The 55,047-nt window shown below is 71.8% G+C and carries 57 protein-coding genes and 1 pseudogene (2 of these 58 only partly in view); 29 read left to right on the top strand and 29 right to left on the bottom strand.

The window, feature by feature from the left end; genetic code table 11:
• Window positions 1–1,355, top strand: partial view of an MFS transporter gene (locus tag IE244_RS02785; RefSeq protein WP_229853923.1) — the 3' portion only. Its footprint begins 70 nt before the window's first position; 1,355 of the gene's 1,425 nt are visible here — the last part of the coding sequence; its start codon lies off the left edge, out of view; the stop codon is at window positions 1,353–1,355.
• A gap of 94 nt (window positions 1,356–1,449) precedes the next feature.
• The gene (locus IE244_RS02780; RefSeq protein ID WP_191870984.1) at window positions 1,450–2,901 is read left to right on the top strand and encodes an MFS transporter; all 1,452 of its coding nucleotides are present in this window, start codon (window positions 1,450–1,452) and stop codon (window positions 2,899–2,901) included.
• On the opposite strand, the gene IE244_RS02775 is transcribed toward IE244_RS02780, so the two are convergent.
• On the bottom strand, window positions 2,889–3,215 hold the full coding sequence (locus tag IE244_RS02775; protein WP_191870983.1) for a hypothetical protein: 327 nt from the start codon (window positions 3,213–3,215) through the stop codon (window positions 2,889–2,891). The two genes, IE244_RS02780 and IE244_RS02775, sit on opposite strands and share 13 nt — an antisense overlap.
• A gap of 7 nt (window positions 3,216–3,222) precedes the next feature.
• Complete coding sequence (locus IE244_RS02770; RefSeq protein ID WP_191870982.1) at window positions 3,223–4,113, bottom strand: helix-turn-helix transcriptional regulator; 891 nt, start codon at window positions 4,111–4,113, stop codon at window positions 3,223–3,225.
• 101 nt (window positions 4,114–4,214) lie between these two features.
• Here IE244_RS02770 and IE244_RS02765 point away from each other — a divergent pair, with 101 nt between their 5' ends.
• The 8 genes from IE244_RS02765 (at window position 4,215) to IE244_RS02730 (ending at window position 11,547) form a co-directional block, all read left to right on the top strand.
• Window positions 4,215–5,642, top strand: a complete 1,428-nt coding sequence (locus IE244_RS02765) for an MFS transporter (protein WP_191870981.1) — start codon at window positions 4,215–4,217, stop codon at window positions 5,640–5,642.
• Window positions 5,643–6,977: 1,335 nt separating this feature from the next.
• Window positions 6,978–8,171, top strand: a complete 1,194-nt coding sequence (locus IE244_RS02760) for a PQQ-dependent sugar dehydrogenase (protein WP_191870980.1) — start codon at window positions 6,978–6,980, stop codon at window positions 8,169–8,171.
• Between the two features lie 55 nt (window positions 8,172–8,226).
• Window positions 8,227–8,367, top strand: a complete 141-nt coding sequence (pqqA, locus tag IE244_RS02755) for a pyrroloquinoline quinone precursor peptide PqqA (RefSeq protein ID WP_191870979.1) — start codon at window positions 8,227–8,229, stop codon at window positions 8,365–8,367.
• Window positions 8,368–8,459: 92 nt separating this feature from the next.
• Window positions 8,460–9,221 carry a pyrroloquinoline-quinone synthase PqqC gene (gene pqqC, locus IE244_RS02750; protein WP_191870978.1) on the top strand — a complete coding sequence of 254 codons (762 nt, stop codon included), beginning with the start codon at window positions 8,460–8,462 and terminating at the stop codon, window positions 9,219–9,221.
• Complete coding sequence (gene pqqD / locus IE244_RS02745) at window positions 9,218–9,487, top strand: pyrroloquinoline quinone biosynthesis peptide chaperone PqqD (protein ID WP_191870977.1); 270 nt, start codon at window positions 9,218–9,220, stop codon at window positions 9,485–9,487. The genes pqqC and pqqD overlap by 4 nt, the downstream gene beginning before the upstream one ends.
• Entirely contained in the window at window positions 9,484–10,608 is a 1,125-nt protein-coding gene (gene pqqE / locus IE244_RS02740; RefSeq protein WP_191870976.1) for a pyrroloquinoline quinone biosynthesis protein PqqE, read from the top strand. Before pqqD ends, pqqE begins: the two co-directional genes overlap by 4 nt.
• Before the next feature lie 144 nt (window positions 10,609–10,752).
• Window positions 10,753–10,977, top strand: coding sequence for a hypothetical protein (locus IE244_RS02735; protein ID WP_191870975.1), 225 nt, complete (start codon window positions 10,753–10,755; stop codon window positions 10,975–10,977).
• 135 nt (window positions 10,978–11,112) lie between these two features.
• A complete protein-coding gene (locus IE244_RS02730; RefSeq protein WP_191870974.1) occupies window positions 11,113–11,547 on the top strand; it encodes a hypothetical protein in 435 nt (144 codons plus the stop codon).
• On the opposite strand, the gene IE244_RS02725 is transcribed toward IE244_RS02730, so the two are convergent.
• The 3 genes from IE244_RS02725 to IE244_RS02715 form a co-directional block, all read right to left on the bottom strand.
• Entirely contained in the window at window positions 11,528–12,124 is a 597-nt protein-coding gene (locus IE244_RS02725) for a TetR family transcriptional regulator (RefSeq protein ID WP_191870973.1), read from the bottom strand. The genes IE244_RS02730 and IE244_RS02725 overlap by 20 nt on opposite strands.
• 26 nt (window positions 12,125–12,150) lie before the next feature.
• A complete protein-coding gene (locus IE244_RS02720) occupies window positions 12,151–13,161 on the bottom strand; it encodes an aldo/keto reductase (protein WP_191870972.1) in 1,011 nt (336 codons plus the stop codon).
• A 199-nt stretch (window positions 13,162–13,360) separates the two neighbouring features.
• On the bottom strand, window positions 13,361–14,743 hold the full coding sequence (locus IE244_RS02715; RefSeq protein ID WP_031158912.1) for a glycine--tRNA ligase: 1,383 nt from the start codon (window positions 14,741–14,743) through the stop codon (window positions 13,361–13,363).
• Between the two features lie 161 nt (window positions 14,744–14,904).
• Here IE244_RS02715 and IE244_RS02710 point away from each other — a divergent pair, with 161 nt between their 5' ends.
• The 4 genes from IE244_RS02710 (at window position 14,905) to IE244_RS02695 (ending at window position 18,053) form a co-directional block, all read left to right on the top strand.
• Window positions 14,905–15,864 (top strand): metal ABC transporter substrate-binding protein, encoded by a 960-nt coding sequence (locus tag IE244_RS02710; RefSeq protein ID WP_191870971.1) that lies wholly within the window; start codon window positions 14,905–14,907, stop codon window positions 15,862–15,864.
• Between the two features lie 17 nt (window positions 15,865–15,881).
• Window positions 15,882–16,661, top strand: a complete 780-nt coding sequence (locus IE244_RS02705; RefSeq protein WP_191870970.1) for a metal ABC transporter ATP-binding protein — start codon at window positions 15,882–15,884, stop codon at window positions 16,659–16,661.
• 15 nt (window positions 16,662–16,676) lie between these two features.
• Window positions 16,677–17,579, top strand: coding sequence for a metal ABC transporter permease (locus tag IE244_RS02700; RefSeq protein ID WP_191870969.1), 903 nt, complete (start codon window positions 16,677–16,679; stop codon window positions 17,577–17,579).
• A gap of 63 nt (window positions 17,580–17,642) precedes the next feature.
• Window positions 17,643–18,053 (top strand): Fur family transcriptional regulator, encoded by a 411-nt coding sequence (locus IE244_RS02695; RefSeq protein WP_031158904.1) that lies wholly within the window; start codon window positions 17,643–17,645, stop codon window positions 18,051–18,053.
• A 21-nt stretch (window positions 18,054–18,074) separates the two neighbouring features.
• Here IE244_RS02695 and IE244_RS02690 read toward each other — a convergent pair.
• From IE244_RS02690 to IE244_RS02660, 7 genes and pseudogenes are all read right to left on the bottom strand, one after another.
• Window positions 18,075–19,141: pseudogene (locus IE244_RS02690) on the bottom strand (histidine-type phosphatase); the annotation flags it as partial.
• 11 nt (window positions 19,142–19,152) lie between these two features.
• Window positions 19,153–20,001 carry an isoprenyl transferase gene (locus IE244_RS02685; RefSeq protein WP_191870968.1) on the bottom strand — a complete coding sequence of 283 codons (849 nt, stop codon included), beginning with the start codon at window positions 19,999–20,001 and terminating at the stop codon, window positions 19,153–19,155.
• 18 nt (window positions 20,002–20,019) lie between these two features.
• Window positions 20,020–20,766 carry a DNA repair protein RecO gene (gene recO, locus IE244_RS02680; protein WP_014672589.1) on the bottom strand — a complete coding sequence of 249 codons (747 nt, stop codon included), beginning with the start codon at window positions 20,764–20,766 and terminating at the stop codon, window positions 20,020–20,022.
• Window positions 20,763–22,307 (bottom strand): caspase family protein, encoded by a 1,545-nt coding sequence (locus IE244_RS02675; RefSeq protein ID WP_191870967.1) that lies wholly within the window; start codon window positions 22,305–22,307, stop codon window positions 20,763–20,765. Before IE244_RS02675 ends, recO begins: the two co-directional genes overlap by 4 nt.
• Window positions 22,294–22,725: a hypothetical protein gene (locus IE244_RS02670; RefSeq protein ID WP_191870966.1), complete on the bottom strand. Its 432-nt coding sequence runs from the start codon at window positions 22,723–22,725 to the stop codon at window positions 22,294–22,296. The genes IE244_RS02675 and IE244_RS02670 overlap by 14 nt, the downstream gene beginning before the upstream one ends.
• Window positions 22,726–22,823: 98 nt before the next feature.
• Complete coding sequence (locus IE244_RS02665; RefSeq protein WP_191870965.1) at window positions 22,824–23,039, bottom strand: hypothetical protein; 216 nt, start codon at window positions 23,037–23,039, stop codon at window positions 22,824–22,826.
• Window positions 23,036–23,233, bottom strand: a complete 198-nt coding sequence (locus tag IE244_RS02660) for a hypothetical protein (RefSeq protein WP_191871402.1) — start codon at window positions 23,231–23,233, stop codon at window positions 23,036–23,038. The genes IE244_RS02665 and IE244_RS02660 overlap by 4 nt, the downstream gene beginning before the upstream one ends.
• A gap of 145 nt (window positions 23,234–23,378) precedes the next feature.
• Here IE244_RS02660 and IE244_RS02655 point away from each other — a divergent pair, with 145 nt between their 5' ends.
• Complete coding sequence (locus IE244_RS02655; protein ID WP_191870964.1) at window positions 23,379–24,212, top strand: helix-turn-helix domain-containing protein; 834 nt, start codon at window positions 23,379–23,381, stop codon at window positions 24,210–24,212.
• Entirely contained in the window at window positions 24,194–24,466 is a 273-nt protein-coding gene (locus tag IE244_RS02650) for a DUF397 domain-containing protein (RefSeq protein WP_191870963.1), read from the top strand. The genes IE244_RS02655 and IE244_RS02650 overlap by 19 nt, the downstream gene beginning before the upstream one ends.
• Window positions 24,467–24,484: 18 nt before the next feature.
• Here the strand turns inward: IE244_RS02650 and IE244_RS02645 are convergent, their stop codons facing one another.
• Window positions 24,485–25,339 carry a hypothetical protein gene (locus IE244_RS02645; protein WP_191870962.1) on the bottom strand — a complete coding sequence of 285 codons (855 nt, stop codon included), beginning with the start codon at window positions 25,337–25,339 and terminating at the stop codon, window positions 24,485–24,487.
• Entirely contained in the window at window positions 25,336–25,764 is a 429-nt protein-coding gene (locus IE244_RS02640; RefSeq protein WP_191870961.1) for a hypothetical protein, read from the bottom strand. The genes IE244_RS02645 and IE244_RS02640 overlap by 4 nt, the downstream gene beginning before the upstream one ends.
• Before the next feature lie 307 nt (window positions 25,765–26,071).
• On the opposite strand from IE244_RS02640, the gene IE244_RS02635 reads away from it, so the two are divergent.
• The 5 genes from IE244_RS02635 to IE244_RS02615 are packed head-to-tail and all read left to right on the top strand — an operon-like array spanning window position 26,072 to window position 32,535.
• The gene (locus tag IE244_RS02635; RefSeq protein WP_191871401.1) at window positions 26,072–27,682 is read left to right on the top strand and encodes an ABC transporter substrate-binding protein; all 1,611 of its coding nucleotides are present in this window, start codon (window positions 26,072–26,074) and stop codon (window positions 27,680–27,682) included.
• Between the two features lie 4 nt (window positions 27,683–27,686).
• Window positions 27,687–28,643 carry an ABC transporter permease gene (locus tag IE244_RS02630; protein ID WP_191870960.1) on the top strand — a complete coding sequence of 319 codons (957 nt, stop codon included), beginning with the start codon at window positions 27,687–27,689 and terminating at the stop codon, window positions 28,641–28,643.
• Window positions 28,643–30,607, top strand: a complete 1,965-nt coding sequence (locus IE244_RS02625) for a dipeptide/oligopeptide/nickel ABC transporter permease/ATP-binding protein (protein ID WP_191870959.1) — start codon at window positions 28,643–28,645, stop codon at window positions 30,605–30,607. Before IE244_RS02630 ends, IE244_RS02625 begins: the two co-directional genes overlap by 1 nt.
• On the top strand, window positions 30,604–31,608 hold the full coding sequence (locus tag IE244_RS02620) for an oligopeptide/dipeptide ABC transporter ATP-binding protein (RefSeq protein WP_191870958.1): 1,005 nt from the start codon (window positions 30,604–30,606) through the stop codon (window positions 31,606–31,608). Before IE244_RS02625 ends, IE244_RS02620 begins: the two co-directional genes overlap by 4 nt.
• Window positions 31,609–32,535: a dihydrodipicolinate synthase family protein gene (locus tag IE244_RS02615; RefSeq protein ID WP_191870957.1), complete on the top strand. Its 927-nt coding sequence runs from the start codon at window positions 31,609–31,611 to the stop codon at window positions 32,533–32,535.
• Window positions 32,536–32,549: 14 nt separating this feature from the next.
• Here the strand turns inward: IE244_RS02615 and IE244_RS02610 are convergent, their stop codons facing one another.
• The 3 genes from IE244_RS02610 to leuA form a co-directional block, all read right to left on the bottom strand.
• Complete coding sequence (locus IE244_RS02610) at window positions 32,550–33,725, bottom strand: sialidase family protein (RefSeq protein WP_191870956.1); 1,176 nt, start codon at window positions 33,723–33,725, stop codon at window positions 32,550–32,552.
• A 193-nt stretch (window positions 33,726–33,918) separates the two neighbouring features.
• Entirely contained in the window at window positions 33,919–34,605 is a 687-nt protein-coding gene (locus IE244_RS02605) for a TerB family tellurite resistance protein (RefSeq protein ID WP_031158870.1), read from the bottom strand.
• 185 nt (window positions 34,606–34,790) lie between these two features.
• Window positions 34,791–36,512, bottom strand: coding sequence for a 2-isopropylmalate synthase (leuA, locus tag IE244_RS02600; protein ID WP_191870955.1), 1,722 nt, complete (start codon window positions 36,510–36,512; stop codon window positions 34,791–34,793).
• Window positions 36,513–36,855: 343 nt separating this feature from the next.
• Here leuA and IE244_RS02595 point away from each other — a divergent pair, with 343 nt between their 5' ends.
• From IE244_RS02595 to IE244_RS02580, 4 genes are read left to right on the top strand one after another with little or no spacing between them, the layout of a single operon-like run.
• Window positions 36,856–37,926, top strand: a complete 1,071-nt coding sequence (locus tag IE244_RS02595) for a M4 family metallopeptidase (RefSeq protein ID WP_191870954.1) — start codon at window positions 36,856–36,858, stop codon at window positions 37,924–37,926.
• Between the two features lie 21 nt (window positions 37,927–37,947).
• Window positions 37,948–38,214: a protealysin inhibitor emfourin gene (locus IE244_RS02590; RefSeq protein WP_191870953.1), complete on the top strand. Its 267-nt coding sequence runs from the start codon at window positions 37,948–37,950 to the stop codon at window positions 38,212–38,214.
• A gap of 57 nt (window positions 38,215–38,271) precedes the next feature.
• Window positions 38,272–39,585 (top strand): GH1 family beta-glucosidase, encoded by a 1,314-nt coding sequence (locus IE244_RS02585; protein WP_191870952.1) that lies wholly within the window; start codon window positions 38,272–38,274, stop codon window positions 39,583–39,585.
• Window positions 39,582–40,838 carry an MFS transporter gene (locus IE244_RS02580; protein WP_191870951.1) on the top strand — a complete coding sequence of 419 codons (1,257 nt, stop codon included), beginning with the start codon at window positions 39,582–39,584 and terminating at the stop codon, window positions 40,836–40,838. The genes IE244_RS02585 and IE244_RS02580 overlap by 4 nt, the downstream gene beginning before the upstream one ends.
• 13 nt (window positions 40,839–40,851) lie before the next feature.
• Here IE244_RS02580 and IE244_RS02575 read toward each other — a convergent pair whose 3' ends face one another.
• The gene (locus IE244_RS02575; RefSeq protein WP_191870950.1) at window positions 40,852–41,706 is read right to left on the bottom strand and encodes an NAD-dependent epimerase/dehydratase family protein; all 855 of its coding nucleotides are present in this window, start codon (window positions 41,704–41,706) and stop codon (window positions 40,852–40,854) included.
• Window positions 41,707–41,829: 123 nt separating this feature from the next.
• Here IE244_RS02575 and IE244_RS02570 point away from each other — a divergent pair, with 123 nt between their 5' ends.
• On the top strand, window positions 41,830–42,705 hold the full coding sequence (locus IE244_RS02570; RefSeq protein ID WP_191870949.1) for a helix-turn-helix transcriptional regulator: 876 nt from the start codon (window positions 41,830–41,832) through the stop codon (window positions 42,703–42,705).
• 18 nt (window positions 42,706–42,723) lie between these two features.
• On the opposite strand, the gene era is transcribed toward IE244_RS02570, so the two are convergent.
• Window positions 42,724–43,677, bottom strand: a complete 954-nt coding sequence (gene era, locus IE244_RS02565; RefSeq protein ID WP_191870948.1) for a GTPase Era — start codon at window positions 43,675–43,677, stop codon at window positions 42,724–42,726.
• A 151-nt stretch (window positions 43,678–43,828) separates the two neighbouring features.
• Between era and IE244_RS02560 the strand changes: the two genes are divergently transcribed.
• Window positions 43,829–45,154 (top strand): ammonium transporter, encoded by a 1,326-nt coding sequence (locus IE244_RS02560; protein WP_191870947.1) that lies wholly within the window; start codon window positions 43,829–43,831, stop codon window positions 45,152–45,154.
• Window positions 45,151–45,489 carry a P-II family nitrogen regulator gene (locus tag IE244_RS02555; RefSeq protein WP_031158848.1) on the top strand — a complete coding sequence of 113 codons (339 nt, stop codon included), beginning with the start codon at window positions 45,151–45,153 and terminating at the stop codon, window positions 45,487–45,489. Before IE244_RS02560 ends, IE244_RS02555 begins: the two co-directional genes overlap by 4 nt.
• Here IE244_RS02555 and IE244_RS02550 read toward each other — a convergent pair.
• From IE244_RS02550 to IE244_RS02530, 5 genes are all read right to left on the bottom strand, one after another.
• Window positions 45,383–46,393, bottom strand: a complete 1,011-nt coding sequence (locus IE244_RS02550) for a WxL protein peptidoglycan domain-containing protein (protein ID WP_191870946.1) — start codon at window positions 46,391–46,393, stop codon at window positions 45,383–45,385. The genes IE244_RS02555 and IE244_RS02550 overlap by 107 nt on opposite strands.
• Before the next feature lie 79 nt (window positions 46,394–46,472).
• Complete coding sequence (locus IE244_RS02545) at window positions 46,473–47,801, bottom strand: beta-xylosidase (protein ID WP_191870945.1); 1,329 nt, start codon at window positions 47,799–47,801, stop codon at window positions 46,473–46,475.
• A 142-nt stretch (window positions 47,802–47,943) separates the two neighbouring features.
• Complete coding sequence (locus IE244_RS02540; protein ID WP_191870944.1) at window positions 47,944–48,420, bottom strand: hypothetical protein; 477 nt, start codon at window positions 48,418–48,420, stop codon at window positions 47,944–47,946.
• Between the two features lie 206 nt (window positions 48,421–48,626).
• Window positions 48,627–48,983, bottom strand: coding sequence for a cytidine deaminase-like protein (locus tag IE244_RS02535; RefSeq protein WP_191870943.1), 357 nt, complete (start codon window positions 48,981–48,983; stop codon window positions 48,627–48,629).
• 28 nt (window positions 48,984–49,011) lie between these two features.
• Window positions 49,012–49,833, bottom strand: coding sequence for a helix-turn-helix transcriptional regulator (locus tag IE244_RS02530; protein ID WP_229853956.1), 822 nt, complete (start codon window positions 49,831–49,833; stop codon window positions 49,012–49,014).
• Window positions 49,834–49,981: 148 nt separating this feature from the next.
• Here IE244_RS02530 and IE244_RS02525 point away from each other — a divergent pair, with 148 nt between their 5' ends.
• Window positions 49,982–51,412, top strand: coding sequence for an MFS transporter (locus IE244_RS02525; protein WP_191870941.1), 1,431 nt, complete (start codon window positions 49,982–49,984; stop codon window positions 51,410–51,412).
• 75 nt (window positions 51,413–51,487) lie between these two features.
• Here the strand turns inward: IE244_RS02525 and IE244_RS02520 are convergent, their stop codons facing one another.
• The 5 genes from IE244_RS02520 to IE244_RS02500 all read right to left on the bottom strand — a co-directional run.
• A complete protein-coding gene (locus tag IE244_RS02520) occupies window positions 51,488–51,847 on the bottom strand; it encodes an MmcQ/YjbR family DNA-binding protein (protein WP_191870940.1) in 360 nt (119 codons plus the stop codon).
• Complete coding sequence (locus tag IE244_RS02515) at window positions 51,844–53,136, bottom strand: hemolysin family protein (RefSeq protein ID WP_191870939.1); 1,293 nt, start codon at window positions 53,134–53,136, stop codon at window positions 51,844–51,846. Before IE244_RS02515 ends, IE244_RS02520 begins: the two co-directional genes overlap by 4 nt.
• Before the next feature lie 16 nt (window positions 53,137–53,152).
• On the bottom strand, window positions 53,153–53,650 hold the full coding sequence (ybeY, locus tag IE244_RS02510; RefSeq protein WP_031158828.1) for an rRNA maturation RNase YbeY: 498 nt from the start codon (window positions 53,648–53,650) through the stop codon (window positions 53,153–53,155).
• A gap of 12 nt (window positions 53,651–53,662) precedes the next feature.
• Complete coding sequence (locus tag IE244_RS02505) at window positions 53,663–54,736, bottom strand: PhoH family protein (protein ID WP_191870938.1); 1,074 nt, start codon at window positions 54,734–54,736, stop codon at window positions 53,663–53,665.
• 147 nt (window positions 54,737–54,883) lie between these two features.
• A protein-coding gene (locus tag IE244_RS02500) for a carbohydrate kinase family protein (protein WP_191870937.1) crosses the window boundary here: on the bottom strand, window positions 54,884–55,047 show its end. It continues 994 nt past the right edge of the window; only the last 164 of its 1,158 coding nucleotides appear in the window; its start codon lies off the right edge, out of view; it ends in the stop codon at window positions 54,884–54,886.

Here is a 55,047-nt window from a genome sequence, read left to right as displayed (position 1 = left end):
CCCTTCTGCTCGGGACCGCGCTGCCGATGATCGACTTCTTCATCGTCAACGTCGCCCTGCCGGCGATCGAGCGCGATCTGCACGCTCCGCCGGCCACGCTGGAGATGGTGGTGGCCGGATACGCGGTGGCGTACGCGGTGCTGCTGGTCCTCGGCGGCCGGCTCGGCGACACCTACGGCCGGCGGCGGCTGTTCCTGTGGGGTGTGGCCGCCTTCGGGCTGACCTCGCTGGCCTGCGGACTGGCGCCGGGTGCCTGGTGGCTGGTGGCGGCGCGGGTCGCGCAGGGTGCCGCGTCGGCGGCGCTGCTGCCGCAGGTGCTGGCCACCATCCACGCGACGACGTCCGGTGAGCGGCGGGCCCGGGCGGTGGCCCTGTACGGCTCGGTCGGCGGGGTGTCCGTCGTGCTCGGGCAGGTGCTGGGCGGGATGCTGGTCGCCGCGGATCTGGCGGGCACGGGCTGGCGTGCGGTGTTCCTGGTGAACGTGCCGGTGGCCGTCGCCGCCCTGGTCTGTGCGCTGCGGTCGGTGCCGGACAGCCGGTCCGAGCGGCCCGCGCGCGGTGATCTCGCCGGTACGGCGCTGCTGGCGGCGGCGCTGATCGCGCTGCTGCTGCCGCTGACCGAGGGCCGGGCGGCGGGCTGGCCGCTGTGGTCGGTGCTGCTGCTGTGCGCGGCGCCGCTGCTGGCGGCCGGGTTCTACGGGGCGCAGCGGCGGGACGAGCGGGCCGGCCGGAGCCCGCTGCTGCCGCCGTCCCTGCTCACCGCCCCTGAGGTGCGCCGGGGCCTGCTGCTGGGGCTGCCGGTGTTCGTCGGCTTCGCCGGCTGGATGTTCGTGAGCGCGGTGACCCTGCAGGAGGGCCTGGGCTACGGGCCGCTGCGGGCGGGGCTGACGCTGGTGCCGATGGGGGTGGCGCAGTTCGCCGCGTCGCTGCTGGCGCCGTGTGCGGTGCGGCGGTGCGGCGGGCGGGCGGTGACGCTGGCCGCGGTGGTGCACATCGCGGGGCTGGTGACGGTGACGGCGACCGTGCTGCTGGGCCCCTGGCCGCGGCTGAGCCCCCTGGCCCTCTCCCCCGGCCTGGTGCTGTGCGGGCTGGGTCAGGGCCTGCAGCTGCCCCTGTACTACCGGATCCTGCTGGCGGCGGTCCCGGCCCGGCTGGCGGGTGCGGGCAGCGGGCTCGCGGCGACGCTCCAGCAGTCGTGCCTGGCGGTCGGGGTGGCGACGCTCGGTTCGCTGTTCCTGTCCCTCGTGCCCGGTGTCGGCATGCGGGAGGCGCTGGCGGTGGTGCTGGCGGTGCAGGCCGTGGGGCTGCTGGGGCTGGGCCGGCTTGGCCTGCGGCTGCCCCGGGTACTGGGATAGCCGTCGGGCCGGCCGGCCCATGATCATGCACAGTACATCAATTAGGCACACTATTAGTTAGACGCACTATCGAGATGGGCGTACGATCCGAACCATGCCCGAGTCGAGCCACCGCCGCCGTCTGCTCGTGCTCGCGATCTGCTGCATGAGCCTGCTGATCGTGAGCCTGGACAACACCGCGCTGAACGTGGCGCTGCCCTCCATGCAGCGCGATCTGCACACCACCACCTCCGGTCTGCAGTGGACGATCGACGCCTACACGCTGGTGCTCGCCTCGCTGCTGATGCTCGCGGGCTCGACGGCCGACCGCATCGGCCGCAAGAAGGTCTTCATAACCGGCCTGACGGTGTTCACCCTCGGCTCCGTGCTCTGCTCCGTGGCCCCGAACCTGGCCCTGCTGGTGGTGTTCCGCATGGTGCAGGCGATCGGCGGTTCGATGCTCAACCCCGTCGCCATGTCGATCATCACCAACACCTTCACCGACGCCCGGGAGCGGGCCCGGGCCATCGGCGTGTGGGGCGCGGTGGTCGGTGTCTCCATGGCGGCGGGCCCGCTGGTCGGCGGGCTGCTCGTGCAGTCGGTGAGCTGGCGCGCGATCTTCTGGGTCAACCTCCCGGTCGGCCTCGCGGCCCTCCTGCTCACCCTCCGTTTCGTCCCCGAGTCCCGCGCGCCCAAGGCCCGTCGCCCCGACCCGGTCGGCCAGCTCCTGGTCATCGCCCTGTTCGGTTCGCTGACATACGCGATCATCGAGGCGCCGGTCTCGGGCCCGGCCGCCGTGGCCCCCTGCTTCGCGATCGCCTTCGCGGCGCTCGTCGGCTTGCTGTGGTACGAGCCCCGCCGCGCCGAACCCCTCATCGACCTGCGCTTCTTCCACTCGGCGCCGTTCAGCGGGGCCACCGTGATAGCGATCAGCGCGTTCGCGGCGCTGGGCGGCTTCCTGTTCCTGTCCACGCTCTATCTGCAGAACGTCCGCGGTCTCGACGCCCTGCACGCGGGCCTGTGGATGCTGCCGATGGCCGCGCCGACGTTCCTGTGCGCGCCGCTGTCCGGCCGCCTGGTGGGCAGCCGCGGCCCGCGCCTGCCCCTGCTGGTGGCCGGTGCGGCGATGACGGCGAGCGGCGTCCTCTTCGCGGCCTTCGAGGCGGAGACCGCCAACGCCACCCTCCTCATCGGCTACGTCCTCTTCGGCGTCGGCTTCGGCTTCGTGAACGCGCCGATCACCAACACGGCCGTCTCCGGCATGCCGCGCGCCCAGGCCGGGGTCGCCGCCGCGGTCGCCTCGACGAGCAGGCAGCTGGGCCAGACGCTCGGCGTCGCGGTGGTCGGCGCGGTCCTGGCCTCCGGCGTCGGCACGTCCCCGTACCGGTCCGTGTTCGTCTCGGCGGCCCGCCCCGGCTGGTGGATCCTCACCGCCTGCGGCCTGGCGGTCCTCCTGCTCGGCCTGCTCACCAGCGGCCGGTGGGCCCGCCGGACCGCGGAACGCACGGCCGGGAAACTGGAGTCGGCCCAGGTCCGCCGGCCGGTGGAAGCGGCTCAGGACGCCTGACCGCCGCCGGAGCCGTCCAGGCGGAACGGGGAGCCCGCGGTCGTCGGGGACCAGCCCGCGCCCAGGGCCCGCCGGACGGCCCGGGCCACTTCGGACGGGAGGACCGGAACGGCGTCGTGCCCCAGCAGGTTGCCGGGGTGGGGACGACCGGTCGTGACGATCAGCGTCGTGCCGGGAGTGTCCGCGTGCTCGACCGCGAAGGTGCCCGCGGTCCAGCCCAGGGCCTGGGCGTAGGTCGGCCTGCGGCGCACGCGCCAGCGGTAGGCCGTGCCGTCGACGACGATACGGCGGGCTCCCCCGCGAGGCAGCGCCATCGGCCGCTCAGACCCCGGCCCCGGTGGCGCGGGCGATGTCGTACAGCCTCTCCAGCCGCTCGCGGGACTCCTCGTCGGCCGGGGTGTACGTCACCATGCGGGCGCCCAGTTCGGGGCCCAGCCACAGGTCCGTGTGCTCCAGCTTGAGGTGCCCGACGTGGGCGTTGAGGAACTCCTTGGTCTTGGAGCGGACGCCCATCACCTCGTAACGCTGCCAGTTCTCGCGGAACTTCGGGGACTCCTCCAGACGCTTGAGCAGCATCTTCCAGGCCGGTTCGCCGAGGTGGCCGGCCAGGGACGCGCGCAGCCGGGCCGCCATCAGGCGCTGGGTCTCCTCCAGGTGCACGACCGACGCCTGCCACTCCTTGTTCGTGTACACGAGGAGCATGCAGTTGCGGTCCTGCGCAGGCAGCGCGTCCAGGTCGCACAGGAGGCGCCCGTAGGTGCGGTTGTGGGCGAGGATGTCGTACCGGCTGTTCTGGACGCAGGCCGGGATCGGCTCCAGCTGGCGCAGCATCGCGCGCAGCGCCGGGGTGACGCTCGGACAGTTCGCGGCGGGGGTCGGATCGGTGGCGCCGGCCAGCTGGAAGAGGTGGGCGCGCTCGCTGGCGTCCAGCATCAGGCTGCGGGCCAGGGCGTCCAGGACCTGGACGGAGACCTGGATGTCCCGGGCCTGTTCGAGCCAGGTGTACCAGGTGACTCCGACCGCGGACAGCTGCGCGACCTCCTCCCGGCGCAGGCCCGGCGTGCGGCGGCGGGCGCCGCGCGGCAGGCCCACCTGCTCGGGGGCGATGCGCTCGCGGCGGCTGCGCAGGAACGCGGCCAGCTCGTGCCGTCGGATCTCCGAGCCCCTGGGCCGCGGTGCGGCGGTCTCCCGGGTCGTGGCCGTCGTCGTCATGGGTCCAGGGTGCCCGCATCCTGATCCTGTTGCCAGGTAGTTCTTCTACCAGGATCAGGACACTCTGGTACCCGTCTGGGCGGTGGCGCAGGCTCGGGGCCATGAGTGAAACCGTCACCACCCGGGCCGTTCCCGCGACGGCCGCGCCGCCCGCACTCGGCGGGCTCGGGCTGTTCACCGTTCTGCTGGCCGCGGCGCTGCCGCTGGTCGACTTCTTCATCGTCAACGTCGCCCTGCCGGCCATCGGCGCCGACCTCGCCGCCGGCGAGGCCGTGCTGGAACTGGTCGTGGCCGGGTACGGGGTCGCCTACGCCGTGCTGCTGGTGCTCGGCGGGCGGCTCGGGGACCTGTTCGGGCGGCGCCGGCTGTTCCTCGGCGGCATGGCCGCGTTCGGGCTGACCTCGCTGGCCTGCGGGCTGGCGCCCGGCGCCTGGAGCCTGGTCGCGGCGCGGGTCGCGCAGGGCGCCTCGGCCGCCGCGATGCTGCCGCAGGTGCTCGCCACCATCCAGGCCACCACGCACGGCGCGCGCCGCGCGAAGGCCATGAGCCTGTACGGCGCCACGGCCGGGCTGTCCATGGTGGCGGGGCAGATACTCGGCGGGGTGCTCGTCGCCGCCGATGTCGCCGGGACCGGCTGGCGGTCGGTGTTCCTCGTCAACGTGCCCGTGGTCGTGGTCGGTCTCGTCCTCGCCGTGCGCGTCGTGCCCGAGACGCGCTCGCCGCGCCCGGAGCCCGTCGACGGTCCCGGCACCGTTCTGCTCGCGGTGTCCCTGCTGACGCTGCTCGCCCCGCTCACCGAGGGCCGGGCGGCGGGCTGGCCGCTGTGGACGTGGCTGTCGCTGGCCGCGTTCCCGTTCGCCGCCGGCGCGTTCTGGGCCGTGGAGCGGCGGGCCGACCGGGCGGGCCGGACCCCGCTGGTGCCGCCGAGCCTGCTGGCGCTGGCCTCGCTGCGGCGGGGCCTGGTGCTGATGGTGCCGTTCTCCGTCGGCTTCAGCGGGTTCATGTTCGTGATCGCACTGGCGCTGCAACAGGGCGCCCGGCTCGGGCCGGTGCCGGCCGGGCTGGCCCTCGCGCCGATGGCCGTGGTGTTCCTGTTCGTCTCCCTCGCCGGACCCCGGCTGATCGCCCGCTACGGCAGCCGGGTCGTCACCGCGGGATCCGTCGTGCAGGGTGTGGGCGTGCTGCTGATCGTGCTGGCCGCCTGGCGGGACTGGCCGCATCTGGACGTCGGCTCGCTGCTGCCGGGCGCGGCCGTGGCCGGTGCCGGGCAGGCGCTCCAACTGCCCAACGTGCTGCGGATCGTGATGTCCGAGGTGCCGCCGGCCCGGGCCGGTGTGGGCGGTGGCGTGATGGTCACCACCCAGCAGTCCGCGCTCGCCCTCGGCGTGGCCACGCTCGGCACCCTGTTCCTCACCCTCGTACCGCACCTCGGCATGCGGGACGCCCTGGTCACCACGCTGCTGGTCCAGCTGGCCGGGATCGTGGTGACCGGCCTGCTCAGCCTGCGCCTGCCCCGCGAGGTCGGCTGAACCCAGCCGTTCGGCTGCGCCGACTCCCGCATAGGACAGCCCCGCACACGAGACCGACCGCCACGAACGGTGCGGCCGGTGCGGCCGGTGCCGCCGATACCGCCTGTGCCGACCGGTCCCCCCAGGGCGCCGGCACGGCCGGTGAGGCCGGTAGGCCGGTATGCCCGCTGATGCTGCCGGCACGGCCGGCACGCCGGTACGGCCAGTGCCGCCGACGTGCCCGCTGCCACCGACAGGGCCGGTGCTGCGGGTCGACCGGGGTGGCCGGTGCCGCCAGTACCACGGCGTCGCTGCTGGGGGCCAGGGCCGCCGGCACAGCCGGTGCCACCGGTGTGGCCTGTGCCGCCGGTACCGCCACCACCGGTGTGGCCCGTGCAGCCAACGCAGCCGGCGCCGCCAGTGCCGCCAGTCCCGTCTGTGGGGCCAGTGCCGCCGATGCCACCGGTGCGGCCGGTACCACCACCACCGGTGTGGCGCCCGCTTGGCCCGTGCAGCCAACACAGCCGGCGCCGCCAGTCCCGCCGGTGTGGCCGGTACCGCCAGTGCCGCCACCACCGGCGTGGTGACCGCTTTGGCCCGTGCGGCCTACACAGCCGGCGCCGCCAGTCCCGCCTGTGCGGCCAGTGCCGCCGATGCCGCCAGTGCCACCGCCACCGGTGTGGCGCCCGCTTGGCCCGTGCAGCCAACACAGCCGGCGCCGCCAATCCCGCCGATGCCGCCGGTGTGGCCGGCACCGCCCATACAACCGGTACGGCCGGTACCACCAGTACTGCCGGTGCCGCCGAAGCACGTCGCCCCCGGCTGACACCGGGCCGGCCGTCGGCCCGCCGCCAGCCTGAGCGGCCCCACCGGGAGCCGCCTCACCGGGAACCCTCCCATCGAAACCGTCCCACCGGGAGCCCTCCCATCGGGAACCGTCTGATCGAGAGCGTCCCTCCGAGAGCCGAGAGCCCACGCGCCAAGAGCCGCCCCACCGGGAGGCCTCCCACCAGGAGCCGCCCCACCGGGAGGCCTCTCATCGGGAGCCGGCCACCAAGAGCGTCCCTCCGGGAAGCCCTGTCCGGCCGTCCTCGGAAGCGGAGTCAGGGGGCTTTCGGGCGGCCCCGGTTGGAGGAGTCCGGCGGCCCCGGTTGGAGGAGTTCAAGTGGCCCGCCCCTCCGCGGGCCTTCGATACTCCTGGCAGGAGACCTTGCAATGCCTCCGACCCGCCTCTTCCTCCCGCGGGCTCACCACGCCGGGGCGCGGCAAGGGGCGTCCCCCTGTGTCTCGGCAGATCGCGGATCCCCGACCGGGCATCGTGCGGTCGCTGCACCCTCATGGCAGGAAGGCACCAGAATGTCACTTCTGACGCATGCGGCGCGTCGTGTCCGCCCAGTCACAGCCGCCCTCACCACCGCGACAGCCCTCCTCATCGCCTGCGTCGTCCAGACGTCGCCGGCGACGGCGGCGACGGCGACGGCGGCGACGGCGACGGCGGCGACGGCGACGGCGAAGACGGCATCCCGGCCGGCCGGCTCGGAGGCGGACGCCCGGGCCGACGGGGGTACGCCGTCGAGCATCTCCACCCTCTCCGACAAGTGGAACCGGCCCTGGGCGATCACCTTCCTGCCGAACGGGATGTACGCGCTGGTGACCGAGCGCTTCACGTCCACCGTGCATCTCCTGGGACGGGACGGCTCCAAGAAGATGGTGGGCACGGTACCCAACACGGTGGTCCCCGACGTCGATCCCACGAAGGGCTCGGGCGGACTGCTCGGGGTCGCCCCGTCGCCGACCTGGAACGGCACTACGGACAAGGACGTGTTCTTCGTCCACACGGCCGCCGAAGGCACCCGGATCGTGAAGATGAAGTTCGACGGCAAGACGCTCAGCGGCTACACCGTCCTTGTCGGCGGCATCAAGAGGGGCGCGGACCACAACGGCGGCAAGATCGCCTTCGGTCCCGACGGATACCTGTACGTGGCCACCGGCGACGCCCAGACCGGGAGCCTCGCGCAGAACAGGAACTCGCTCAACGGCAAGATCCTGCGCATCACCAAGACCGGCGCGGCGGCACCCGGCAACCCGTTCGGCAACCGCGTGTACAGCCTCGGGCACCGCAACCCCCAGGGCTTCGCCTGGGACACCCGGGGCAGGCTGTGGGCGTCCGAGATCGGCGAGGCCAAGTGGGACGAACTCAATCTGATCAAGGCGGGAGCGAACTACGGCTGGCCCCTGTGTGAAGGGACCTGCGGCACGGCGGGAATGACGAATCCCAAGTTCGTCTGGAAGCCGGAGGACGGAGGCGTACCCGCCCAGGTCGCGATCGTGAACAACGTCATCTACGTGACGACGCTGCGCGGACAGCGACTGTGGCGGCTTCCGATCGACGGCACCGGCCAGGGGATCGGAACAGCGAAGTCGTACTACGTCAACACCTACGCGCGGCTGCGGGCTCTCACCACGGTGCCCGGCACCAACCAGCTGTTGATGGGCACGAGCGACCGCGGCACCGACAGGGACTTCGTCCTCAAAGTGACGATCAAGTAGCCCCCTCGCTGCCGCGAAGGGGTGGACCCACCTCCCCGAAAGGAAGGTACCCACCATGAACGAAGTCATCGAGCAGGCGGAGCAGCCGGTCAGGGCCACCGAGGCGCCGGGCGACGCCGTCGTGTGGCAGACCCCGGACTACACGGTCGTCGACACCGCGCTTGAGGTCACGGCCTACTCCCTGACGGCGCGTTAGCCTGCCGCCGACGGCGGCATCCCCAGCGGAACCGCGCGTGCCCCGGACGGCTCGGGGCACGCGCCCGTCCCCGAAGAGATGGTGATCGAGCAGTGTCCACGGCAGTCACCCGGGCCGCCGAGCCCTGGAGCCCCGCGGAGTTCGAGTCCCGCCTGCGCGCGGTGGGCCAGGAGCGGTACCACGACCGCCACCCCTTCAACGTGCGCATGCACACGGGCGCCCTGAGCCCGGCGGAGCTGCGCTGCTGGATCGCCAACCGTTTCCACTACCAGCGCCACATCCCCGTCAAGGACGCGCTGATCACCGCCAAGCTGGACACCCCGCTGCTGCGGAGGATGTGGCTGCGCCGGATCGAGGACCACGACGGGCGCCGGGAGGGCGAGGGCGGCATCGAGCGGTGGCTGCGGCTCGGGGAGGCGGCCGGCCTGGACCGGGGGACCCTCCTGTCCGGACGGGCCGTCCTGCCGGGGGTGCGGCTGGCGGTGGAGGGCTATGTGAACTTCTGCCGCCTGCGCGGGCCGCTGGAGGCGGTGGCCGCCTCGCTCACCGAGTTGTCCGCCCCCGATCTGATGCGCCTGCGCATCGAGGCCTTCGAACGCCACTACCCGTGGATCGAGGCGGACGGACTGGCGTACTTCCGCACCCGTGTCGAGCAGGGCCGGCGCGACAGCGGCGAGGCGCTCGCACTCGTCCTGGACTGGGCGCGCACCCGCACGGACCAGCAACGGGCGGTGGACGCGCTCTCCTTCAAGTGCGATGTGCTGTGGGCCCTGCTCGACGCCGTGCAGCAGGCCGGGCGGTCCGAGCCCGCCGACGAAAGGGAACGGGACGGCCTGCGGGACCGTACGCGATGACGGCGCCCGAGCGGGAGTGGTGCCCCGCCCTGCCCCCGGCCCTGACGCTGCGGCACGACACCGTACGCGGCACGGACCTGCTGGTCCTGCCGGAACGCGTCGTCGTCCTCAAGGGACACGCCGGCACGGTCCTCGGCCTGTGCGACGGCACCCGCACCGTACGCGGCATCGTCGACGCGCTGGCCGAACGCTTCCCCGACGCGCCGGTGGCCACCGACGTCCCCCTCTTCCTCGACCGCCTGCACCGGGAGGGCTGGCTCCGGTGACCGACGCCTCGCGCCCCGAAAGGCCCGCCCCTCCCTGGGCCCTGCTCGCCGAACTCACCCACGCCTGTCCGCTGCACTGTCCGTACTGCTCCAACCCGCTGGAACTCGCCCGCCGTTCGAGCGAGCTGAGCACCGGGGAGTGGGCGGACGTGCTGCGCCAGGCAGGCGAGCTGGGCGTCGTCCACACGCATCTGTCCGGCGGTGAGCCCCTGCTGCGCCCCGATCTGGCGGACATCGTCGCCGCCGCCGAGGCCGCCGGGATCTACACCCAGCTCGTCACCAGCGGCACCGCTCTGGACGAAGCCAGGCTGGCCGCCCTCACCGCGGCCGGGCTGCGCAGCGTCCAGCTCTCCGTCCAGCACGCCGACGCGCGCGCCAACGACCGCATCGCCGGGCGCCCGTCCTCCTTCGCCGCCAAGGAGCAGGCCGCGGCCCTCGTCCGCCGGGCCGGGCTCCCGCTGGGCCTCAACATCGTCCTGCACCGCGACAACCTGGACGCCGTCGGTGCCCTCATCGAGCTCGGCGTGGCCTGGGGCGCGGACCGGATCGAGCTGGCCAACACCCAGTTCTACGGCTGGGGTCTGCTCAACCGGGCGGCGTTGCTGCCCACCCGCGACCAGGTCACCCGCGCCCACGAGGCCGTCGAGGACTGGCGGACGCGGCTCGCCGGCCAAGTCGAGCTGATCTGGGTCGTCCCCGACTACTTCGACGGCGTCGCCAAACCGTGCATGGGCGGCTGGGGGGCGGTCTCGCTGACCGTCGCCCCCGACGGGACGGTCCTGCCCTGCCCGGCCGCCGCCGCTCTGCCGGACCTCGCCGCGCCCAACGTCCGCGACCGTTCCCTGGCCTGGATCTGGGAACGGTCCCCGGCCTTCAACCGCTTCCGCGGCACCGACTGGATGACCGGCCCCTGCCGTGGCTGCCCCCGCCGGGAGGAGGACTTCGGCGGATGCCGCTGCCAGGCCTACGCCCTCACCGGCGACCCCGCACGCACCGACCCGGCCTGCGCGTTCTCCCCGGACCACGACCTCGTCCGCCGGCTGTCCGAAGCCGGCCCGGCCGAACCCCCGCCGCCGTACACCTACCGCCGGCCCGGCGCGGCACCCGTGGCGCCGGCCTGAACCGGCGCAGGCGTGGCCGCGCGGGACCGCCCGGGCCGAGGCCACGGGTTGGACAACTCCGGGTGAAGCTCCCCCTGTTGATGTTCGTCTTGCTGCACACTCCTGTCCCGGTCGGGTGCCGGATCCGAGGAGGCGGGAGGCGTCATGCCGCAGGGCAGCAGCACGAGCAAGGTCAGCCGCTGGGACCACCACGGCCGGGAGCACGTCGTCCGGGTCCTGCGCGCGGGGATACAGCGCACCATCAGATGTGACACGTGCGGCTGGCGCAGAGGCGCCCAGTTCCTGCCGTGGCTGAAGGCGGAGGAGCATCTGGCCGAGGTCCACCAGGCGACGGTCGATCCGGCCACGGCCCGGCAGTCGTCAAGGTGAGAAGCTGGGCCGTCAGCACCCTGCTTGACCTGCGCTCCTACCCAACCGAGGGGCGCGCTGCGGCCCGTCTCGAGTGGCCGCTTTCCCAGAGCCGGGTCAGCCTGGGAAAGGTTCATCGAGCGACAGGAGACGAACATGACCTCGGTACTCCGCCACCACCGCTACGGCCGTACGCTGGGCGCTTGCGCCCTGTCCGTGGCGTTGCTCTCCGGCGGGACGGCCGGAGCCTTCGCCGCCAGCAAGCCCAGCCCCAAGGGCAGTCCCACCAGCAGTCCCACCAGCGCCATGGCATCGATCACCATCACGGCCGACAAGACCTCGGTCAAGGCCGGTGACACGGTGAAGTTCACGGGCCGCACCAAGGGCCTGAAAGTCGGTTCCCCGCTGGTGCTCCAGCATGAGAAGAACGGCAAGTGGGTCCCGCTGAAGGCGACCGCCAAGGTCAAGACCGGCAGCTCCTACGCCCTCACCGCCAAGCTCAACACGACGGGCACGGAGAAGCTGCGCGTCGCCAGCGCGACGATGCACGGAAAGGTCCACTCGCCCACCGTCACCGTGAAGGTGAGCTGAGCCCCCGTATCAGCAGGTCCACGACGGCCGTGAACTCCTCGTCGACGCCGGGAGCGGTCCATTCCCGGGCGTGACAGGGGTCGTGGAAACGGCCGGTGGCCTGGAAGACGGCTCGTGCCGCGGCGGCCGGGTCGGGCACCGGGAAGGTGCCCGACCCGGCCCCTGCCGTGATGATCCGGGTCAGCTGCGCGGTCAGGTCGGCGATGTGCTCCCCGACCACCGTGCCGTTCTCGTCGGTCAGCACCGTGTACGTGGCGAAGAGTTCGGGGTCGTCCCCGGCCTTGTGCCGCTTGGCCTCGAACAGGGCCCCGAGCCAGGCGCGCAGCCGCTCCTCGGGGCTTTCGTCCCGGTCGACGATGACCGCGAGTTTCTCCGACGTCCGGTCCAGCCAGCGCTTGGTGACCGCTTCGCGCAGGGCCGCCTTGGTGCGGAAGTGCCGGTAGACGCTGCCGTGGCTGACGCCGAGCGCGCGGGCCACGTCGACCACGGTGGCCTTGGCCGGGCCGTGCCGGCGCAGCACCTCCTCGGTCGCTTCGAGGATGCGCTCGGCGGTCAGGGTCTCGCTGGTCGGTGCCATGCCCTAGACCGTACCCGGCGTCCCGGTCAGCGCTCGCTGTCGAGGTGGGCCAGCTGCGCGGTCGGGTACCGGTCGCCGGCCGCCGCGTCCGCCGGTACGGCCTCCTCGATCGCCGCCAGCTCGGCGGCGTCCAGGGTCACGTCCAGCGCGCCCAGCGACTCGCCGAGCCGCTCGCGGGTGCGGGCCCCGACGAGGGGCACGATGTCCTCGCCGCGCGAGAGCACCCAGGCGATCGCGGTCTGCGCGACCGTCACGCCCTTCTGCTCGGCGATCTTGCGCAGGGCCTCGACCAGGTTCAGGTTGTGCCGGAGGTTCTCGCCCTGGAAGCGGGGCGAGTGGGCGCGGAAGTCGTTCGCGGCCAGTTGCCGGTCGCGGGCGAAGTGGCCCGAGATCAGCCCGCGCGACAGGACGCCGTACGCGGTGACGCCGATGCCCAGCTCACGGGTGGTGGGCAGGATGTCCCGCTCGATGCCGCGGGAGATCAGCGAGTACTCGATCTGCAGGTCGGCGACCGGGGCGGTGGCGGCGGCCCGCCGGATGGTCTCGGCGCCGACCTCGCTCAGGCCGACGTGCCGGACGTACCCCTTCTCGATCAGTTCGGCGATCGCGCCGACGGTCTCCTCGATCGGCACGTCCGGGTCGAGGCGGGCGATCCGGTAGACGTCGATGTGGTCGACGCCGAGGCGCTGCAGGGAGTAGGCGGCGAAGTTCCGCACGGCGGCCGGGCGGCCGTCGTAGCCGCTCCAGTTGCCGTCCGGGTCGCGCAGGGCGCCGAACTTCACGCTGACCAGGGCCTGCTCGCGGCGGGCGGCCGGGGCGGTGCGCAGGGCCTCGCCGATCAGCATCTCGTTGTGTCCCATGGCGTAGAAGTCGCCGGTGTCCAGCAGGGTGACCCCCGCCTCCAGGGCGGCGTGGACGGTCGCGATGGACTCCGCGCGGTCGGCGTCGCCGTAGAGCGCGGACATGCCCATGCAGCCGAGGCCGAGGGCGGAGACCTGGGGGCCGGTGGTTCCGAGGGTTCGGGTTCGCATCGTCATGCCTTCACCCTGCCATGACAGCTGACAGATTTCAATATCTGTCATTCCATCTTTGTAACCCGCCGGGCGTCCCTGGCCGGCCGGCCAGGCCGGCCGGCCAGGCCGGCCGGGCTGGGCTGGGCACAAAAAAGCCCACCCACCCAGCCGACGGGTCGGATGGGTGGGTGGGCGAAGGGCGGCTGAAGCGTTACCTCAGGCCTCAGCAGCCGAGCAGGCGCTGGGCCAGGTACCCCTCGATCTGGTCCAGCGACACGCGCTCCTGCTTCATGGAGTCCCGCTCGCGCACCGTGACGGCGTTGTCCTCCAGCGTGTCGAAGTCGACGGTCACGCAGTACGGCGTACCGATCTCGTCCTGACGGCGGTAACGGCGGCCGATGGCACCGGCGTCGTCGAACTCGATGTTCCAGTTCTGCCGCAGCGCCTGGGCGAGGCCCTTGGCCTTGGGCGACAGCTCGGGGTTGCGGGACAGCGGGAGGACGGCCACCTTCACCGGGGCGAGGCGGTGGTCGAGCCGCAGCACGGTCCGCTTCTCCATCTTGCCCTTGGCGTTCGGCGCCTCGTCCTCGACGTAGGCGTCGAGCAGGAAGGCCAGCATGGTGCGACCGACACCCGCCGCCGGCTCGATGACGTACGGCGTCCAGCGCTCGCCGGCCTCCTGGTCGAAGTAGGAGAGGTCCTGGCCGGAGGCCTTGGAGTGGGCGCCGAGGTCGTAGTCGGTGCGGTTGGCGACACCCTCCAGCTCGCCCCACTCGCTGCCGCCGAACCGGAAGCGGTACTCGATGTCGGCGGTGCGCTTGGAGTAGTGGGAGAGCTTCTCCTTCGGGTGCTCGTACCAGCGCATGTTCTCCTCGCGCAGGCCCAGGCCCGTGTACCAGTTCCAGCGCTGCTGCATCCAGTACTCCTGCCACTTCTCGTCCTCGCCCGGCTTGACGAAGAACTCCATCTCCATCTGCTCGAACTCGCGGGTGCGGAAGATGAAGTTGCCGGGCGTGATCTCGTTGCGGAAGGACTTGCCCATCTGCGCGATGCCGAACGGCGGCTTGCGGCGCGAGGTGGTCTGCACCTGGGCGAAGTTGGTGAAGATGCCCTGGGCGGTCTCCGGGCGCAGGTAGGCGACCGAGCCGCTGTCCTGCGTCGGGCCGAGGTGCGTCGACAGCAGACCCGAGAACTGCTTGGGCTCGGTGAACTGGCCCTTGTTGCCGCAGTTGGGGCAGTTGATGTCGGCCAGACCGTTCGCCGGGGCGTGACCCTTCTTCTCCTCGTACGCCTCTTCCAGGTGGTCGGCGCGGAACCGCTTGTGGCACGCGGTGCACTCGGTCAGCGGGTCCGTGAAGGTGGCGACGTGGCCGGAAGCGACCCAGACCTCGGGGGCCAGGATGACGGACGAGTCGATGCCGACCACGTCCTCGCGCGACGTCACCATGTAGCGCCACCACTGACGCTTGATGTTCTCCTTGAGCTCGACACCCAGCGGCCCGTAGTCCCAGGCGGCACGCTGTCCGCCGTAGATCTCACTGCACGGGAAAACCAAGCCACGGCGCTTGCTCAGGCTGACGATGGTGTCGATCTTGTCGGCGGCCACGGTGCTCTCTTCATTACGACGACGGGCGTTGAAGCGAGATGCTTCCAGCGAATGATTCAGGTTACCGGCGCAGGCTCCCCCACGACCAAATCGTCCCCCGCTCCCGCACCACCCCGGACCGTTGTTGACAACGGTTTCCATTTTTGTTGAAAATGACTGTCATGAACGTACGACGACGCCTCATACCCGCCGTCGCGGCCACCGCCGTGACCGCCCTCGGCCTCGGCACCCTCACCGGCTGCTCCGGGGGCACGGCGGCCGCGGCCAACACGGACAGGTTCGACGTCGTCGCGTCGTTCTATCCGATGGCCTTCCTCGCCGAGCGCATCGGCGGGGACCACGTCCACGTCACCAGTCTGACCACCCCCGGCCAGGAACCGCACGACCTGGAGATCAGCCCCCGGCAGATCGCGATGCTCCAGGACTCCGACGCCGTGCTGTACCTGAAGAACCTCCAGCCCTCCGTCGACGACGCGGTGGCCCAGTCCCCGGTGCGGACGAAGATCGACGCGGCCTCGCTGACCACGCTGGAGGAGCACGGCAACGAGGTCGGCGGCCACGCGGCCGCGCACGACACCCACCAGGGCGAGGAGGCCGGCGGCAAGGACCCGCACATCTGGCTCGACCCGGTGCGCTACGCCCAGGTCGCCCAGGGGGTCGGCAAGGCCTTCGAGAAGGCCGACCCCGAGCACGCCGCCGACTACAAGAAGAACACCGCCGCCCTGGTCGCGCGGCTGAACGGCCTGGACCGGCAGTTCCGGGACGGCCTGGCGCACACGAGGACCAAGGTCTTCGTCACCACCCACGCCGCCTTCGGCTATCTCGCCGAGCGCTACGGCCTGACCGAGGAGGCCATCAACGGCCTCGACCCCGAGTCCGAGCCCAGCGCCGCACGCGTGAAGGACCTGGAGCGGACGGCGAAGACCGACGGCGTCTCCACCGTCTTCTACGAGACGCTCGTCAGCGACAAGACCGCGAAGACCCTCGCCGACGACTCCGGTCTGAGGACGGACGTCCTGGACCCGATCGAGGGCATCACCGCCAAGTCCCGCGGCAAGGACTACTTCTCCGTCCAGCAGGCCAACCTCAAGGCGCTCCAGCAGGCGCTGGGCACCGAATGAGCAGCACGGGAGACGAGATGACCAGTGGGCCCAGCGAACCCGTCATAGCCCTGCGCGGGGTCACCGCCGAACTCGGCGCGCGCCCCGTACTGCGCGGTATCGACCTCACCGTCGGCCGCGGCGAGGTCGTCGCGCTGCTCGGCGCCAACGGCTCCGGAAAGTCCACGGCGATCCGCACGATCATCGGCCAGGTACCGGTCAGCGGCGGCACCATCGAGCTGTTCGGCACCCCGCGCCGCGCCTTCCGCGCATGGGCGCGCGTGGGCTACGTACCGCAGCGCACCACGGCCGCGGGCGGCGTCCCTGCGACGGTCACCGAGGTGGTCTCCTCGGGCCGGCTCTCCCGCACCCGCTTCGGTGTGTTCCGCCGGGCCGACCGGGCGGCCGTGCGCCGGGCCCTGGAACTGGTCGGCATGGCCGACCGCGCCAGGGACTCAGTGAACGCCCTCTCGGGCGGCCAGCACCAGCGGGTGCTGATCGCCCGCGCGCTGGTCGCCGAGCCCGAACTGCTGATCATGGACGAGCCGATGGCGGGCGTGGACCTGGCCAGCCAGGAGGTGCTCGCCCGGACCCTGCGCGAGCAGGTGGTCGCCGGTACGACGGTCCTGCTGGTCCTGCATGAACTCGGGCCCCTGGAGCCCCTGATCGACCGGGCGGTCGTGCTGCGCGACGGCTGCGTCCTGCACGACGGCCCGCCGCCGCACGCGGTCGGCCAGCACGCCCTGCCCGGCCACGACCACGTACACCCGCACGCACCCGCGGACACCGAACCGGTCCGCACCGGACTGCTGAGCTGAGGGGCCTGTGAGCTGATGGACCTCCTGAACTACGCCTTCATGCAACGGGCGCTCATCGCGGCCGTCCTGGTCGGCATCACCGCGCCCGCGATCGGCATCTACCTCGTCCAGCGCCGCCAGCCCCTGATGGGCGACGGCATCGGACACGTGGCGATGACCGGTGTCGGCCTCGGCTTCCTGCTGCACGCCTCGCCCGTGTGGATGGCCACCGCCGTCTCCGCGCTCGGCTCGGTGCTGATGGAACTGATCCGCTGGTACGGCAAGACCCGCGGCGACATCGCCCTGGCGATGCTCTTCTACGGCGGCATGGCCGGCGGCGTGATGTTCGTCAACCTCGCGCCCGGGGGGTCCAACGCGAACCTGACCTCGTACCTGTTCGGCTCCCTGTCGACGGTCTCCCCGTCGGACATCACGGCGATCACGGTGCTCGCGGCGTTCGTCGTCGTGGTCACCCTCGGGCTGCGCCGCCAGCTGTTCGCGGTCAGCCAGGACGAGGAGTTCGCGCGGGTCACCGGGCTGCCGGTGCGCGCCCTGAACCTGCTCATCGCGGTCACCGCGGCCGTCACGGTCACCGTCGCCATGCGGGTGGTCGGCCTGATCCTGGTCTCCGCGCTCATGGTGGTGCCGGTCGCCGCCGCACAGCAGCTCAGCCGCAGCTTCGCGGTGACCTTCGCGATCGCCGTCGCCCTCGGCGTCGGCGTGGCGGTCAGCGGCACGATCACCTCGTACTACCAGGACGTCCCGCCCGGCGCGACGATCGTCCTGCTGACCATCGCCGCGTTCGTGGCGTTCACGGCCCTGGCCACCCCGCTGGCCCGCCGACGCGCCCGCGCGGCGGCCGCCGCACACCCCGCCGGGGACCCGGCCGAGTGCACGATTCCGGCCATGCGAGGGACCGGGGAGGAGATCGGCGTCTGACCGCTGACGGCCCGGGCTGGCACAATGGCCGCCCGGGCAGAAGCGAGACGTGAGGAGGCAAGGGTGACGACCGCTGGACCGCCTGTGAAGGGCCGCGCGACCCGCCAGCGGGCAGCCGTGGCGGCGGCCCTGGACGAGGTCGAGGAGTTCCGCAGCGCGCAGGAACTGCACGACATGCTCAAGCACAAGGGCGACTCGGTCGGGCTCACCACCGTCTACCGCACGCTGCAGTCCCTCGCCGAGGCCGGCGAGGTGGACGTCCTGCGCACCTCCGACGGCGAGTCCGTCTACCGCCGCTGCTCCTCCGGCGAACACCACCACCACCTGGTCTGCCGCACCTGCGGCAAGGCGGTGGAGGTGGAGGGCCCGGCCGTGGAGAAGTGGGCCGAGGCGATCGCGGCGGAGCACGGCTACGTCAACGTGGCGCACACGGTGGAGATCTTCGGCACGTGCGCCGACTGTGCCGGGGGCTGATCCCCCGGGGGTGCCCCGGCGTCAGCCGCGCCCGAAGCACCGCTCCAGTTCGTCGAGGTCGTAGAACGCGCTGCCTTCGGCGATCGGACGGCATCCTGTCCTGAAGGCCGTCTCCTGCTCGTTGTAGAGACATGCGGACCAGGTACCGCTCGCCCTTCCTGAACACGTCCCACTGGATGTTCGCCCCCAGGGGAGCAACCGCCGCGCCCCGCCAGGAATCGTCGCCGTACGTGTACGGCTCCCCCGGCGTGGCCGGTTCCGTGCTGCCCGGCAGCCCCATCAGCGCGGCCAGCGGAATGATCTCCTCGGCGTGGGTGAAGCGCAGTTCGGCCCCGAGATCGCTGGTCCCCGCCCGCTTGGCCTCAGCCTGCCGGAAGAAGTCGTCCAGCAGGACGTCCGCCATCCGGTAGGTGATGTCGCTGTCGGAGAACCCGGGACCCTTCTCGTAGAAGGGCGTACAGGTCGTAGACGGCTTGGGCGGCGCCGGTCTGGTCGGTGATCCGGTCGGTGAACGGCTCCTTGAGGATCCGCCGCAGGACGGCGCGCGCGGCCTCGTGCGTCCGGGGCTGGTCGGTGATCGCGTTCAGGGTGTCCTTGAGCCGCTGGTCGTTCGCGAGGTAGTCGCGGTACGCCGCACCGCCCGCCGCCTTGTGGAAGTACAGCAGGTCCCTGTCGGTGCGGGTCTGCCCGATCAGCGGCTTCAGCGCCGGGTCGGCCGCGGCGAGCGCCCCGGTGAACTCCCCGGCGCTGTCGACGGCCCGCCCCTGCCCGGAGCTGACCACGTCGATCTTCTCGCCCTGGCCGGCGATCTGCGCGAACAGGGTGGGCAGCCGGTGCTCCAGGCGCGTCGCCGTGTCCCGCATCTCCTGCCACCCGCGCCCGCTGAGGTTGCCGTACCCGACCTGCTCCATCGCGGCCGTCAGCGACCGCACCTGCGGCCCGAACTCCTCACCCTTCGAGGTGAGTTGGTCCTGTTCCTGCGCCTTGTCCCACAGCGCGAGGATCAGCTCGGCGTCCCCGCCGTCCGTCGCCGCACGGGAGCCGTGCCGCGAGACGTTCTCGGTGAAGACGGGCTCGAAGCCGACCGGGGGCCCGGTGGCTACGAGGTGGAGTCACCCCTCATCGCGGCTTCCATCGCGAGGAGTTCCTCGTTCGGGACGGCACCGCCGAACCGCCGGTCCCGGGAGGCGAACTCGACGCAGGCCCGCCACAGGTCACGGCGGTCGAAGTCGGGCCACAGCACGTCCTGGAAGACCATCTCGGCGTACGCGCTCTGCCAGAGCAGGTAGTTGGAGGTGCGCTGCTCCCCGCTGGGGCGCAGGAACAGGTCCACGTCCGGCATGTCCGGGTAGTACAGGTACTTCTGGATGGTCTTCTCGCTGACCTTCCCCGGGTCCAGCCGGCCCGCCTTCACGTCCTCGGCCAGTGCCTTCGCCGCGTCGGCGAGCTCGGCCCGGCCGCCGTAGTTCATGCAGAAGTACAGCGTGAGCAGGTCGTTGTCCTTGGTCTGCTCCTGGGCGACCTGCAGCTCCTTGGCGACCGACTTCCACAGCCTGGGCATGCGCCCCACCCAGCGCACCCGGATGCCGAGCCCGTCGAGCTGGTCGCGGGTCTTCCGGATGAAGTCCCGGTTGAAGTTCATCAGGAAGCGGACCTCGTCGGGCGACCGCTTCCAGTTCTCGGTGGAGAAGGCGTACAGGGAGATGTTGCGCACACCGATCTCGATGGAGCCCTGGAGGACGTCGAGCACCCGCTCGGCGCCCACCTTGTGGCCTTCCGTGCGCGGCAGGCCCCGCTCCTTGGCCCACCGCCCGTTGCCGTCCATGACGATCGCCACGTGGTTGGGGACGAGTTCACCCGGCAGCCTCGGCGCACGCGCACCGGACGGGTGCGGCTCCGGCGCCTTGTACTCGCGCCGCTGGCGCCCCAGGATCCCGCGTACGACCATGTGCTTCTCGTCTCCCTCTTACTTCTCGACGTACCTGAGCGAACGCAGTCCGCGCTCCAGATGCCAGTGCAGGTAGGCGGACACCAGCCCGCTGCCCTCGCGGACGTACCGGGCCTCGCAGGCGTCCGCCGTCTCCCAGTCTCCCGTAAGCAGCGCCCCGAGCAGTACCAGGGTCTGCGGCGACGGTACGACACTCCCGGGCACCCGGCAGTCGACGCAGACGGACCCGCCCGAGGCCACGGAGAAGAACCGGTTCGGTCCGGGCATCCCGCACTTCGCGCAGTCGCCGAAACTCGGGGCGTACCCGTTGACGGCGAGGGAGCGCAGCAGAAAGGCGTCGAGCACGAGATGGGGGGCGTGTTCCCCCCGGGCGAGCGTCCGCAGCGCCCCGACGAGCAGCAGGTACTGCTGCACGGCCGGCTCGCCCTCATGGTCGGTGAACCGCTCGGCCGTCTCCAGCATGGCCGTCCCTGCGGTGTACCGGGCGTAGTCGGTCACGATCCCGCCACCGTACGGCGCGATGGTCTCGCTCTGCGTGCACAGCGGCAGACCGCGCCCGACCAGCTCACTCCCCCGCGCGAAGAACTGCACGTCGACATGGGAGAAGGGTTCCAGCCGGGCCCCGAACTTCGACTTGGTACGCCGCACCCCGCGCGCCACGGCCCGTACCCGGCCGTGACCCCGCGTGAGCAGCGTGATGATCCGGTCCGCCTCACCCAGCTTCTGGGTGCGCAGCACGATGCCGTCGTCGCGGAACAGACTCATGGATCCATTCTGAACCACTCCGGGTGGCGCCCGCGCAGATCCTCGACCGCGCGCAGGAACACGCGCAGTGCCGTCTGCACCGCCGTCGTGGAGTTCTCCCTGAACTCCAGGGTGCGGTGTCCGTGGGTGACCCGGGTGATGAAGACGGTGGTCGTCTCCAGGAACACTGTCTGATCATTGGCCACACCGGTGTCGTACTCCTCGTGCGAGGTGGCCAGGACCACGTCCTGCAGCCCGGAGTAGGGGATGCTCATCTGGGCGCCGGAGGACTTCAGACACAGGTGGGTCCGCGTGAAGGTCATCGCTCCCTTCTTGGCGTAGGTCGAGTTGAGCTGTCCGATCAGGGGGCGGCCGTCGGGTACGACGGTGAAGCCCTCCCGTGCCAGGAGCAGGCGCAGGGCGTCGATGAACTCCGTCGGCCGGGCGCGATGCCATTCGACGTAGGCGTCGACCTCCTCCATGTCCCATCCCCAGAACCACCTGCCCGCCACGGTGGGGAAGTGGGGTGGCACGGCCTGCCAGCCGAGGCGGGGATCTTCGACTGCCGCGAGGACGCCGTCCATCCGCGCCTTGGCCGCTCCGATCCGGTACCCCCCGCCCTTGACGGTGCGGAACCGGAGTTCATCGGGTCCGGCGACCGGAGGAGGCGCCGGGTCCGGCTCGACGGGACGAACGCGCCGACGCGGTACGGCGTCCCGGGTGTCCCGCATCGCGTACCGAGCCTCCCCCACCGCCGGCCGGGCCCTGACGGGCCGGGCCGCGACGGCACGGTTGCGCACCCAGGGGTCCCTCTCCCTCCTGTTGAGCGCCTTGTACTGGGGCGTGGAGCCGATGCACTGCTGCCGGATGTGCCACCAGACGTCGTGGACACTCAGCGTCGGGCCCGCCCCGGGGATGCCCTTCTCCAGGACGTCGATCAGTGCGCCGGTGAACAGTGGATGACTTCCGGCCGGCGTGTACGACGGTTCCGTGCCCGACGCCGACGTCATCACGTAGCCGCCGAAGTCCGTGTCGCCGTCCGGACCGCTTTCACCCGCCTCACGCTCGACCACCAGGTTCACCAGGTCGTAGCGCTCCAGGACGGCGGCGGAACCGCCGCTCATGGACGTGGCCAGGCCGCTGTAGCAGCAGTCCAGGAACACCATGGGGCGGCGTACGGGAGATTCCTCGTGCATGACCATGCCGAGCAACTCCGCGTAGGGCAGCGTCCCGATCGTCAGGTGGTCCATGTCGGCATCGGCCAGTGCCAGGTACAGCTCTCTGCCTCTGAGCTCCCGCAGGCCGTGACCCGCGAAGTAGACGAGCAGCGTGTCGGTCGTCGCCTCCCCCGCGTCGCGGACCGCCTCAAGGATGCGGTCCGCGGAGACCCGGCCGCGAAGGACGGTGACGTTGTCCCCGGGCAGGCCCCAGACGGTGGGGTCGCGCAGCAGATCGGCCAGTCTGTCGACACCGGATGCCACACCGGGCAGCGGAGTGAGATGCCGGTAGTCGTGCACACCGACGAGGACGGCGTGGCTTCGTCGCGGGTCAGGAAGGAGCACGGCCGGGCGTCTCCTCGTCCTGCGTCGGCACGAGACCCAGTTCCCGTGCCACCCGGATCGCGTCCTCCTGCGTCTCCTCGTTGATGACGTAGCGCCTTCCGCCGCACTCCACCACGAGTCGTGCGGTCTCCCGTTCCCGCCGGGGCAGCGCGGGGCGGAACGCGGCCCACAGTCCGATCACCCCGGTCAGGAAGGAACCGGAGGCCTCGGCGAAGCTGATCCAGTACATCGGGTCCGAGGACATGGCGCCGTCGGCGGGCGAGACGCGCACCCGCCGCATGACGGCCGACCGGCCGAGCCGGCGGTCCTCGGCGACCCAGTCGGCGAACGACTCCGTCCACCCCGCGGTGTCACTCCACTCACCGGTCACGCCGTCGCCGGACGGACGGACGCGCGCGACCCTGACTCGTATCTCCATGCGTGAGCCCCCTCCACATACCCCCGGCCGCTCCCCCGAGCGGCTCGGCTCAATGTAGGGCGTGCCCGCCACGCATGTCTTGATATCTGGGGAGATGGCTAGAGCAGCTCGCCGCGGCTTCGGGCGTTGGCGTGCGCGGTCGCCGCGCTCAGCCGCTCGGCGGGGGTGGCGGTGCGCAGCGCGCCCGGCTCCGCGTCCCACTCCCGCCCGCCGCCGTACGGTCTCAACTGCACGTACGGCCCCTCGTGCCCCATGACGATGCCGACCTTGCCGGTACGGGTGTCCATCACGTGGCTGCCGACGGGCGGCTTCACCGCGCCATCCCCGTCAGGACGGCCGCGAGCCGCCGTGCGGTGTCCACGGAACACCGGCCCAGTTCGACCAGCGGACAGGGCGCCTCCCGCGCGAGACTCACCGGGTCCAGCCCGAGTGACGGCAGCACGATCCCGGCCTTCCTGAAAGCCGACCGCAATTCCTCCAAGGTGTCCTCCGCCTCTTCGACACACAATGCCGAGTGTGTGGTCCGTCGCGCCTTCACCGTGCTCCCCTTCCTTTTGGAGTTTCACGCTTCGCACACCCAGAGTGACTCTCCGCCACTACACTCGCCAGGAGTCTGCGCCCTACAAGCACGAGGCAGACCAAGGGGGTTGGCCATGGCCAGCGGTTCGCGGCAGGCGGTGTGGGAGTTCTTCGGCACGGAGCTGAAGAGGCGCCGGGAAGACGCCGGATTCACCCAGGTGGAGCTGGCGGCACGCGTCTTCGTCTCCGGCGCTTACATCGGACAGTTCGAGCAGGCCATTCGAAAACCTCAGCTGGATATCGCCCAGCGGATCGACGAGGTCCTGCAAACCGACGGTATTTTCGAGCGGCTGTGCAGAAAGCTGATCGACGACCGGCGGTACGCGGAGTACTTCGCGGAGGTCGTGGAGCTGGAGCGGGTGGCCACGCGGATCTGCGAGTTCGCGCCCACCGTGGTGCCGGGCCTGCTCCAGACGAAGGACTACGCGGAGGCGGTCACACTCGCCGCCAACCCGTTCGTCACGGACGAGTACGTCGCGGACATCGTCACGGCTCGACTGGAACGGGCGCACATCCTCAAGGACGCTGCAAGGCCTGAGTATTGGGTGATCCTGCACAAGAACGTCCTGGGTGTCCCGGTGGGTGGCCGACGGGAGATGGCGGAGCAACTGGACCACATCGCGAGGCTGATGCGGGAGCGGACGGTGTGGGTGACGGTGATGCCGTACACAGCGGGGGCACACGCATCGATGACAGGTGACTTGCGGCTCATGGACTTCGAGGACGCGCCGCCCGTCGCCTATACAGAGACGTCGTTTTCGGGGATGTTGATGGACGATCCGGCTGTGGTGAAGCGAGCACAGCGCGCCTACGATCTGCTCAGGGTCGCCGCGCTGTCGCCGAAGGCGTCCCTGGCCCTGATCGAGTCGGCGGCTGAGGACCACAGACGATGCGCGAGTACGACCTGAGCAACGCACGTTGGCGCAAGAGCAGCTACAGCAACGGCGAGGGCGGCAACTGCGTCGAGGTCGCGTACGACTTCCCCGGCGCCGCCCGCTGGCGCAAGAGCAGCTACAGCAACGGCGAGGGCGGCAGCTGCGTCGAGGTCGCCGACGGGGTCCCCGGTGTCGTGCCCGTCCGGGACAGCAAGGTGCCCGGTGGTGCGGTGCTCGTGATCGGGGCGTCCGCGTGGGCGGAGTTCATCGGCGCCCTGGCACCCTGAGCCACCGCCCGCCGCCGGTCAGTAGGTGAAGTCCTTCTGGACACCGCTCACGGCCGAGTTCGTGATGTTCGGCTTGGCGGAACCGGCGTGGTACACGCTCAGACACACCGTGTACTTGGCTCTCCGGACCAGGTTGATGCCCACCTCCTCCTGTCTCCACTGCTGCGCCGCCGAGTCCGCGGGGTAGGCGCCCATACCGAGGTAGGCGAGGGGCTGGGTCCCCGGGTAGACCGCTTTGCCACTCGCGTCCTTCAGCCAGAGGTAGACGTCCACCGTTTCCGCGCCCTGTGTGGCCTGCCATTCCCCGATCATGTAGACGCGTGAGCCGTCGCGCCGCCAACAGGGCCGTACCTTGACGTCGGGCATCTCCCGCAACGTGAACCAGGCCCGGCAGTTCCTGGGATCCGCCGGGTTCGGCGGGGCGGTCGGCACGGGGGCGGAGCTCTGTGCGTCGGGGATCGCGTCCGCCGGTGGGGCGGAGTGCCCCGTGGCGGCGCCGGTCTCGGGTGCGGCGCTGCGCCTCTTCGCGGAGGGGGAGGCCGAGGACGAGCCGGCGGCGGACGGTCCCGCGGAGTGCGGGGCCTTGCCGCCCGCGGTGACGCCGGACGACTGGTGACTCATCCACAGCCATGTGCCACCGCCGGCCACCGCGGCCAGCAGGACGGCGGCGGAGGCACCCCCGAGCAGTGCGAACCTGCCCCTGGCCGGGCGGGCCGCCGCGGCGGGGGTGGGGTGGGTCACCGGCCCGTGGTAGTGGTGCTCGTGGAAGTGCTGGTTCCCGGCGGCCTGATAGGCCCGCCCGGTGTCCGACGGGGAGGAGTCGAAGGACGCGGACGGGACGGGCCCCTCGGTGGGTGACGGTCTCTCGGTCATCGCTCGTGGAAGTTCTGGTCACGACCGGCCTGGTAGACGCGGGCGTTTCCGGTCGGGTTGGCGTGGAAGACGACGGGTGCGGCCGGAGCCGGCGCGGGCAGCGCGGGGGTCAGTTCCTCGTCGAGGATGCGGCGCAGCTCCTGGGCGAGCTCCGGTCGCGTGTGGAGCAGCCGACGGAACTTGCCGCGCCACTCGGCGATCCCCTCGTCGAATCCGGGCGTACCGGAACCGGTCTGCTCGCCCGTGCCGAGCAGCAGGTCCCGTGTTTCCAGCAGCTCGGCCTCGACGGTGTCCACCCGGTCGGGAACAGCCCGTCCCCACAGGGCGGCGACCGCTGTCCTGGCCCTCTCCCAGGCATCGGTGGTCAGCAGCGTGACCACGGTCGTACCGGCCGTCGAGGCGAGCGTCATCAGCTCTGCGTCCACGCGCAGACCCTTCTCTCTTGCTGTCGTAGACGCGACATCATAAGCCGTAACTGCGTTACACCAGCACGGAGTTGACTCCTGGCACAGGCGTGGGGGAAGGCAGGGAGGCGACGGTGCGGACCGAGCCGCCTCCCGGGGCACCATTGGTGCGACCTGTGGTGGCTACGCCATTCGTGTGCGTGCTCTTGACCACCCCTTGGGGCCCTCCTATGGTCGCTGACCAACCGGACATAGGACGTCGTACCTCCTCTCCTCCCCCTTCCCCGACCTCGCTGGAGGACCCGTGCGTGACGACGTGACCCGCGACATGCCGGCCCCGTATCGGCGGACCTTTCTGAAGGGCGCCGGCGCGCTCGGCCTGACCGCCGCCCTGCCGCCCGCGCTGGCCGCCTGCTCCGCGGGTCCGCAGTCCACGAACGACACCGGAAGCGGCGGCAGCGGCAAGGACCGGACGCTGACCGCCGTGATCGGCTACGGCAACGACGGCAGCTGGGACCCGACGCAGACGGCGTCGGCGTTCGCGATGGCCGCCAACAACCACATCTACGAGGGGCTGCTGGACACCGACCCGATCACCCGGGTGCCGTATCCGGCGCTCGCCACCGCGGTCCCCAAGGACGCGAACGCCACCAGCTGGCGGTTCACGCTCCGCTCCGGCGCGACCTTCCACGACGGCAGGCCCGTCACCGCCGACGACGTCGTGTTCGTCTTCGACCGGATCCTGGACCCGAAGACCCAGACCCTCGCCAAGGGGTTCTTCGTCAGCTGGCTGAAGGACGTCAGGAGGGTCGACGCACGCACGGTCGAGCTCGTCCTCAGGTTCCCCTTCCCCGACGGGCTCTCCCGGCTCACCCTCGCCAAGATCATGCCGAAGCACGTCTTCTCCCGGCCCGGTGCCTGGGACGACGCCGTCAAGGGGCTGGCCGTGGGCTCGGGGCCGTACCGGCAGACCGCGCACCACCCGAAGTCCAACACCACCTTCGAGGCGTTCGCCGGCTACAACGGCCCCCGCAGGCCGGCCTTCAAGCGCATGAACTGGCTGACCATCGTGGACGCCGCGCCCCGCGTCGCGAAGATCTCCGGGGCCGGCGCCGGCGCGCAGATCGCGGACAACATCCCGTACGCCAACATCCCCCGGCTGGAGCAGGGCGGGCTGAAGGTCGCGGGCGGCGCCGGGATGAACAACCTGTTCCTGATGTTCAACACGAAGCACAAGCCCTTCGACGACGTGCGGGTGCGGCAGGCGCTGCACTACGCCATCGACACCGAGAAGATGGTGCAGGTGGCGCTGAAGGGGCACGGCAGGCCGGCGTCCTCCTTCCTCGACGAGGGCAACCCGAGCTACCGGCGGGCCAGGACGGTCTACGACCACGACCCGGCCAGGGCGAAGGCGTTGCTCAAGGCCGCCGGGGTCACCGGCCTCAAGGTCGAGATCCTCGCGGTCAACGTCAGCTGGATCGTGGACTGTCTGCCGACCCTCAAGTCCTCCTGGGACGCGGTCGGCGTGGAGACCACCCTCGCACCACAGGAGACCACGGCCGTGTTCACCAAGATGGACCAGAAACAGGACTACCAGGTGGTGGCCGCGGCCTCCGATCCGAACCAGTTCGGGCTCGACGCCGATCTGATCATGCATTACAACTACGGGCCGCAGAACCTGTGGATGGGGTACACCCGGTGGGCCGGCGACCCCGTCGCCAGGCGGCTCTTCACGGACATGGACCGGGCGACCAGGGAACCGGACCCGGCGAGGAAGAAGGCGATGGTCCAGGACTACATCGACGTCGTCGCCGAGCAGGCCGTGCTCTACCCGGTGGTCCACAACGAGCTGATGACGGCCTGGGACCCGCGCAAGCTCGGCGGGATAAGGGCGCAGCCGTACCCGGGCATCAACCTGCTCCAGGCCAGGTGGGTCTGACGGCATGACGGCCGTCGTACGGATCCTGCTGCGCCGTCTCGCCCTGCTCGTGCCGCTCATGCTCGGGATCGTGCTGTTCGTGTTCCTGGTGATGCGGTTCTCGGACGTCGACCCGGCGTCCGCGTTCTTCCAGGGCGCCAACCCGACCCCGCGGCAGCTGCACGACTTCCGGGCGCGCAACGGGCTGCTCGACCCGCTGCCCGTGCGGTACGTCCACTTCGTCGGCGCTCTGCTCCACGGCGACCTCGGCACCAGCGCCCTGACCCGTGCCCCGGTGGCCGACCAGGTCACCACCGCGCTGCCGCTCACCCTCCAGCTGACCTTCCTGGGCCTGGCCGTCGCGGTGGTGCTGGCGCTGGCGGGCGGGGTCACGGCGGCCGTGTACCGGGGCCGGTTCCCGGACCAGGTCGTCCGGGTGGTCTCGCTGGTGGGGGTGGCCGCGCCCGGGTTCTGGCTGGCGCTGCTGATGATCCAGTACCTGGCGGTGGACCGGGGCTGGTTCCCGACCGGCGGCTACATCAACCCGGCCGACTCCGTCACCGGCTGGCTGAGGACCATGGCGCTGCCCGCCTTCGCGCTCTCGCTGCCGGTGGCCGCGCAGCTCACCCGGATCGTGCGGACCTCGGTGGTGGAGGAGCTGGACAAGGACTACGTGCGGACCGCGATCGGCAGCGGGCTGCCGCCGTGGGTGGTCGTCGGCCGGAACGTCCTGCGCAACGCGCTGGTCAATCCGCTGACCGTGCTCGGGCTGCGGGTCGGCTATCTGCTCGGCGGAGCCGTCGTCATCGAGACGATCTTCTCGCTGCCCGGCATGGGCAAGCTGATGATCGACGCCGTGCAGAACGGCGATCCGGCCGTCGTCCAGGGGGTCGTCCTCACCACGGCCACCGGGTTCGTCGTCGTGAACCTCGTCATCGACATCCTGTACCTGCTGGTCAACCCACGTCTGAGGGCGGCCTGATGAACACACGCGCGCGCCTCGCCGAGCGGCTGGCCCGGCCCGGCGTCCGGTTGCACGGCCGGCGCCGGCTGCCCCTGCCGTCGAAGGCCGCCGTCTGCTTTCTGGCCCTCGTCGTCCTCGTCGCCGTACTGGCTCCGCTCCTCGCCCCGGACGACCCGCTGGACCAGCAGGACCCGGTCGGCGGCAGCGGGCATCCGTCCGCCGCGCACTGGCTCGGGCAGGACAGCCTCGGCCGGGACATCCTGAGCCGGCTGATGTACGGCGCCCGCTGGTCGCTGGCGATCGGGCTGGGCGCCACCGGGCTCGCCCTGGTCGTCGGCGCGCTGCTCGGCGCCCTCGCGGCCACCTCGCGCAAGGCGGTCGACGAGACGCTGATGCGCTGTCTGGACGTGGTGATGGCGTTCCCGGGGATCGCGCTCGCGGCCGTGCTGGTCGCCGTGTTCGGCGGCGGGATCGGCGTGCTGATCTGCGCGATCGCCTTTCTCTTCACGCCGCCCGTCGCCCGGGTCGTACGGGCGAACGTCCTCGATCAGTACGGGGAGGACTACGTCACCGCCGAGCGGGTCATCGGCGCCCGTACCGCGCACATCGTGCTGCGCCACGTGGCCGTCAACTGCGCCGCCCCCGTGCTCGTCTTCTGCACGGTCCAGGTCGCCGAGGCGATCGTGTTCGAGGCGTCGCTGTCGTTCATCGGCGCCGGGGTGCGGCCCCCCGACCCGTCGTGGGGCAGTGTCATCGCCGACGGCAAGAACATGGTGCTGACCGGGGGCTGGTGGGCGACCGTCTTCCCCGGGCTGCTGATCCTGCTGACGGTGCTGTCGCTGAACATCCTCTCCGAGGGGGTCTCCGACGCGTGGGCGGCACCGGCCGGGCGGGAGGTCGAGGCGCCGCGGGACCGGCTGGAGGCGCCGGAGCCCGGCAGCGGCGAGGTGCTGGAGCTGCCCGGGCTGGCGCAGGCCGCACGGCGGCTGCGGTCCCGGGCCCGACCGCTGCCCGACCGCAGCGGGCAGCCGGTGCTCGCCGTGGAGAACCTCACCATCGGCTTCCCCGACCGGCACGGGGGCGTCGACATCGTGGCCGGGGTCGGCTTCGAGGTGTACCCGGGTGAAGTCCTCGGTCTGGTGGGCGAGTCGGGCTGCGGGAAGTCGCTGACCGCGCTCACGGTCATGGGGCTGCAGCCGCGGGGGGCGCGCATCGGCGGCCAGGTGCGGTTCCGCCAGCGGGACCTGCTCACGGAACCGGCGCGGGTCCGGCGCCGGCTGCTCGGCCACGAGATGGCGATGGTCTACCAGGACGCCCTGTCCTCGCTGAACCCGGCGATGACCATCCGCGCCCAGCTGAGGCAGCTCGTCCGGCGCGGCGGCGGGCGCGGTCCGCGCGAGCTCATGGAGCTGGTCGGCCTGGATCCCGACCGCACCCTGCGCAGCTATCCGCACGAGCTGTCCGGCGGGCAGCGCCAGCGCGTGCTCATCGCCATGGCCCTCTCCCGCGAACCGCGGCTGATCGTCGCCGACGAGCCGACGACCGCGCTGGACGTGACCGTGCAGGCCCAGGTGATGGAGCTGCTGCTGCGCCTGCGCGCGGAGCTGGGCTTCGCGCTGGTCCTGGTCTCGCACGATCTGGCGCTGGTCGCCGACGTCACCGACCGGGTGGTGGTGATGTACGGCGGGCAGATCGTGGAGAGCGGGGTGACCGCCGACGTGGTGGCGGCACCGGCCCACCACTACACGCGCGGCCTGCTCGGCAGCGTGCTGTCGCTGGAGTCGGCCGAGGAGCGGATGACGCAGGTCAAGGGGGTCGTACCGGCCCCGGCCGACTTCCCGGCGGGCTGCCGCTTCGCCGACCGCTGCCCGCTGGCGACCGGGGTGTGCCACGACAGCGCACCGGTCCTCGCCGGTACGGCCGCCCACACGGCCGCCTGCCATCACCCCGCGGTACCCGTGGAGAACGAGGTGGTGCGGTGAACGCCGTCGTCGAGGTCCGGGACGCCCATGTGGTGCACAGGGCCCGCAGTGGCGGACTGTTCCGGCGCGACCGGGTGTACGCCCTGACCGGTGCCGCTCTCACCGTGGCCGCCGGGGAGACGGTCGGCGTGGTCGGCGAGTCGGGGTGCGGGAAGTCCACGCTGGCCAGGGTGCTGGTGGGCATCCAGCGGCCGGTGGCGGGGTCGGTGGCGTTCCAGGGCCGGGACCTGTGGGCGATGCCACCGGCCGAGCGCCGGGCCACCGTGGGCGCGGGCGTCGGGATGGTCTTCCAGGACCCGTCGACCGCGCTGAACCGGCGGCTGACGGTACGGCGGATCCTGCGCGACCCGCTGGACGTCCACGGGCGCGGCGGCAGGGCCGAACGGGAGGACCGGGTCAGGGAGTTGATGGGTCTGGTCGGCCTGCCCCGGGCGCTGGCCGACGCGTTGCCCGGCCAGCTCTCCGGCGGCCAGCGGCAGCGTGTCGCCATCGCCCGCGCGCTGGCCCTGGACCCGGCGCTGGTCGTCGCCGACGAGCCGACCAGCGCGCTGGACGTGTCGGTCCGCGCGCAGATCCTGAACCTCCTGCTGGACCTGAGGGAACGCCTCGGCCTGGCCCTGGTGTTCGTCTCGCACGACATCCAGACGGTACGGCGGATGAGCGACCGGGTGATCACCATGTACCTGGGGCGGATCGTGGAGGAGGCACCGGCCGACCGGGTCACCGACGCGGCCCGGCACCCGTACACACGGGCCCTGTTCTCGGCCACCCCCGGTCTGCTGGACCCCGTCGACCCGATCCCGCTGACCGGGCCGGTGCCCTCGGCGACCCGGCCGCCGAGCGGCTGCCCGTTCCGCACCCGCTGCTGGCGGGCGGACGGGTTGTGCGCCGAGGCGATGCCGGACTTCTCGGCCGCGTCACGGCCCAGGCACCGCTACCGCTGTCACCATCCTGTGGAGGAGGACCAGCCGACCCGCGACCTAGCACGCCAGGAGCCCTGAATGACGTTCCCCGTCCCGCTGACCGGTGTCGTCCCGCCCGTCTGCACGCCGCTGACGCCGCGGCGCGAGGTGGACGTCCCCTCGCTGCTCAGACTGGTCGACCATCTGGTGGACGGCGGGGTGCACGGGCTGTTCCTGCTCGGGTCCACGTCCGAGGCCGCGTTCCTCACCGACCACCAGCGCAGGCAGGTCGTGGAGGCGGTCGTCGGCCATGTGGGCGGCCGGCTGCCCGTCCTCGCCGGCGCGATCGACATGACCACGCCGCGTGTCCTGGACCACGTCCGGGCCGTGACGGCGGCCGGCGCGCAGGCCGTCGTGGTGACCGCCCCGTTCTACGCCCGCACCCACCGCTCGGAGATCGTCCACCACTACCGCCGGATCGCCGCCGCGTCCGCGGTGCCGGTCATCGCCTACGACATCCCCGCCGCGGTGCACACCAAGCTTCCCGCCGACCTGGTGCTGGGGCTGGCGGGCGACGGGGTCCTGGCCGGGCTCAAGGACTCCAGCGGGGACCTGGGCGCCTTCCGCGAGGTCGTCACCGGGGCCCGTGCGCACACCGGGTTCAGCGTGCTGACCGGCTCGGAGCTGGTCGTGGACGCCGCGCTGGCGCTGGGCGCCGACGGGGCCGTACCGGGGCTGGCCAACGTCGACCCGCACGGGTACGTCCGGCTGTACCGGATGTGCCGCGCCGGCGACCGGGACGGGGCGCGGGCCGAGCAGGAGCGGCTGTGCGCGCTGTTCGGGATGGTCGCGGCCGGGGATCCGGCGCGGATGGGCGGCAGCTCTTCGGCGCTGGGCGCGTTCAAGGCCGCGCTGCATCTGCGGGGGGTGATCGACTGTGCGGTCACGGCCGAGCCGCAGGTGCCGTTGTCCGGGGAGGAGGTCGAGAAGGTGGGGAAGTTCCTGGCCGCGGCGGGGCTCCTCTGACGCTTCGGGGCGCTTCAGGGCAGGGTCACCCGGCGGAACTCCACGGTGTCGTAGGGGTGGGCGGTGCCCGTCTCGTACAGCACGCCGACCGTGTCGTGGCCGAGCTGGACGAGGTCGGAGTAGGCGGCCGGGCGGTCCGAGAGGGTGAGCAGCCGGGTGAAGGTGCGGCCGGCGTCCGTGCTCCCCCACAGGGCCAGGGCGCGGCGGGCGGTCGGCACGGAGGGTGCGGAGAACACCAGCGGGGCTCCTGGGCGGAGTTGGAGCACGCTGCCCTGGACCACGGGGACGTCGCCCAGCGTGGGCTGGACGGTGTAGGGGCGGTCGAGGGTGGTGCCGCCGTCGGAGGAGTAGCTGTCGAGGCGGTTGCCGGGTGCGCTGCCGTTCTGGTCGCGGGCGGCGAAGTAGAGGCGGCCGTCGGGGAGTTGGGTGGCGCTCGTCTCGTTGGTGTTGGTCAGGCCGTCGTAGGTGGCGTCCACGAACCCGAGGTGCCAGGTGCGGCCGCCGTCGTCGCTGTAGAGGGCGTGACCGCCGTAGTACCTGGGTTCCTGGCCGGTGTCCGAGGAGCCGGGGGGCGGGGCGGCGGAGTGGTTGGCCGGGACCAGCAGGCGGCCGGCGTGCGGGCCCCGGGTGAGGACCTCCGCGTGACCGGGGCCGGTGGCGTACCAGCGCCAGCCGGGCCGCCGCACCTGCGCGGTGATGTCCACCGGGGCCGTGAAGTGGCGGCCGTCGTCCATGCTGCGCTGTACGAAGACCCGGCGGCCCCGTTCGTCCGGGACCTCGCCGCGCATGATCTGCGCCTCCGTCACCGAGCCGCTGTTGCCGCAGGTCACGAGGACGACGGCGCCGGTGCGCGGGTCCACGACGGGTGCCGGGTTGCCCCGGGTGTCCCCGTGGCCCGCGGCCACCACCGTCAGCGGGCCCCAGGTGCAGCCGCCGTCGGTGGAGCGGCGCAGCACGACGTCGATGTCCCCGGTGTCGCCCGCGCCGGCGTGCCGCCCCTCGGCGAAGGCCAGGACCGCGCCGTCGGCGGTCGTGACCGTGGCCGGGATGCGGTACGTGTGGTAGCCGCCCTGCCCCGACACGTACGGCTGTGAGGACTCGCAGCCGGCGGCGGCGTGGGCGGGTGGGCGGGCGGTGAGCGAGGTGAGGAGCGCGAGGGCGGTGAGCAGGGTGCGGCTCTTCGGTGTCACCCACCCATGGTCCCCGGAACCATCGGTCCCGATTCGCCCCGGGGAATACTCATATGGGCGATACCGGACCACGGGCGCCGGGCCCGGCGGCGGAAACCCCCGGTACGGCAGGCCCTCGGATCCGCCCGGTGCGGCCCCCGGGGCCGCGCGGGAACCGCCCGTTCAGGCGATCCCCGCGGTCCGGACGGGCGGGTCAGGACGGTGTGCGGGCGGCGGCCAGCAGCCGGGTGACGTCGTCGGCGCAGATGGTCAGGGCCGCGCCCACGGTGGTGAGGGCGTCGCGTTCGGCGGGGGTGTAGGGGCCGTCGGCGAGGGCGATACGGGCGGCCTGGAGGAGCAGGGACTCGCGGCCCGCGCGGGCGAGGTGCGGGGCGAGCGGGTCCAGGGCCTCGTGCAGCTCTATGGTCAGGCTCGTGCCGCACTCGCCGCCGAGGACCCGGCCGGTGTCGGCGGCGAGGGCGTCGACGAGGGCGGCCAGCTGGTCCTCGGTGCAGCCGTCGAAGCCGGCCGCGCGCACGGCCGTCGCGGCCGTCTCCAGGGCCGTGCGGGAGGAGGTCCCGCCCGCGGCGAGCACGGCGAGGGCGACGGTGTGCACGGCGTCGCGGAGCATCGCGGAGAAGCGGCGGGTGGTGGGGTGGTCGAGCACGTCGGTGCCGTAGTGGTGGCGGCAGGCGGCACACTCCACGACCGGTCCGGCCGTGCCGCGCGGCAGCAGGGGCACCCCGAGCAGGGTGAGCCGGCGGCGCCCGGTGAGCCGCTGGTAGTTGCGGTCGCCTCCGCAGCCGGGGCAGAAGAACTCGCCGTCCCCGATCGGTGTCCACGCGGTGCGCGTGCCCAGGAAGCGCAGGGCCTGGCCGTCTCGTCCCCGTACTGGCAGCACGTCGCACCTCCGTAACCGCACGGCAACATCGCCGTGCTGGCGTGATGTTAGCCACATCACGGAGGCTGAGTCAGTACCCCGTAAGAGACCTTTCCGTGACCTCGGGGGTGCGATGGCCGATAAACGACGGTGCCCTGACCGCCGTACACAGCGGTCAGGGCACCGAAAGGGCCGGTCAGAGCCGGTCAGCGGCCCGCGCGGTTCACCGCCGAGACGACCGCCTTCAGCGACGCACGCGTCGTGTTCGCGTCGATGCCGATACCCCAGAGGACCTTGCCGTCGATCGCGCATTCGATGTAGGAGGCGGCCTGTGCGGAGGCGCCCTCGCTCATCGTGTGCTCCTGGTAGTCCAGCAGGCGTACGTCGATGCCGATGGACTGCAGGGCGTCGAAGAAGGCCGAGATCGGACCGTTGCCGGAGCCGGTCAGGACCGTGTCCTCGCCGTCGACCGTCGCCTCGACCGTGAGGGTGTCCACGCCGTCGGTGTCGGTGGTCGACTGGCCCGTCCTGACCTGGATGCGGCCCCAGGGGTTGTCCGGGTTGGGCAGGTACTCGTCCTGGAAGACCGCCCAGATGTCCTTCGGCGTGATCTCGCCGCCCTCGGCGTCGGTCTTCGCCTGGATGAGCTTCGAGAACTCGATCTGCATCCGGCGCGGCAGGTCCAGCTTGTGGTCGTTCTTCAGGACGTAGGAGATGCCGCCCTTGCCGGACTGCGAGTTGACGCGGATGACGGCCTCGTAGGAGCGGCCGACGTCCTTGGGGTCGATCGGCAGGTACGGCACCGCCCACTCGATGTCGTCGACGGTGACGCCCTTGGCCTGCGCGTCGGCCTCCATGGCGTCGAAGCCCTTCTTGATGGCGTCCTGGTGGGAGCCGGAGAAGGACGTGTAGACCAGGTCGCCCACGTACGGGTGGCGCGGGTGGACCTCCATCTGGTTGCAGTACTCCCACGTGCGACGGATCTCGTCGATGTCGGAGAAGTCGATCTGCGGGTCGACGCCCTGCGAGAACAGGTTCATGCCCAGGGTGACCAGGTCGACGTTGCCGGTGCGCTCGCCCTGTCCGAACAGACAGCCCTCGACGCGGTCGGCGCCGGCCATCAGGGCCAGCTCGGCCGCCGCCACGGCCGTACCGCGGTCGTTGTGCGGGTGGACCGACAGCACCACGTGCTCGCGGCGGGTCAGGTTGCGGTGCATCCACTCGAAGCGGTCCGCGTGCGTGGACGGGGTCGAACGCTCCACGGTGGCGGGCAGGTTGAGGATGATCTCGCGGCCCGGCCCCGGCTGGTAGACGTCCATGACCGCCTCGCAGACCTCCAGCGCGAAGTCCAGCTCGGTGTCGGTGAAGATCTCCGGCGAGTACTGGTAGCCGAACTCGGTCTCGGGGCCCAGCAGCTTCTCGGCGTACTCCATCACCAGGCGGGTGCCGTCGACGGCGATCTGCTTGATGTCGTCCCTGGAGCCGCGGAAGACGACCCGGCGGAAGACCGGGGCGGTGGCGTTGTACAGGTGGACGGTGGCCCGCTTGGCGCCCTTCAGGGACTCCACGGTCCGCTCGATCAGGTCCTCGCGGGCCTGGGTCAGGACGGAGATCGTGACGTCGTCCGGGATCGCGCCCTCTTCCTCGATGATCGAGCGCACGAAGTCGAAGTCGGTCTGTCCGGAGGCCGGGAAGCCGACCTCGATCTCCTTGTAGCCCATCTTGACCAGCTGGTCGAACATCCGGCGCTTACGCTCGGGCGACATCGGGTCGATCAGGGCCTGATTGCCGTCGCGCAGGTCGGTGGAGAGCCAGCGGGGGGCTACGGTGATCCGCTGGTCCGGCCAGGTGCGGTCCGGGATGTCCACCTGCTCGTAGCGGCCGTACTTGTGGATCGGCAGGGAACTGGGCTGCTGGCGGTTGGCCATGGTGCGTGGGCTCCTTGAGGGGTGTCCGGATGTCCGAGTGGACGGCCGACGACGCAACGCCAAGCTCCGCGGGGAGGGGGTCGGCCTCGACTACAGGCCCTCGCCGCGGCAGCTAAGAAGAAGCAGCCCGAAACGCATGATGCTCCGCAGCCTAGCCGAGCCGCCCCGGACGCGGGGGACGCGTATCAGTATGCGGGACCGGGGTCATAAAAGGGACAAAAAGTGCGCTGTGCCACATCCCCCTATCACATCATCACGGAGCGTGGCGCTCCCTGTCCCGGTATTTCACCAATCATGGTGGCAGCTAGTGACATCGGTATCACTGAGTGCGATGGTGCGGGGCATGACGACCCACGGGGGCTTCGAGCCCGTCTTCTGCACGATCGTGCCGCCGCACGTCCTCGACCAGCTCGCCCGAGCCGAGGACCCCGCGCTCTCCGGCCCGGCCCGCCGGTCCCTGGAGCACGACGCCTACCAGCGCACCAAGCGCCGCCTGACCACGGTGATCGGCGCGCCCTCCGTCGCCGCGCCCGCGGGGGCCGCGGCCGACCAGCCGCACCGCACGATCTACGACGCCCACCACACCCAGGACCTGCCCGGCGACCAGGTCCGCGCGGAGGGCTCCGACCCGGGCTCCGACGCCACCGTCAACCGCGCCTACGCCGGCCTCGGCGCCACCTTCGAGCTGTACCTGAAGGCGTACGGCCGGCACTCCATCGACGGCGACGGGCTGCCGCTGGACGCCACGGTCCACTTCGGCGAGAACTACGACAACGCCTTCTGGAACGGCGAGCAGATGGTGTTCGGCGACGGCGACGGCGAGGTCTTCCTCGACTTCACCATCCCGGTCGACGTCATCGGCCACGAGCTGACCCACGGCGTCACCCAGCACACCGCCAACCTCACCTACTTCGGTCAGTCCGGCGCGCTCAACGAGTCCCTCTCGGACGTCTTCGGCTCGCTGATCAAGCAGTACACGCTCGGCCAGACCGCCGCCGAGGCCGACTGGCTGGTCGGCGCCGGCCTGCTCGCCCCGAGCGTCCACGGCACGGCGCTGCGCTCCATGAAGGCCCCGGGCACGGCGTACGACGACCCGAACCTGGGCAAGGACCCGCAGCCGGCGACGATGGACCACTACGTCCGCACCGGCAGCGACAACGGCGGCGTGCACATCAACTCCGGCATCCCCAACCACGCCTTCTACCTGGTCGCCACGGCCATCGGCGGGCGCGCCTGGGAGAAGGCGGGGCAGATCTGGTACGACGTGCTCACCGGCGGCGAGCTGGAACAGGAGGCGAGGTTCGCCGACTTCGCCACGCTGACGGTGCAGGCGGCCCGGCAGCGGTACGGCGCCGGCGACGAACTCCAGGCCGTGCAGAAGGCGTGGGAACAGGTCGGGGTGCGGACGCTGTAGTTCCGTACTAGACAGTTCCCCATGCGTATTCAAGTACGGCGCACGGGCGGTTTCGCGGGCATCGAGCGCCGGGCCGAGGTGGACACCTCGGGCCGGCCCGACTCCCGGGAGTGGCAGGCCCTGGCCGAGCGCGTCCTCGCGTCCGGCCAGGGCTCCCCGCCGGCCGGCGTCCCGGACGGTTTCCGGTACGAGATCACCGTGGACGGCCGCACGGTGTACGCGGCCGACCCCCGACTGACCGAGGAGCAGCGGGAGTTGATTTCCCGGGTGCTGAAAGAGGGCGCCTGAGCACCGGACCGTGCGGGGGCGTTGACTTCTGTTACCGGCGGTAAGGATGATCCGCCCATGGCGACTGACGCAGGCGATCCGATACCCCGCTTCCCGGACGGCTTCCTGTGGGGAGTCTCGACCTCGGCCCATCAGATCGAGGGGGCGGCCGAGCAGCGCGAGCCATCGGTGTGGGACGTGTTCACGGCCGAACCGGGCCGGGTGAAGGACGGTTCGACGGCGGCGGTGGCCTGCGACCACTACCACCGCTACCGCGAGGACGTGGCCCTCCTCGCCGGCCTCGGCGTGGACGCGTACCGCTTCTCGGTCTCCTGGCCCCGGGTGAACTCCCCGGGCGGGCTGGACTTCTACGACCGCCTGGTGGACGAGCTGTGCGCGGCGGGCGTACGGCCCGTGCCCACCCTCTTCCACTGGGACCTGCCCGCCGCGCTGGACTGGCTGGAGCGGGACACGGCGGCCCGGTTCGCCGAGTACGTCTCCGTGGTGGCCGAGCGCCTCGGCGACCGCGTGCGCAAGTGGATCACCCTCAACGAGCCCGCCGAGCACACCCTCCTGGGCCACGCCCTCGGCGCCCACGCCCCCGGCCGACAGCTCCTGTTCGACGCGCTCCCGGTCGCCCACCACCAGCTCCTCGCGCACGGTCTCGCGGTACGGGCCCTGCGCGCGGCCGGGGCGACGGACGTCGGCATCGCCAACTCGCACGGCCCCACCTGGTCCGCCTCCGCCGACCCGGCGGACGTCGAGGCGGCCGGTTTCTACGACGTCCTCCTCAACCGCCTGTTCGCCGAGCCGGTCATCCTGGGCGCGTACCCCGAGGGGATGGGCGAGCTGATGCCCGGTGACGTACAGCAGGACCTGGAGGTCATCGCCGAACCCGTCGACTGGTACGGCGTCAACTACTACGCGCCGACCCGCGTGGGCGCCCCACAGGGCACCGCCACCGAGTACGGCGGCCTGCGCATGCCCGCCGAACTGCCCTTCTCCGTCCGGGAGATCGAGGGCCGCCCGGTGACCGACTTCGGCTGGCCGGTCGTCCCGGAGGGCCTCACCGAGCTGCTGTGCGGCTTCCGCGAGCGGTACGGCGACCGGCTCCCGCCGATCGTCATCACCGAGAACGGCTGCTCCTACGACGGCGTCGACGACCAGGACCGCATCGCCTACCTGGACGCCCACCTCCGCGCCCTGCACAGCGCACTGGAGGCCGGCGTGGACGTACGCGGCTACTTCGTGTGGTCCCTGCTGGACAACTTCGAGTGGGCCGAGGGCTACGCCCGCCGCTTCGGCCTGGTGCACGTGGACCACGCGTCGCAGAAGCGCACCCCGAAGGCCTCCTACCACTGGTTCCGGGACCTGCTGCGGACCCGGAGATGACCACGGCCGGCGAGCCGGCCGCCGCCCTGGCCGAACCCGTCGAACCCGTCGGCCGGGGCTGGACGGCGGCCCTCTCGCTGGCCAACGCGGCGATCTGGGTCGGCTGGTTCGGCCCGCTGCAGATCCTGCTCGCCTCCCAGGCCAGGGACTTCGCACCCGGCACCGGGATGCCCAAGGAGACGCTGCTGGCCTGGGTGACCGGCGCCGGCGCGGTGGTCTCCCTGCTCGCCAACCCGCTCTTCGGCGCCCTGTCCGACCGTACGACGGCCCGCCGGGGCCGCCGTACGCCGTGGATCGTGGCCGGGTCGGCGGGCGGCGCGGTGTCCCTGCTGCTGCTCGCGCGGGCGGGCGGGGTGTGGTCCATGGCGGCGGGCTGGTGCCTGGTGCAGCTCACGCTGAACGCGGCGTTCGCGGCGGTGACGGCGGCCGTGCCGGACCGGGTGCCCCGGCTCCAGCGGGGCGCGGTGGGCGGCTGGCTGGGGGCGGCGCAGATCCTCGGCGTGGTCGGCGGCACGGGCCTCGCGACGGTGGCGGGCGGGATCCGCGCCGGGTACGCGGCCTGCGCGGTGTGCACGGCGGTGGGCGTGCTGCCGTACGTCCTGCGCCACGAGGATCTGCGGCTCGCGCGGCAGGACCGGCCGCGATGGTCCTGGCGCGGGTTTCTGGCGGGCTTCTGGCTGAGCCCGCGCCGCCACCCCGACCTCGGCTGGGCCTGGCTGACCCGCTTCCTGATCAACCTCAGCAACTCCCTGGTGCTGCTGTACCTCCTCTACTACCTCCGCGACCGGCTGCACCGCCCCGACCCCGGCCAGGGGGTGCTGGTCCTGACCGCCGTCAACGGCCTCACGCTGGTGGCGACCGTGGTCGCGGGCGGCGTCTGGTCGGACCGGGTCGGCCGGCGCAAGCCGTTCGTCGTCTGGTCCGGCACGCTGATGGCGGTGGCGACGGCGGCGCTGGCCGGCTGGCAGACCTGGCCCGGCGCGATCGTGGCGGCCGCCGTTCTCGGCGTCGGCTTCGGCGTGTTCACCTCCGTCGACTTCGCGCTGATGACGGACGTCCTGCCGAAGGCGCTGGACCGGGGCAAGGACCTCGGCGTGATCAACGTGGCCAACGCCCTGCCCCAGGTCGCGGCCCCCGCCCTGGCCGCGCCGATCGTGACCTACCTCGGCGGGTACCGGGTGCTGTACCTGCTCGCGGCGGCGATCGGGCTGGCCGGGGCGGCACTGGTGGGCCGGATCAGGGGCGTCGACTAGGGGGCCGGGTGGCTCAGAGGGCTCCGGCGTCGCGGGCGGCCCAGACGGTCGGGTGGACGGGCCGGAATCCGAGGTCCCGGCGGATCCGCTCGGTGGACACGATCCCCAGCCACGGGTCCGGGTCGGTCCGCGTGTGCATGCCGGCGGGCAGTTCGACGCCGTTGAGCCGGTGCAGCTCGACCGCCGTGACGGGGGCGTCGTCGGCGATGTTGTAGACCGGGCCGCTCACCGCCGGTGCGTACAGCAGGCGCAGCAGTCCCTGGGCGACATCGGCGTGGTGGCCCATGTGCAGCCGCTGGGTGGACGCCCAGTGCGTGGCCCAGCGCAGGGACTGGGCGAGGTGTGGATCGCCGTCGCCGTAGACGAAGGGCAGCCGGCCCACACGCACCTCCATGCCCTGGAGCCCGAGCAGCTCGCGTTCGGCCGCCGCCTTGGACTCGGGGTAGGCGCCCCACATCGCGCCGCCGGGCCGGGTCTCGTCGTCCTCGGTCAGCGGACGGCCCCGTCCGACGCCGTACACGAGACACGTGCTGACCTGCACGAAGCGCCGCACGCCGGAGGCCAGCGCGGCCCGGCCCAGGGCCACGGCGGCGTCCCGGTTGACGGCCCACGCCTCCTCGTCCGGTACCCCGCGGAAGGACGCGGCGACGTTCACGACCGCGTCCGCCCCGGCCACCGCCTTGCCGAGCGTGTCCTCGTCCCGCAGATCGCCGACGGCGACCTGGGCGCCCAGCTCCGCGAAGGCCTCGCCGCGTGCCGCGTCCCGCACCAGGACCCGTACCTGCTCCCCCGGCCGCCGCTGCGCCAGCAGCCTCGGCACGAAGCGCCGGCCGACCTGTCCCGTGGTGCCCGTCACCAGTGTCAGCATGTTCTGCTCCTCTCGACCCGGTGCCACCACTGTCGGGCGGTTCCGCGCCGGCCGGGAGAGACCTCCCGATCAGGGGACCGGCACTCCCTGGATAAGCCGCGCGCGCTGCCCCACCCTGAAGGGGTGAACCGAGCCGAACTCGCCGACTTCCTGCGCCGTTCCCGTGCCCGCCTGGACCCGTCCGACGTGGGCCTCACGCCCGGCGCCCGCCGCCGTACCCCCGGCCTGCGGCGGGAGGAGGTGGCCTCGCTGGCCGGTATGTCGGTCGACTACTACACCCGGCTGGAACAGTGCCGGGGCCCGCGCCCGTCCCGCCAGATGCTCACCGCCCTGGCCCGGGCGCTGCGGCTGACCGACGACGAACGCGACCACCTCTTCCATCTGACCGGCGAGGAACCGCCCCGCCGGGAGGCGGTCTTCGGGCATGTGCGGCCCGGGCTGCTGCTGGTCCTGGACCGGCTGCACGACGCGCCGGCGATGGTGGTGACGGACTGCGGCGAGGTGCTGGCGCAGAACGCCATGTCGCGGGCGCTGTCAGGGGACGCGCTGGCCCGGCCGCCCCGGGAGCGCAATCTGGTCCGCCGCTTCTTCCTGGACCCGGCGGCGCGCGAGCTTTTCCCGCCCGAGGACGTGCCGCACCACGCGCGCCGGCACGTGGCGAACCTGCGCGCCGTCGCCGCCGCCCGGCCCGACGACCCGCGGCCGGCCGCTCTGGTGGCCGAACTGCGCGCCGCGAGCGAGGAGTTCGCGCGCCTGTGGGACGCACACGAGGTGGCGGTCCGGCGCGGCTCCACGAAGCGTTTCCGGCATCCGGTGGTGGGCCCGCTGGAACTGGACTGCGAGGTCCTCCTGACCGACGACCACCACTGCCTCGTCCTCCACACGGCCCGCCCGGGCACGGAGTCCCACGAACGGCTCCAGCTGCTGAGGGTGGTGGGGGTGCAGGACATGGCCCCGGCCCGCGCCCACCTGGAGGAACCCCGGGGCACCGCCCCGTGAAGGAGAGGAAGCGCGGGGCTAGAAGCCCAGCTTCCGCAGCTGCTTCGGGTCGCGCTGCCAGTCCTTGGCCACCTTCACATGCAGGTCCAGGAACACCGGCGTACCGAGCAGCGCCTCGATCTGCTTGCGGGACTTGATGCCGACCTCCTTCAGCCGCTTGCCCTTGGGGCCGATGATGATGCCCTTCTGGCTGGGCCGCTCGATGTAGACGTTGGCGTGGATGTCCAGCAGCGGACGGTCCGCGGGGCGGTCCTCGCGCGGGAGCATCTCCTCCACGACCACGGCGATGGAGTGCGGCAGCTCGTCGCGGACGCCCTCCAGCGCGGCCTCACGGATGAGTTCCGCGATCATGACCTGCTCGGGCTCGTCCGTCAGGTCGCCCTCGGGGTAGAGCGCGGGGCCCTCGGGGAGCAGGGGGATCAGGAGCTCGGCCAGCAGGTCGACCTGCTGGGAGCCGACCGCCGAGACCGGCACGATCTCCGCCCACTCGATGCCCAGGTCCCTGCCCAGCTGGTCGATGGCGATCAGCTGCTCGGCCAGGGTCTTCGAGTCGACCAGGTCGGTCTTGGTGACGATGGCGACCTTCGGGGTCTTCTTGATCCCGGCCAGCTCCTTGGCGATGAAGCGGTCCCCGGGACCGATCTTCTCGTTCGCCGGCAGGCAGAAGCCGATCACGTCGACCTCGGCCCACGTCGTGCGCACGACGTCGTTGAGCCGCTCACCGAGCAGGGTGCGCGGTTTGTGGAGCCCCGGGGTGTCCACCAGGATCAGCTGGGCGTCGGGCCGGTGCACGATGCCGCGTACCGTGTGCCGCGTCGTCTGCGGCTGGTTCGCGGTGATCGCCACCTTCTGCCCGACCAGAGCGTTCGTGAGGGTGGACTTGCCCGCGTTGGGGCGGCCCACGAAGCAGGCGAAGCCGGCGCGGTGGACGGTCTCGGCCGGCTGCTCGGATGACTGGGTGCGAACGCTCATGCCGTTCATTCTCCCTGATCCACGAGGCCCCGCCGTACCGTGAGGTTTCGGTAACCCTCACGCAACGAAACGTCACGGAAACACACCTGTGCACGACCGGAAACGCGCACCGGTGACCCTCTGACGAGCCCCCACACCGTTGGAGACGCCCGTGACCCTCGCCGCCGCGCACGTGAACACCGGCGACACCGCCTGGCTGCTCGCCGCGACCGCCCTCGTCCTGCTGATGACCCCGGGCCTGGCCCTGTTCTACGGCGGCATGGTCCGCACGAAGAGCGTCCTCAACATGCTGATGATGAGCTTCGTGTCCATCGCTCTGGTGACGGTGGTGTGGCTGGCGGCCGGCTACTCCCTCGCCTTCGGCGACGACGCCGGCGGCGGGCTGATCGGAAACCTCCACCACGCCGGCATGGCGCACCTCACCCCCGGCAGCGTGCACGGCACCGTGCCCACCCTGCTCTTCGCCACCTTCCAGCTCACCTTCGCGATCATCACGGCCGCCCTGATCAGCGGGGCGGTCGCCGACCGCACGAAATTCTCGGCGTGGCTGGTCCTCGTCCCCCTGTGGACGCTCCTCGTATACGTTCCGGTCGCCCACTGGGTGTGGGGCCCCGGCGGCTGGATCCTCGATGGGCTCGGCGCGCTCGACTTCGCGGGCGGTCTGCCCGTCGAGATCACCTCCGGCGCCTCCGGACTCGCACTGTGCCTGGTCCTCGGCCCGCGCCTGGGCTTCAAGAAGGACGCCATGCGCCCGCACAACCTGCCCATGGTGATCCTCGGCGCCGGCCTGCTCTGGTTCGGCTGGTTCGGCTTCAACGCGGGATCCGCGCTCGGCGCGAACGGCCTGGCCGCGGCCGCGTTCCTCAACACCCTCGCCGCCGGCTGCACCGGCCTGCTCGGCTGGCTCTTCGTCGAGCAGCGAAGGGACGGGCACCCCACCACGCTCGGTGCCGCCTCCGGCGCGGTGGCCGGTCTCGTCGCGATCACCCCCTCGTGCGGCACGGTCTCGCTGCTCGGCGCGCTGGTCGTCGGCCTCGCCGCGGGCGTGGTCTGCTCCTACGCCGTGAGCTGGAAGTTCAAGCTCGGCTTCGACGACTCCCTGGACGTCGTCGGCGTCCACCTGGTCGGCGGCGTCATCGGCACCCTGCTGATCGGCCTGTTCGCCGAGAAGGCGATGACCGGCTCCGCGCAGGGCCTCTTCTACGGCGGCGGACTCGCCCCGCTCGGCCGGCAGACGCTCGCCGTGGTCGTCGTGGCCGGATACGCCTTCGCGGTGACGTACGGCCTCGGCAAGCTGCTCGACCGGGTGCTGGGCCTGCGCGCGAGCGAGGAGCAGGAGCACACCGGCCTGGACCTTACGGTGCACGCCGAGACGGCATACGATCACGGCGTCCTGGGCCACGGCGCCCCGGTCTCCTCGTCCGTCCTCGCCTCCACCCACAAGGCCCCCTCCCAGAAGGTCGACTCCCAGGCATGAAGCTCATCACCGCGATCGTCAAGCCGTACCGGCTGGACGGGGTCAAGACCGCCCTGCAGGAACTGGGCGTGCACGGTCTGACCGTGACCGAGGCGAGCGGCTACGGCCGGCAGCGCGGCCACACCGAGGTGTACCGGGGAGCGGAGTACCGGGTCGACCTGGTGCCGAAGGTGCGCATCGAGGTCGTGGTGGACGACGCGGACGCCGATGCCGTGATCGACGCGATCGTCAGGGCCGCGCAGACGGGGAAGATCGGGGACGGGAAGGTGTGGTCCGTGCCCGTGGAGACGGTCGTCCGCGTACGGACCGGCGAACGCGGCCCCGACGCGCTCTGACCAGCAGCACCCCGACGGCCACGCCCGCGGCGAACACCAGCGCCACGGCGAGCCACGGCAGCGCGAGGAAGGAGGCGCTCGCCGACTGGCGGGTGCCGGGCGCGCTCGCGGTCAGCGTCACGTCGCCCCGGTCGAGTTGGGGCGCCCCGTGCCAGGTCTCGGTGAGCCGGACCCGCTGACCCGGCAACAGCTCGGAGGGCACCCGGGTCAGCTCGCGGTCGAGCAGCGTACGGCCGAACAGCCCGCGCGCCTTCAGCTCCACCTTCGGGTCGAGGGTGACGTTCCCGGTGTTGCGCAGGGTGTAGGAGATGGTCGCCGTGCTGGCGCCGAGGCCGGGGACGAGCGGCTGGTGATGGCTGAGGTGCACCTGTCCGACGGAGAGCGCGGGCAGGGTGGGCCCGCCGACCCGGAGGTAGACCCGGGCGCCGACGGCCCGCTGCACCCCGAGGGCGAGCCTGCCGCTGCCGGGGTCGACGCGCTCGTCGAGGGCGACGACGGCACCGGGGTGATCGCCGGGGGCGGCTCCGTCGGGGACCCGCAGCGTGAACGGCACGGTGACGGTCCGGTGACCGGGCACGGTGATCCGGGACTTCGCGGGCTTCGCCCAGGCGCCCACCCCGAGCATGTGTTCCCCGGCGGTCCGCACGGCGAACCCGCCGTCCCGGGCGGTGTTGTAGGCGTCGGCCGCGTAGAGCCGGAAGGTCAGCGGCCTGCCGGTCTTGTTCTGGACGGCGACCTTGTCGGTGAGGGTCTGGCCGGGGTCGGCGGAGAGGTAGAAGTAGGGCCGCGCGGCGACTTTCGAGGCGACCGGGTACACGGACCAGCTGCCGTTGTCGGCGGCGTGGGCCGGTGCGGCCTGCCAGCCCAGCAGCAGGCCCAGGAGGAGGACGTACGGCTTGCGCATGGGTGCGGACCCCCACGGACGGGCGCGGACGGGCGCGGACGGGAGACAGGGGAACGGGCGGGTGCGGACGCCCGCGCGCTCAGGTGAGCGTCAGCGTGAGCACGCCGGAGTACCCGCCCGGAGGCGTGAACGCCGGTACGTCCAGGGACAGTCCGGCGTCGACGGTGAACTCACCGCCGGTGAGCGTGCCGTCGGAGGTCGACGCGAGGGTCGCTCCCGATCCGCCCACCGTGCCCACCGACCCCGCCTTGCAGGTGCTGGGGCTGCCCGGCTTGGTCGCGCAGGCCGGGGTCCAGCTCAGCTTCCCGGCGTCGATCTTGCCGCCGGGACCGGTGAAGTCGGTGACCTTGCCGGTCAGGGACCAGCCCGCGGGCCCGCCCCGGAAGTCCTGCACGGTCACGGTCTGGAGCTTGCCCGTGGAGGCCCCGCCCTTGCCGAAGTCGACCGCCGACAGTGCGACGGAGTCCCCGGCCTGGCTCATGGACAGCGTGCCCGCCTTGACGGTGGTGGTCAGCTTCTGGCTGCCGGGCGGGACGGGCGTGTCGTCGTTGACGACGTAGGCCGCGGGGCCCGCGCCCTTGTCCGCGCTCCAGGAGCCGCCCTCGTAGGCCACGATCCCGGTCGTCGTCTTGTCCTTGACGACGAGGGAACCGCTGAAGGAGCCCTGGGCGTTCGCGGTCACGGTCGCGGTGTCGGCGGTCTGGGTGCCACCGGACCGCCCGGCCAGTGTGACGGTGGCGCCCGGGGTGAAGTTGCTGCCGGTGACGGTGACGGCGGCGCCCGGGTCACCGGAGGCGGAACCCAGCGAGATGGCACGGGTGTTGGCCGGGGTCCCGTCGGTCGCCGTCACGGTCTGGGACACCGGGGCGGGCGGGTTGGTGACCGTGCAGGGGGTGTCCAGCTCCAGGATGTAGCTGGTGTGGATGTTGTAGTCGCCGGGCGAGAGCGTGATCTGGCCGGCCTTGGTGACGGTGAACGTGCCGGTCATGGAGAAGGACGGGAAGGCGGCCTTCCCCGGCACCGGCGGGTTTTTCTTCGGCCCGGCCACGGTGACGTCACCGGTCTGGGCACCGCCCAGGGTGACCTTGCCGGTCGGGGTCATGATGTCGGCCGGCAGGGCCAGGTCGGTGGGATTGCTCGCGGCGGCCGTGACCACCGTGTAGGTCACGGTGACCGTGTCGCCGACCTTCGGGCTGGTGTTGTCCGCCGAGACGCTGGCGGTCGTGGTGCCGTCGATCGGCGGGATGCCCGCGACGGCGGGCGGGATGCAGTGCGTGGCGAAGTCCACGTTGGTGCCGGCGGCGCCGGCCGGACAGGCCAGCGCGCCGCCCGCGGTGACCGCGAGCGCGGTCGCCCCGAACAGTGACGCCCAGCGCCACCGTCGGGATCTTCGGGGTGTGAAGCCCATGGGCCCCCTCCTGAGGGTTGTGGGCGCAGCGGCTCATCTGCGCCGACAGGGGGCATTGATGTGGAGCGGGGGTGAGAAGTCAATGGAGATGCCGCAGAAACCTGACGGATCATCAGTTTCTGCGGCATCCGGAACAGATCGCTCAGTCGAACACGAACGGGCCGGGAGCCTGCGGACCGTTCGCGGTGCAGGTCACGGTGATCCCGAAGATCACCATCTTCAGCGAGCCGCCGTAGGCGTCCAGGCGGTCACCGGAGGCGACGGTGCCGGGCAGCGGGCCGACGCTGACCGGGGCGCCGGTGTTCATGGCTGGGTTCTTCTTGCCGCTGAAGACGACGGAACCACCGCCGGCCTTGGCCAGGGTGAGGGTGGAGGTGATGGAGTCCTGGGCCACCGCGACCGGCGCGGTGACGGCGGAGGAGGTGAGGGTGATGGTGGCCGAGGTGCCGCTCTGGGTGGCGGTGAGCGTGGCCGTACCGCCACCGAAGATGCCGCAGCTCGCGGTGATGGTCGCCGACTGTGGGGTGACGGCGGCCGCGGTGGGCGCGAGGGCGAGTCCGGTGACCGCGAGGGCCCCGGCGACCAGCGCCGCACCCGTTGCCGTGCGCGTGCCTCTCATGGGGATCCGCTTCCCTTCCCTGTGGGGAGTGAGATGTGGGGGGCTCCGACGGGCGAGAGGCCTGGGCAGGCGGGTGCGGACACACTGCGTTCGGCGGTGCGGATCTGACGGTCCGTCGGAACGTACGGCTTCATTGACGCGCAGGGGCGAGAGGCCAACAAGGTTGAATTCCAGCCGACCTTTCGTTCGGCCGCTGCCGGCTCCGCTCAGCGACCGGCGAAGACGGTGACCCGCACCACCCCGTCGACCCCGGCCAGCAGCACCGGCGTCCCCGCACTCCCCAGGTCGGCCACCGCGGCCAGGTCCTCGGCCGGCACCGACTCCGCCTCGCTCACCACCGCCGCCGCCTCCAGCGACGTGGCCCCCGAAGCCACCGCCATGGCCACCGCCGTGCGCAGCGCGCTCAGCTTCAGCGAGGGCAGCGAAACCGACCCGGCCACATACGTACGCCCGGTCTCGTCCCGTACGGCCGCCCCCTCCGGCACACCGTTACGGGCCCGCGCGGAACGGGCCAGGGTGACGATCTTGCGGTCCTCGGGATCCAGTGCGTTGCTCTCGGTCATGCCCAGAGCATACGAAGCCCGGGCCCGTTCACCCCGCCACGGGGTACATCGTGCCCCGCCTGCCCTCCGGAGAGGCCAGCCACTCCAGCTTCTCGGCGGTGTTCGCCTCCTCCAGCGGGGTGTGCAGCACGATGTACAGATCGGGCCGGGCCGGGACCTTCAGCACGGTGGACTCCACCACCAGCAGCCCGGCCACCGGATGGTTCAGCTCCTTGCGGACCTGCCCCTGGTCCTCGATGTCCTGCTCGGCCCACAGCGCCGCGAACTCCGCGCTCACGGCCGTCACCTCGGCGAGCACCTCCCGGAACCCCTCGTCGTCGGGGCTGGCGGCGCAGGCGGCCCGGAACTGCGCCACGACCGTGCGTGCGTTCCGCTCCCAGCTCCTGCTCCGCGACCGGTACATCGGGTCGGTGAAGAAGTCCACGAGGCAGTTCTGCCGGACGTCCGCCCGCATGCCGAGCACCACCGCGGCGGCCTCGTTGTGCATCACGTAGTTGTAGTACCGGTCCATGATGTGCGCCGGATACGGCATCCACGTGTCGATCAGCCGCCGCAGCCCGTCGCACATGTCCCGCTTCTCGGGAGCCACTTCGGGCGCGGGCGGGTTCAGCCCGGCCAGCACGTACAGGTGGCGCCGCTCGGCGTTGCTCAGCCGCAGCACCCGGGCGACGGCATCGAGGACCTGCGGGGAGACGGAGATCTCCCGCCCCTGCTCCAGCCACTGGTACCAGGAGGCGCCCACACCGGCGAGCACCGCGACCTCCTCCCGGCGCAGGCCAGGCGTACGGCGCCGGCCCCCGCCGACCGGCAGCCCGGCCTCCTCGGGGCTGACCCGGGCCCGCCTGCTCATCAGGAACTCGCGCAGCTCGTTGCGCCGTTCACTCTTCGTCGCCCCCGCAGCAGGCACGTACCGCTCCTCCCCCGTCGTGTCTGGTGGTGCCACCACCACCATAAGTGGCGACTCCCCACCGGTATTCCGCACGCCCGAAGCTCGTGCCATGGCGATCGACACCACCACCCAGCCCAGCACCCCCACGGGCACACCGCTCGACACCCCCCGGCCACCCCGGTTGTCGACGCGTGACAAGCTCGTCCTGTTCGTCCTGTGCGCGGCCCAGTTCATGGTCGCGCTGGACTTCTCCGTCCTGAACGTGGCCCTGCCCGTCCTGGGCACCGACCTCGGTATGAGCCGCTCGGCCCTGCAGTGGGCGGTCACCGCGTTCGCGCTGCCCTCCGGCGGCTTCCTGCTCCTCTTCGGCCGCATCGGCGACCTGTACGGCCGCCGGAAGCTGTTCCTGACCGGCCTGGCCCTGTTCGGCGCGGCCTCGCTGCTGGCGACCCTGGCCTGGAACCCGGCCGCGTTCCTGGCCGGGCGTGCGCTGCAGGGCCTCGGCGCGGCGGCGATCGTCCCGACGGGCATGTCCCTGCTGACCACCACCTTCCCGGAGGGCCCGGCCCGTGACCGCGCCCTCGGCATCTCCGGCACGCTGATGTCCCTGGGCTTCACCGTCGGCATGATCGCGGGCGGTGTGCTGACGGACGCGCTCGGCTGGCGTTCCACGATGGCCCTGCTGACGGTGTTCGCGCTGATCGTGCTGCCGCTGGCCCCGGGCCTGCTGCCGGAGTCGCGCACGCCGGACCGCCCGCGCCTGGACGTGCCCGGCGCGGTCACCGTCACCACCGGTCTGCTGTCGCTGATCTACGCCCTGTCCACGGCCGCCGACCACGGCTTCGGCCGCGCGGACGTCATCGCGGCGCTGATCGCCGGCGTGCTCCTGCTGACCGCGTTCACCGCCGTGGAGTCCCGTACGGCCGCCCCGCTCGTCTCACTGCCCATGCTGCGCCGCCGCACGGTGGCCTGGGGCAACATCGGCGGGCTGGTCACCTTCTCGATGATGTCGACGGTGATCTTCGTCCTGACCCTGTACCTCCAGGACGTCCTGCACCTGTCGGCCTTCGAGACGGGCCTGGTCTTCGGCGTCCAGGGCGTCCTGTCCGCCGTCGCCGGCTCGCTCGCCCCGAAGGTGATCGGCCGCTTCGGCGCCCGCCGCACCCTGGTCGGCTCGCTGGCCGGGCAGGGCGCGCTGATCGCGGCGCTGGTCCTGCTGAACTCCCATGTCTGGTCGGTCTGGCTCGCCACGGCGGCGGTGTCCCTGGCCAGCATGTTCCACCTGGGCGCGATCGTCTCGTACGGGCTGACCGCCACCTCCGGTGTCCCGGACGAGGAGCAGGGCCTGGCCACCGGTCTGGTGACCTCCACCCAGCAGGTCGGCCTCACGGTCGGCATCCCCCTGCTGGGCGTGCTCGCCACCACCTCCGGCGACCTGCTGACCGGGGTCCGCACGACCCTCGCGCTGGACGCGGGGATCGTCCTCGCCGCCGCGGTCCTGGTCGGACTGGGCCTGCGCCGGCGTCGGTCCGGGGTCTGAACACCCCCGCCGCGCGCGGCCGTGTGCACCACGCGGCCGCGCGCACCGTCGAGCGGCGGAAGGCAGGCGAGGGAACTACGGCCGGTCCAGCTTCAGCCGCTCCGCCCTCGGCAGCCCTGCCACGACCAGGTCGTAGGAGTCCTCGACCAGCTCTCTCACCAGTCGCTCCGGCAGCCCGCCGTCCACCGTCACGGTGTTCCAGTGCCGTTTGTTCATGTGCCAGCCGGGGACGATCAGGCCCTCGTGGTCGGCGCGCAGCCGCACCGCGTCCTCCGGGTCGCACTTGAGATTGACCGTCAGGGGCCGCGCACCCAGGTTCGTCAGAGCGAACATCTTGCCCAGCACCTTGAAGACCGACGTCTCCGGATTGAACGGAAAGTCCTCCACCACCGCGTTGAAGCCCAGACAGAACGCACGCAGCTCGCCGGGGGTCACTCGGGGTTCTCCTCGCCCTTCCCGGCCGGTTCGACCAGCACCGTCACGATCTTGTTCCGGCGGCCTGCCGCGGCCTCCGCGGTCAGCTTCAGCCGGCGCCCGTCGGGCAGTTCGACCTCGGCGGACGCGCCCGCGATGGGGACGCGGCCAAGAGCCTTGGCGAGCAGTCCGCCGACGGTCTCCACGTCCTCGTCGTCGTACTCCTCCAGGCCGTACAGCTCGCCGAGGTCGGTGATGTCCAGGCGGGCGGTGACCCGGAAGCGGTCGCCGCCGAGGTCCTCGACGGGCGGGAGTTCCCGGTCGTACTCGTCGGTGATCTCACCGACGATCTCCTCCAGGATGTCCTCGATGGTGACGATGCCGGCGGTGCCGCCGTACTCGTCGATGACGACGGCGACGTGGTTGCGTTCCTTCTGCATCTCGCGCAGCAGGTCACCGGCGTTCTTGGTGTCGGGCACGAAGACGGCGGGCCGCATGGCGGTCGAGACCAGGTCGCTCTCGGCGTCCCGGCTGATGTGCGTCTTGCGGACCAGGTCCTTCAGATACACGATCCCGACGATGTCGTCCTCGCTCTCACCGGTGACCGGGATCCGGGAGAACCCGGAGCGCAGGGCGAGGGTGAGGGCCTGCCGGATGGTCTTGAACCGCTCGATGGTGACCAGGTCGGTGCGCGGGACCATGACCTCGCGCACCAGGGTGTCGCCCAGCTCGAAGACCGAGTGCACCATGCGGCGCTCCTCGTCCTCGATCAGCGACTCCTGCTCGGCGAGGTCGACCAGCGCGCGCAGCTCCGCCTCGGAGGCGAAGGGGCCGCGCCGGAAGCCCTTGCCCGGCGTCAGGGCGTTGCCGATGAGGATCAGCAGGGACGGGATCGGGCCCATGATCCGGGCGAGCGGCAGCAGCACGTACGCCGCCGCGGTCGCGGTGTTCAGCGGATGCTGACGGCCGATGGTGCGCGGGGACACCCCCACGGCGACGTACGACACCAGGACCATGACCCCGATGGCGACCAGCAGGGCCTGCCAGGTGGCGGCGAACTCCTGCAGGCAGGCGTACGTCACCAGGGCCGCGGCCGCCATCTCGCAGGCGACGCGGACCAGCAGGGCCACGTTGAGATAGCGGGTGGGGTCGGCGGCGATCTGGGCGAGCCTGGCGCTGCCGCGCCGCCCGGACTTGACGGCTTCCTCGGCGCGGAAGCTGGAGACCCGGGCGAGGCCCGCCTCCGCGCAGGCGGCGAGCCAGGCGACGACGACCAGAGCGATCGCCCCGACGACGATCTGCGGACTCATAGGAGGACCGGCCCGCTTACGAGACGGTCGGCGCCGGGGACGGCCCGGTCAGCCCGTGCTCGGCCCGCCACCCGTCCACGATGGCCGCCTGGAGCCCGAACATCTCGGCCTTCTCGTCGGGCTCCTCGTGGTCGTACCCGAGCAGGTGCAGCACGCCATGGACGGTGAGCAGCTGAAGCTCCTCGTCCATGGAGTGCTGCGTCGGGGCGTCCGCCCCCTGCTTGGCGGCGACCTCCGGGCACAGCACGATGTCGCCGAGAAGCCCCTGCGGCGGCTCGTCGTCGTCCTTCGACGGCGGCCTGAGCTCGTCCATCGGGAACGACATGACATCCGTCGGGCCGGGCAGGTCCATCCACTGGATGTGCAGCTGCTCCATGGCGTCGGCGTCCACGACGATCACCGAGAGCTCGGAGAGCGGGTGGATGCGCATCCGTGCGAGTGCGTAGCGGGCGATGTCGAGGATCGCCTGCTCGTCGACCTCGGTGCCGGACTCGTTGTTGACGTCGATCGACATGGGCGTGCTGGTCTACTTCCCCTTGTGCCCGGCCTTGCCCCGGCCCTGCGTCTTGTGCGCGCCGTTCTGGGTGCCGTGCTTGCTGTCGTACTTCTCGTACGCGTCGACGATACGGCCCACCAGCTTGTGCCGTACGACATCGTGGGACGAGAGCCGGGAGAAGTGGACGTCCTCGACGCCTTCGAGGATCTCCTGCACCTGCCGCAGACCGCTCTTCGTGCCGTTCGGCAGGTCGACCTGCGTCACGTCACCGGTGATCACGATCTTCGAGTCGAAGCCGAGGCGGGTGAGGAACATCTTCATCTGTTCGGGGCTGGTGTTCTGGGCCTCGTCCAGGATGATGAAGGCGTCGTTGAGCGTGCGGCCGCGCATGTACGCGAGCGGCGCGACCTCGATGGTCCCGGCGGCCATGAGCCGCGGGATGGAGTCCGGGTCGAGCATGTCGTGCAGCGCGTCGTACAGCGGGCGCAGGTAGGGGTCGATCTTCTCGTAGAGCGTGCCGGGCAGGAACCCGAGCCGCTCCCCCGCCTCCACCGCCGGCCGGGTCAGGATGATCCGGTTGACCTGCTTGGACTGCAGGGCCTGTACGGCCTTGGCCATGGCCAGGTAGGTCTTGCCGGTACCGGCGGGGCCGATGCCGAAGACGATGGTGTGCTTGTCGATCGCGTCGACGTACCGCTTCTGGTTGAGGGTCTTCGGGCGGATGGTCCGGCCCCGCGAGGACAGGATGTTCTGCGTCAGTACCTGCGCCGGGGTCTCGGGCCCGTCGCTCGTCCCGTTCTCGCTCGCCTTGAGCATGGCGATCGAGCGTTCCACTGCGTCCTCCGTCATCGGCTGTCCGGTGCGGAGCACCAGCATCATCTCGTCGAACACGCGCGAAATGAGGGCGACGTCGGTGGGGTCACCGACCGCGCTGATCTCATTGCCCCGGACATGGATGTCGGCCGCCGGGAAGGCCCTCTCGATCACACGCAGGAGGGAGTCGCCGGAACCCAGCACGGTCACCATGGGGTGCTGGGCGGGGACGGTGAGCTGCGCTCTCGCCTGCTCCTGCGCAGGGGTGTGAGCTGTGGGTGTCTGTGTCATGGGCCGGCGCTGAAGGCCTGCGCTTCCTCCTTCTCACGGCCGCGTAGCTGAGGGCGGCCTCGCGATTCCAGGGTACGACGGTGCAATGACAAGCCCGTAGGACTTTTCCACGGCGGCCGCTCGGCCCGGACCGCCCCGCGCGGCCGCTCAGCCGGACCGGCGGAACCCGATGGTCGGCACGGCCCGCCGCAACGGCCACGGCCGGTCCAGCTCCTCCGGCACCAGGGTCTCGAGAAACGCGTACCGTTCCAGCGCCGCCGGATCCTGCCCCGGCACCGACTGGACCCGCCGCCACCACGCCCCGATCTCCG

The organism is Streptomyces filipinensis, assembly GCF_014649495.1.
In the GTDB taxonomy this organism is placed as follows: Bacteria; Actinomycetota; Actinomycetes; order Streptomycetales; family Streptomycetaceae; genus Streptomyces; species Streptomyces filipinensis.
Note: the sequence above shows the minus strand (reverse complement) of the source record. Positions and strands in the feature narration are given on the sequence as shown.

Bases quoted from the DNA above. Each gene is read 5' to 3' on its own strand.
- IE244_RS02780 (WP_191870984.1), top strand. From the start codon at position 1,450: ATGCCCGAGTCGAGCCACCGCCGCCGTCTGCTCGTGCTCGCGATCTGC.
- IE244_RS02775 (WP_191870983.1), bottom strand. From the start codon at position 3,215: ATGGCGCTGCCTCGCGGGGGAGCCCGCCGTATCGTCGTCGACGGCACG.
- IE244_RS02770 (WP_191870982.1), bottom strand. From the start codon at position 4,113: ATGACGACGACGGCCACGACCCGGGAGACCGCCGCACCGCGGCCCAGG.
- IE244_RS02765 (WP_191870981.1), top strand. From the start codon at position 4,215: ATGAGTGAAACCGTCACCACCCGGGCCGTTCCCGCGACGGCCGCGCCG.
- IE244_RS02760 (WP_191870980.1), top strand. From the start codon at position 6,978: ATGTCACTTCTGACGCATGCGGCGCGTCGTGTCCGCCCAGTCACAGCC.
- pqqA (WP_191870979.1), top strand. From the start codon at position 8,227: ATGAACGAAGTCATCGAGCAGGCGGAGCAGCCGGTCAGGGCCACCGAG.
- pqqD (WP_191870977.1), top strand. From the start codon at position 9,218: ATGACGGCGCCCGAGCGGGAGTGGTGCCCCGCCCTGCCCCCGGCCCTG.
- IE244_RS02735 (WP_191870975.1), top strand. From the start codon at position 10,753: ATGCCGCAGGGCAGCAGCACGAGCAAGGTCAGCCGCTGGGACCACCAC.
- IE244_RS02730 (WP_191870974.1), top strand. From the start codon at position 11,113: ATGACCTCGGTACTCCGCCACCACCGCTACGGCCGTACGCTGGGCGCT.
- IE244_RS02725 (WP_191870973.1), bottom strand. From the start codon at position 12,124: ATGGCACCGACCAGCGAGACCCTGACCGCCGAGCGCATCCTCGAAGCG.
- IE244_RS02720 (WP_191870972.1), bottom strand. From the start codon at position 13,161: ATGACGATGCGAACCCGAACCCTCGGAACCACCGGCCCCCAGGTCTCC.
- IE244_RS02710 (WP_191870971.1), top strand. From the start codon at position 14,905: ATGAACGTACGACGACGCCTCATACCCGCCGTCGCGGCCACCGCCGTG.
- IE244_RS02705 (WP_191870970.1), top strand. From the start codon at position 15,882: ATGACCAGTGGGCCCAGCGAACCCGTCATAGCCCTGCGCGGGGTCACC.
- IE244_RS02700 (WP_191870969.1), top strand. From the start codon at position 16,677: ATGGACCTCCTGAACTACGCCTTCATGCAACGGGCGCTCATCGCGGCC.
- IE244_RS02685 (WP_191870968.1), bottom strand. From the start codon at position 20,001: ATGGTCGTACGCGGGATCCTGGGGCGCCAGCGGCGCGAGTACAAGGCG.
- recO (WP_014672589.1), bottom strand. From the start codon at position 20,766: ATGAGTCTGTTCCGCGACGACGGCATCGTGCTGCGCACCCAGAAGCTG.
- IE244_RS02670 (WP_191870966.1), bottom strand. From the start codon at position 22,725: ATGGAGATACGAGTCAGGGTCGCGCGCGTCCGTCCGTCCGGCGACGGC.
- IE244_RS02655 (WP_191870964.1), top strand. From the start codon at position 23,379: ATGGCCAGCGGTTCGCGGCAGGCGGTGTGGGAGTTCTTCGGCACGGAG.
- IE244_RS02650 (WP_191870963.1), top strand. From the start codon at position 24,194: ATGCGCGAGTACGACCTGAGCAACGCACGTTGGCGCAAGAGCAGCTAC.
- IE244_RS02645 (WP_191870962.1), bottom strand. From the start codon at position 25,339: ATGACCGAGAGACCGTCACCCACCGAGGGGCCCGTCCCGTCCGCGTCC.
- IE244_RS02635 (WP_191871401.1), top strand. From the start codon at position 26,072: ATGCCGGCCCCGTATCGGCGGACCTTTCTGAAGGGCGCCGGCGCGCTC.
- IE244_RS02630 (WP_191870960.1), top strand. From the start codon at position 27,687: ATGACGGCCGTCGTACGGATCCTGCTGCGCCGTCTCGCCCTGCTCGTG.
- IE244_RS02625 (WP_191870959.1), top strand. From the start codon at position 28,643: ATGAACACACGCGCGCGCCTCGCCGAGCGGCTGGCCCGGCCCGGCGTC.
- IE244_RS02615 (WP_191870957.1), top strand. From the start codon at position 31,609: ATGACGTTCCCCGTCCCGCTGACCGGTGTCGTCCCGCCCGTCTGCACG.
- leuA (WP_191870955.1), bottom strand. From the start codon at position 36,512: ATGGCCAACCGCCAGCAGCCCAGTTCCCTGCCGATCCACAAGTACGGC.
- IE244_RS02595 (WP_191870954.1), top strand. From the start codon at position 36,856: ATGACGACCCACGGGGGCTTCGAGCCCGTCTTCTGCACGATCGTGCCG.
- IE244_RS02590 (WP_191870953.1), top strand. From the start codon at position 37,948: ATGCGTATTCAAGTACGGCGCACGGGCGGTTTCGCGGGCATCGAGCGC.
- IE244_RS02585 (WP_191870952.1), top strand. From the start codon at position 38,272: ATGGCGACTGACGCAGGCGATCCGATACCCCGCTTCCCGGACGGCTTC.
- IE244_RS02580 (WP_191870951.1), top strand. From the start codon at position 39,582: ATGACCACGGCCGGCGAGCCGGCCGCCGCCCTGGCCGAACCCGTCGAA.
- IE244_RS02575 (WP_191870950.1), bottom strand. From the start codon at position 41,706: ATGCTGACACTGGTGACGGGCACCACGGGACAGGTCGGCCGGCGCTTC.
- era (WP_191870948.1), bottom strand. From the start codon at position 43,677: ATGAGCGTTCGCACCCAGTCATCCGAGCAGCCGGCCGAGACCGTCCAC.
- IE244_RS02555 (WP_031158848.1), top strand. From the start codon at position 45,151: ATGAAGCTCATCACCGCGATCGTCAAGCCGTACCGGCTGGACGGGGTC.
- IE244_RS02550 (WP_191870946.1), bottom strand. From the start codon at position 46,393: ATGCGCAAGCCGTACGTCCTCCTCCTGGGCCTGCTGCTGGGCTGGCAG.
- IE244_RS02545 (WP_191870945.1), bottom strand. From the start codon at position 47,801: ATGGGCTTCACACCCCGAAGATCCCGACGGTGGCGCTGGGCGTCACTG.
- IE244_RS02540 (WP_191870944.1), bottom strand. From the start codon at position 48,420: ATGAGAGGCACGCGCACGGCAACGGGTGCGGCGCTGGTCGCCGGGGCC.
- IE244_RS02535 (WP_191870943.1), bottom strand. From the start codon at position 48,983: ATGACCGAGAGCAACGCACTGGATCCCGAGGACCGCAAGATCGTCACC.
- IE244_RS02530 (WP_229853956.1), bottom strand. From the start codon at position 49,833: ATGAGCAGGCGGGCCCGGGTCAGCCCCGAGGAGGCCGGGCTGCCGGTC.
- IE244_RS02525 (WP_191870941.1), top strand. From the start codon at position 49,982: ATGGCGATCGACACCACCACCCAGCCCAGCACCCCCACGGGCACACCG.
- IE244_RS02515 (WP_191870939.1), bottom strand. From the start codon at position 53,136: ATGAGTCCGCAGATCGTCGTCGGGGCGATCGCTCTGGTCGTCGTCGCC.
- ybeY (WP_031158828.1), bottom strand. From the start codon at position 53,650: ATGTCGATCGACGTCAACAACGAGTCCGGCACCGAGGTCGACGAGCAG.
- IE244_RS02505 (WP_191870938.1), bottom strand. From the start codon at position 54,736: ATGACACAGACACCCACAGCTCACACCCCTGCGCAGGAGCAGGCGAGA.